Raw genomic sequence first — 56,608 nt, forward strand, 5'->3', positions numbered from 1 at the left:
GGGCCGTCTACTACATCGCCCAGTTTCCGGTGGATCAGCAGGAAGTCCGCACCTTCGAAATCAATGTGCAAACCGGCGACAAAATCAACACCATCAATTTCAACCAAGAGCTCTTCCCCGGCGAATGATCAATTTCACGCAACTCGTATTGGCCAGCCATAACGCCGGCAAACTCAAAGAACTCCAGGCCATGCTCGGCGAATCGGTGCGCCTGCGCTCGATTGGCGAGTTCAGCAGCGTCGAGCCTGAAGAAACCGGCCTGTCGTTCGTCGAAAACGCCATCCTCAAGGCCCGCAATGCCTCGCGCATTTCCGGCTTGCCGGCTCTGGCCGACGATTCCGGACTGGCGGTGGATTTCCTCGGCGGTGCGCCGGGTATCTACTCGGCGCGTTATGCCGACGGCCAGGGCGACGCAGCGAACAATGCCAAGCTGCTCGACGTGCTGAAAGACGTCCCCGAAGCCGAACGTGGTGCGCAGTTTGTATGCGTGCTGGCTCTGGTACGCCACGCCGATGATCCGCTGCCGATTCTCTGTGAAGGCCTGTGGCACGGACGCATCCTGACCGAAGCCAGTGGTGAACACGGTTTTGGCTACGATCCGCTGTTCTGGGTGCCGGAGCGCGATTGCTCCAGCGCAGAATTGAACCCGGCCGAGAAAAACCAGCTCAGCCACCGCGCCCGTGCAATGGAATTGCTGCGCCAACGTTTGAGCCTGAAATGACCCACGACCTGTCCGCGTCGCCGCTGATTTACGGCGGCGCGCAATCGCCTCGGGCGGCCCTGCCAGTGCTGCCACCCCTGGCGCTGTACATCCACATTCCGTGGTGCGTACGCAAATGCCCTTATTGCGACTTCAACTCCCACACCGCAAGCCCCGTGCTGCCGGAAGAAGAGTACGTGGACGCCCTGCTGGCTGACCTCGACCAAGACTTGCATGCGGTTTACGGTCGCGAACTGAGCTCGATTTTCTTCGGCGGCGGCACACCGAGCCTGTTCAGCGCGCAAGCGTTGGGCCGTTTGCTCAAAGGTGTGGAGCAGCGAATCCCGTTTGCCGGCGACATCGAAATCACTTTGGAAGCCAACCCCGGGACCTTCGAACAGGAAAAATTCGTCGCTTACCGTGCCTTGGGCATCAATCGCCTGTCGATCGGTATCCAGAGCTTCCAACAAGAGAAACTCAAGGCCCTGGGCCGGATCCACAACGGCGATGAAGCGATTCGCGCGGCTGGCATGGCCCGTCAGGCCGGGTTCGACAACTTCAACCTGGACCTGATGCACGGTTTGCCCGATCAGTCCCTGGACGATGCGCTGGACGACCTGCGTCAGGCCATCGCGCTGAAGCCGACTCATCTGTCCTGGTATCAGCTGACCCTGGAGCCGAACACGGTGTTCTGGAACCAGCCGCCAACCCTGCCGGAAGATGACACCTTATGGGACATTCAGGAGGCCGGTCAGGCGCTGTTGGCCGAGCACGGCTACGCCCAATACGAAGTCTCGGCGTACGCCCAATCCGGTCGTCCGGCGCGGCATAACCTCAATTACTGGAGTTTCGGCGACTTCATCGGTATCGGCGCCGGGGCGCACGGCAAGCTCAGCCATCCGGACGGACGCATTGTCCGCACCTGGAAGACGCGCCTGCCGAAGGACTACCTCAACCCGGCAAAAAGCTTTCAGGCGGGCGAGAAAACCCTGACCAACGAAGAGCTGCCGTTCGAGTTCCTGATGAATGCCCTGCGCCTGACCGAGGGTGTCGAGTCGCGCCTGTATCCAGAGCGCACCGGTCTGAGCCTGGAAAGCCTTGCCGAAGGCCGTCGCGAGGCCGAACAAAGTGGCTTGTTGCAGGTCGAACCGTCACGTCTGGCGGCGACGATGCGCGGACAACTATTTCTCAATGACTTGCTGCAGAATTTTCTGACTTAAGGAAATCGAATGGATTTGGTACTCGATCTGCTTGCCACCGTGTCCCGCTGGAGCCGTAGTAACCTGTCGGAAATCGCCCTGGCACTGGTGGGCTGCCTGCTGGTGCTGTTTGGAGCCGATATCAAAGGCTGGATCGATCAACGCCTGGGCAGCATTGCCGGCGCCTTGCGCGTCCCGCTGATGGCCCTGGTGTGCATGATCGGCAGCGGCGCCGCACTGATCTACGCCACACCGTGGATCGTTCGCGGCCTGAGCCAGTTCAACAACTACAGCCTGGCACCGGTGTTGTTGGTGGTGCTGGTATTGATCGGCGTCGTCGCGGATCGCCGCTGACTTTCGGGTACACCACTAAACAACTGTGGGAGCGAGCCTGCTCGCGATGAGGGCATAACATCAACATCTTCGTTGACTGTCAGACCGCTATCGCGAGCAGGCTCGCTCCCACAGGTTTATGCCAGTTTTTCGAACTTCAAATCCCACACGCCATGCCCAAGGCGTTCGCCGCGGCGTTCGAACTTGGTGATCGGGCGCTCGGCTGGGCGCGGCACGCACTTGCCGTCTTCGGCGAGGTTGCGGTAGCCCGGCGCGACGTTCATCACTTCCAGCATGTACTCGGCATACGGCTCCCAGTCGGTAGCCATGTGCAGCACACCGCCGACTTTCAACTTGCTGCGTACCAGCTCGGCGAACGACGCCTGAACGATACGACGCTTGTGGTGACGACTCTTGTGCCATGGATCCGGGAAAAACAGCATCAGGCGATCGAGGCTGTTATCGGCCACGCAACGGTTGAGCACTTCGATCGCATCGCAATCGTAGACCCGCAGGTTGGTCAGGCCTTGAGTCAGCACGCCATTGAGCAACGCGCCGACACCTGGACGGTGTACTTCAACGCCAATGAAATCCTGATCCGGCGAAGCCGCGGCCATTTCCAGCAGCGAATGGCCCATGCCAAAGCCAATTTCCAGCGAGCGCGGTGCCGAGCGACCAAACACCTGGTCGAAGTCCACCGGCGCGTCGGCCAGCGGCAGGACGAACAGCGGCGTGCCCTGGTCCAGACCGCGCTGCTGGCCTTCAGTCATGCGCCCGGCGCGCATCACGAAACTCTTGATGCGGCGGTGTTGGCGCTCTTCGCCTGCTTCCGTCTGGATAGGCGTGTCGTTCGATTCAGTCATCAATGGCTCTTACTTGATCAGACCATCCAGCGGCGAGGAAGCGCTGGCATAGAGTTTTTTCGGCATGCGCCCGGCGAGATACGCCAGACGACCTGCAACAATGGCGTGTTTCATCGCTTCAGCCATCAGGATCGGCTGCTGCGCGTGGGCGATGGCCGAGTTCATCAGCACCGCTTCACAACCCAGTTCCATGGCAATGGTCGCGTCGGATGCAGTACCGACACCAGCATCCACCAACACCGGGATCTTGGCTTCTTCGAGGATGATCTGCAGGTTGTACGGGTTGCAGATCCCCAGGCCCGTGCCGATCAGACCGGCCAGCGGCATGACGGCGATGCAGCCGATTTCCGCCAGTTGACGGGCAATGATCGGGTCATCGCTGGTGTAGACCATCACGTCGAAACCTTCCTTGACCAGCACTTCGGCGGCCTTGAGGGTTTCGATCACGTTAGGGAACAGGGTTTTCTGGTCCGCCAACACTTCCAGCTTCACCAGGTTGTGGCCGCCGAGCAGCTCACGGGCCAGGCGGCAGGTGCGCACAGCCTCGGTAGCGTCGAAGCACCCGGCGGTGTTCGGCAGGAAGGTGTAGCGATCCGGCGACAGGACTTCGAGCAGGTTCGGTTCGCCCGGGTTCTGGCCGAGGTTGGTGCGGCGCACGGCGAAAGTGACGATCTCGGCACCCGAGGCTTCGATGGCCAAGCGGGTTTCTTCCATGTCACGGTACTTGCCGGTACCTACCAGCAAGCGCGACTGGTAAGTACGACCGGCCAGGACGAAAGGCTTGTCGCTGCGAACGTTGCTCATCGGAAATCCTCTGTTGGGGTGAGGTTCTTGCAGAATGCTGTGGGTGCTCGGTAATCCGAAGGGTCTAGCCGCCGCCGATGGCGTGTACGACCTCTACACAATCGCCTTCCTTGAGAGCAGTTTCCGTGTGCTGGCTGCGCGGGACGATATCCAGATTGAGTTCGACCGCCACTCGGCGTCCGGTCAGTTCCAGACGGGTCAGCAGGGCCGCAACGGTTTCACCGTCGGGCAGTTCAAGGGATTCGCCGTTCAACTGAATGCGCATACCGGATGCCGCCATCATTTTTAGGGGCCAGCATTCTAGCCCGATCAGTCAGGTCGACCCAAGCCATTCGTCTTGAAACGGACCCTTAAGTCAGCTCAAGCGCCAAGCGGCAATTCCCAGACACAGCCAGCCCACAAGGAACGCCAGACCGCCGAACGGCGTAACGATGCCCAGCTTGCTGACGCCGGTCAGGGTCAGCAGGTACAGGCTGCCGGAAAACAACAGGATGCCGATGGCAAATGATACGCCGGCCCAAGTGATCAAACGCCCGGGAATCTGCGTGGCCAGCAGTGCCATGCCCAGCAATGCCAGGGTATGCACCAACTGGTAGGTGACGCCGGTGTGGAAAATCGCCAGGTATTCGGCACTCAGGCGGTCTTTCAGGCCATGAGCGGCAAATGCGCCCAGGCCCACGCCGGTGAATCCGAAAAAAGCGGCCAGCATCAGAAAGCCACGCAGCATGAGGAACTCCAGTCAGAATCATCGGGCAGGGTCTGTATAATGGCCCGCTCGACGGGTTCGGCCAAGCCATCTCTATGCTGCGTTTAATGTTCCGCCGTTTCACAAAAGCCCTGCTCTGGTTCGCCGGTGGCAGCGTATTGCTGGTGCTGTTGTTTCGCGTCGTTCCGCCTCCGGGGACAGCGCTGATGGTCGAGCGCAAGATTGAATCCTGGGTCGATGGCGAGCCTATCGATCTTCAACGCAACTGGCAGCCGTGGGAAAACATCTCCGATGACCTGAAGGTCGCGGTAATGGCTGGCGAAGACCAGAAATTCCCCGAGCACTGGGGTTTCGACTTCGGCGCGATTCAGGCTGCACTGGCCCACAACGAACTTGGCGGCTCGATCCGCGGCGCCAGCACCTTGAGCCAGCAAGTGTCGAAGAACCTGTTCCTGTGGTCCGGTCGCAGTTGGTTGCGCAAAGGGCTGGAAGCCTGGTTTACCGGGCTGATCGAAGTGTTCTGGCCCAAACAGCGGATTCTTGAGGTGTACCTCAACAGCGTGGAATGGGATGACGGTGTGTTTGGCGCCGAAGCGGCTGCCCGACATCACTTTGGCGTGAGCGCCCGGTCGCTGAGCCGTCAGCAAGCCAGTTTGCTGGCCGCCGTACTGCCAAACCCGCGAGTCTGGAGCGCCGGCCATCCGAGCCCTTATGTATTGCGACGCGCGAGCTGGATTCGACAGCAAATGAGCCAGTTGGGTGGCGACAGCTACCTGATCGGGATCAACTCTTCGCGCCATGCGCCTTGGTCCCAGTAACCGATCACAATTCCAGCAGCATTGAAGATCTACTGTGGGAGCGAGCCTGCTCGCGAAAGCGTCGGGTCAGTCGACATCAATGTTGAATGATCAACCGTCATCGCGAGCAGGCTCGCTCCCACAGGAGGCCGGTGTGAAGCAGGAATATAGGGCACAAACAAAAACACCCCGATCAATGATCGGGGCGTTTTTTATTGCGCTACCGCTTAAGCAGCAATCGACAGCTTGAGCTTGTTCATCGCGCTCTTCTCGAGCTGACGAATACGCTCGGCCGACACGTTGTACTTCTGCGCCAGGTCGTGCAGCGTGGCTTTTTCTTCTGCCAGCCAACGCTGGTAGAGGATGTCGCGGCTGCGGTCGTCCAGCACTTCCAGCGCTTCGTGCAGGTTGTGGGTGGAGTTGTCGGTCCAGTCGGCATCTTCCAGTTGACGGGCCGGGTCGTACCGGTGGTCTTCCAGATAGTTGGCCGGCGACTGGAAAGCGCTGTCGTCGTCCGCTTCGGCGGCCGGGTCGAAGGCCATGTCGTGGCCGGTCAGGCGGCTTTCCATCTCGCGAACTTCCCGCGGCTCTACGCCGAGGCTTTCAGCTACGCGATGGACTTCCTCGTTGTTCAGCCACGCCAGACGCTTCTTCTGGCTGCGCAGGTTGAAGAACAGTTTGCGCTGGGCCTTGGTCGTGGCGACCTTGACGATGCGCCAGTTGCGCAGGATGAATTCGTGGATTTCAGCCTTGATCCAGTGCACTGCAAAGGACACCAGACGCACGCCCATTTCCGGGTTGAAACGCTTGACCGCTTTCATCAGGCCAACGTTGCCTTCCTGAATCAGGTCCGCCTGGGCCAGGCCGTAGCCGGAATAGCTACGGGCAATATGTACAACAAAACGCAGGTGGGCGAGCACCATCTGCCGAGCCGCCCCCAAATCCTGCTCATAGTAGAGACTCTCGGCCAGTTCACGCTCCTGCTCTGGTGTCAGCAATGGAATGCTGTTCACCGTGTGCACATAAGCCTCCAGGTTCGCACCTGGGACCAGAGCATAAGCAGGTTGCAAAGAAGTGGTCATACGAAAAAACCTCCGACTCATATAACTCGTGCAGTTCAGCACTGCGAAAAGTTGACCGGGAACCGAAGGACAAGTTCCCCTACACGCTGAAAGGTCATACAAGCAATAAGACACTACTTCGGTGCGAGCTCTCTCAAATGGCGCGCTACCGCAATCCAAGCACCGATATACCCCAACAGCACTGCGCCTAGCAAGAGTGACAGTCCATCGGCAACCGGTACCCCGGTCAACGCGAAATTACTGCCATACAAGCCGGCCAGCCCAACCACTGCGTCGTTCAGCCAGTTCAGGCCAAACGCCAGAACACCCCAGGAAAGAATCCCCGCACCGAAGCCATATAGCGCGCCCATGTACAGAAAGGGCCTACGCACATAGCTGTCAGTGCCGCCAACAAGTTTAATCACTTCTATCTCTGTGCGGCGGTTTTCAATATGAAGACGAATGGTATTGCCTATCACCAAAAGTAATGCAGAAACCAGCAACACGGTCAGGCCGAAGACAAACCGCTCGCCCAGCTTGAGGATGGCCGCCAAACGCTCGACCCAGACTAGATCAAGTTGCGCCTGTTGTACCTTCGGCAACTCGGAAAGTTTTTGTCTTAATGCTTCAAGGGTTGCCTTGTCGACTTCGTTCGGAGTGACCAGCACCACCCCAGGCAACGGGTTCTGCGGCAGCTCCTTGAGCGCCTCGCCCAGACCGGACTGTTGCTGGAACTCTTCCAGCGCCTGTTCGCGGCTGATGTATTCGGCGTCGGCCACACCCGGCATGCCTTTGATTTGCTCGCGCAGTTGCTCGCCTTCGTTGGCGCTGGCATCGATCTGCAAGTACAGCGAGATCTGCGCCGCACGCTGCCAGGAACCACCCAGACGTTCGACGTTGTTCAGCAACAACGACAAGCCCATCGGCAGACTCAGGGCAACCGCCATTACCAGACAGGTGAAGAAGCTGCCGATGGGCTGCTTGCCCAGACGCCGCAGACTATCCAGCAAACTGGCGCGGTGACTTTCGATCCAGGCGCGCAGCAAGGTGCTGAAGTCCGGACCATCGTCTTCGTCGCGCTTTTTCTTCTGTGGTTGCGGATCGGCGGCCTTCGGGGCCACGCGCTCGGAAACCTTCGGACTGCGTGTTGCACTCATACCCCGGCCTCCCCGTCGCCGATCAATCGGCCACGTTGCAAGGTCAGCATGCGATGACGCATGCGAGCGATCAGCGCCAAATCGTGACTGGCGATCAGCACGCTGGTGCCCAGACGGTTGATGTCTTCGAAAACGCCCATGATTTCTGCTGCCAGACGTGGATCGAGGTTACCGGTCGGTTCATCCGCCAGCAGCAAGGCCGGGCGATGGACGATGGCGCGGGCAATGCCGACGCGCTGTTGCTGACCGGTGGACAGGTCGCCCGGGTAGAGGTCGGTCTTGTCCGAGAGTGCAACCCGCTCCAGGGCCGAATCCACGCGCTTGGCGACTTCAGCCTTGGACAAGCCCAGAATCTGCAACGGCAAGGCGACGTTGTTGAACACCGTACGGTCAAACAGCAACTGGTGGTTCTGGAACACCACGCCGATCTGCCGGCGCAGGTACGGGATCTGCGCGTTGCTGATGGTCGCCAGGTCCTGCCCGGCCAGCAGCAGTTTGCCGGTGGTCGGACGCTCCATCGCAAGCAACAACCGCAGCAAGGTACTTTTACCGGCGCCGGAGTGGCCGGTGACAAACAAAAACTCGCCCCGACGGACTCGAAAGCTCAGCTCATGCAAGCCGACGTGACCGTTCGGATAGCGCTTACCAACCTGTTCGAAACGAATCATGAACGCTCCCGCTCGGCAAATAGTGCCTGGACAAAGGGTTCTGCTTCAAAGGTACGCAAATCATCGATGCCTTCACCGACACCGATGTAGCGAATCGGCAGACCAAACTGCTTGGCCAGGGCGAAAATCACCCCACCCTTGGCCGTGCCATCGAGTTTGGTCAGGGCCAGGCCGGTCAGTTCGACCGTCTGGTTGAATTGCTTGGCCTGGCTAATGGCGTTCTGGCCAGTACCAGCGTCGAGTACCAACAGCACCTCATGCGGCGCATCGGCGTCGAGCTTGCTGATGACCCGGCGAACCTTTTTCAGTTCTTCCATCAGGTTGTCTTTGGTGTGCAGGCGACCGGCGGTATCGGCGATCAACACGTCAATGCCACGGGCCTTGGCGGCCTGTACCGCATCGAAGATAACCGATGCCGAATCGGCGCCGGTGTGCTGGGCGATCACCGGGATCTTGTTGCGTTCGCCCCAGACCTGCAATTGCTCGACAGCCGCCGCACGGAAGGTGTCACCGGCCGCGAGCATGACTTTCTTGCCTTCAAGTTGCAGCTTCTTCGCCAATTTACCGATGGTGGTGGTTTTGCCGGCGCCGTTGACGCCAACCACCAGAATCACGAAAGGCTTGTTCTGCGAGGTGATTTTCAGCGGCTGCTCGACAGGCTTGAGCATGTTGGCAAGCTCGGCCTGCAAGGATTTGTACAGTGCATCGGCATCGGCCAGCTGCTTGCGCGCGACCTTCTGGGTCAGGCTCTGAATGATCACCGATGTCGCTTCGACACCCACGTCAGCGGTCAGCAGGCGGGTTTCGATGTCTTCAAGCAGTTCGTCATCGATGATCTTCTTGCCGAGGAACAGGCTGGCCATGCCCTCGCCGATGCTGGCGCTGGTTTTCGACAGGCCTTGCTTCAGGCGGGCAAAGAAGCCGGCTTTGGTTTCTTCGGTGCGCGCCGGTTCGGCTGCAACCGGAGCCGCAACCGGAACGACCGGAGCAACCGGCGCTGGCGCTGTTACCGGAGCCGAAACGACGGGCGCTGGGGCAGGCACAGGTTCTGGAGCACGTTCTGGAGCCACGAATGCGGCAATCACCGGCTGAGGCAGATCAGGCTCATCAACCATCAGCTGTTCAGCCGCCGGTTCGATGACGGGGACTGGTTCGACCACCAGCAGCTCTACCGCTTGCTGGACCACTGTCGGCGCAGGAATCGGTGGCGTGATATGCGGCGCCAGCTCGTTTTCGACCAGGGCCACCGGCTCTTCAGCTACCGGCAACGTCAACCACGGTTTGTGTACGACTTCCGGCGCGCGCGGTACTTCAGCCACTGGCGCAGGCGCTGGCTCGACAACCGGTTGCACTACCGGCTCGGCTATCGGCGATACGACGGCGGTCGGCGCTTGCGCAACGGGCGCAGCTTCTATTACCGGCTCAAGCGCAACTTCTTGAAGTGGCTGTGGCTGTTCGACGGCGGGTTCCTGCGGCTTTTTGCGCAGCCATCCGAACAGGCTTTTCTTCTCGCCAGCCGCAGCTGGGGTCTTCTTGTCGTCGTTGGAACCAAACATGGAGGACGGCTATCTCACGGTAGCGACGCGCCAATGGCGCCTCGGCAAATAAATATTCAATGCAGAACAGACTGCGTTTCACCCAGCTTGTTCACGCGCAACATTTTGTCGAAGTGCTCAACAGCACCTCAAGGATCAATTTCACGAAGGACTGAACTGGCAAAATCGGCGAAAAAGCGGAGTTTAGCTGATAAACAGAGGCTTTCCGCCGTGAACCCATACAGCCTGATCAAGCACAAAAGCCTGATAGGCGTGGCCGCCAGTAAAACGGACCGTTATCCTAGGGCGTGTCATCACTCATTACCAGTACCGCGTGGCCGCCTGAAAACGGGCCAGGCAAGGCGCAGGCCGCAGGGAATGTGCTCTCCTTCCCAAGGACTGCAACGCAGCATGGCCCGTTTTCAGGCGCCACCCGGAGGGCCGGGCCTGAGAGTGCGCAGGGCTGCGTTGCTCGGAGTTTATTTGGAATGACCAAACTGCACTCCTCGCGCCTTGCCCTGCGCACTCTCAGGCTCCGGCGCGGTACTGGTAATGAGTGATGACACGCCCCAACCTCTCGCCCGCCGACGCTAAGACCTAGCGGGCAGCCCAACAGGTTTAAAAACGAATGAATGCTCTAGCCCGCCGCGCTGCAGGCCTGCTGCTCAGCACAGTTTGTCTGCCCCTTTCAGCTTTGGCTGCCGACCCCCAACCGACCCACGAATTCACCCTCGACAACGGCCTCAAGGTCGTCGTGCGCGAGGATCATCGGGCACCCGTGGTGGTTTCCCAGATCTGGTACAAGGTTGGCTCCAGCTACGAAACCCCGGGCCAGACCGGTTTGTCCCACGCCTTGGAACACATGATGTTCAAGGGCAGCGAGAAAGTCGGCCCTGGCGAAGCGTCGTTGATCCTGCGCGACCTCGGCGCCGAAGAGAACGCCTTCACCAGCGACGACTACACCGCGTATTACCAGGTACTGGCTCGTGATCGCCTGGGCGTGGCCTTTGAACTGGAAGCCGATCGCATGGCCAACCTGCGCCTGCCGGCCGACGAGTTCAGCCGCGAGATCGAAGTGATCAAGGAAGAGCGCCGCATGCGCACCGACGACAAGCCGATGGCCAAGGCTTACGAGCGCTTCAAGGCCATAGCCTACCCGGCCAGCGGCTACCACACGCCGACCATCGGCTGGATGGCTGACCTGGATCGCATGAAGGTCGAAGAACTGCGCCACTGGTATAAATCCTGGTACGTGCCGAACAACGCCACGCTGGTGGTGGTCGGTGACGTAACCCCGGACGAAGTCAAAGCCCTGGCCCAGCGCTACTTCGGGCCGATCCCGAAGCGCGACGTGCCGCCAGCGAAGACTCCGCTGGAACTGGCCGAGCCCGGCGAGCGCCAGATCACCCTGCATGTACAAACGCAATTGCCGAGCCTGATGCTGGCCTTCAACGTGCCGAGCATCGCCACTGCGCAAGACAAGCGCTCGGTCAATGCCCTGCGGTTGATCGCGGCATTGCTTGATGGCGGCTATAGCGCGCGCATCTCGGCGCAACTGGAGCGCGGCGAAGAACTGGTCTCCGGTGGTTCATCGAGCTACGACGCCTACACCCGCGGTGACAGCCTGTTTACCTTGTCGGCAACGCCGAACACCCAGAAACACAAAACCATGGCCCAGGCCGAAGCCGGTCTGTGGAAACTGCTCGAACAGCTGAAAACCACCGCACCTTCGGCTGATGAAGTTGAACGCGTACGTGCACAAGTGATCGCCGGCCTGGTCTACGAGCGTGATTCGATCACCAGTCAGGCCACTGCCATTGGTCAGCTGGAAACCGTCGGTCTGTCGTGGAAGTTGATGGACACCGAACTCGCCGAGCTGCAAAGCGTGACACCGGAAGACATCCAGAAAGCCGCCCGCACCTATTTCACTCGCGAACGTCTCAGCGTTGCGCATGTACTGCCACTGCCCGAGGAAACCGCTCATGAGTGAGAGTAAAAAACCACGCCTGGCCCTGATCGGCCTGGTACTCGTCGCACTGGTCGCCGCACTCGGCTTTTACTTCAGCCGTTCGACCGAGACCCATGCCAGCGAAGCCCTCGACCAGGCCAAGGCCAGCAAAAAGCTGCAATCACTGACCGAACTCGACGGTAAAGCGCCGAGCCACCGCACGCTGGACGTGCAAACCTGGAAAACCGCTGAAGGCTCCAAGGTGCTGTTCGTCGCAGCCCCGGAGTTACCGATGTTCGACATGCGCCTGATCTTCGCCGCCGGCAGCAGTCAGGACGGTGATAAACCTGGGCTGGCCGTGCTGACAAACGCCATGCTCAACGAAGGCATCGCCGGCAAAGATGTTGGCAAGATCGCTGAAGGCTTCGAAGGTCTTGGCGCAAACTTCGGCAACGGTGCCTACAAAGACATGGCCGTCGCCACGTTGCGCAGCCTGAGCGCTGTGGATAAACGCGAGCCGGCGCTGAAACTGTTCGCTGAAGTAGTCGGCAAACCGACGTTCCCGACCGACTCATTGGCACGGATCAAGAACCAGTTGCTCGCCGGCTTCGAGTACCAGAAGCAGAACCCCGGTAAACTGGCGAGCCTTGAGCTGATGAAGCGCCTGTATGGCAACCACCCTTACGCGCACTCAAGCGACGGCAATGCGCAAAGTGTCCCGCCGATTACCGCCGCGCAATTGCGGGCCTTCCACGAGAAAGCCTATGCCGCGGGCAACGTGGTAATTGCACTGGTGGGCGACTTGTCGCGTAGCGAAGCCGAAGCGATTGCCGAACAGGTTTCCGCCGCACTGCCAAAAGGCCCGGCGCTGGCGAAAATCGAACAACCGGCTGAACCAAAAGCCAGCATCGGGCACATCGAGTTTCCGTCCAAGCAAACCAACCTGATGCTCGCGCAACTGGGCATCGACCGTGACGATCCAGACTACGCGGCCGTCTCCTTGGGCAACCAGATCCTTGGTGGCGGTGGCTTCGGCACCCGACTGATGAGCGAAGTACGTGAGAAACGTGGCCTGACCTACGGCGTTTACTCCGGTTTCACCCCGATGCAGGCCCGTGGCCCGTTCATGATCAACCTGCAAACCCGCGCCGAAATGAGCGAAGGCGCACTCAAACTGGTGCAGGACGTGCTCGCCGACTACTTGAAAACTGGCCCGACCCAAAAAGAACTCGACGACGCCAAACGTGAACTGGCCGGCAGCTTCCCGCTGTCCAACGCCAGCAACGCCGATATCGTCGGCCAACTGGGCGCCATGGGCTTTTATAACTTGCCGCTGAGTTACCTTGAAGACTTCATGCAGCAGTCGCAAAGCCTGACCGTCGAGCAGGTCACCGCGGCAATGAACAAACATCTGAGCACGGACAAAATGGTCATCGTTTCTGCTGGTCCGACCGTGCCGCAAAAGCCGTTACCGGCCCCAACTGACAAACCATCCGAGCAGCCGCTCGGGGTTCCGGAGCATTAATGGCCAGTCCATCGCGTCCTAAAAAACCTGTTCATAACGTGCATAACGGCGTGAACCAATTGCGCATCATCGGCGGCGAATGGCGCAGCCGTCGGCTGAGCTTCCCGGATGCTCCGGGCCTGCGCCCGACGCCCGACCGCGTGCGTGAAACCCTGTTCAACTGGCTCGCACCGTACGTTGCCGGGGCCAAAGTGCTCGATCCGTTTGCCGGCAGCGGTGCGCTGTTTCTCGAAGCGCTGTCCCGTGGCGCCGCCATGGGCCAGGCGCTGGACGCTAGCAGCCTGGCGGTTTCCAGCCTGAAAGAACACTTGGGAACACTGCGTTGCACCGTCGGCCAGGTGCAAACCGCCGATGCCTTGCGCTACCTGGAAACCCAGCCAGCGATCGCCTACGACCTGGTGTTCCTCGACCCACCGTTCAACCAGAACCTGTTGCCCGCCGTTTGCACGCTGCTTGAAGAACGCCAATGGCTCGCCGACGACGCGTGGATCTACACTGAAAGTGAAACCGCGCCATCGACCCTCGGTCTGCCAGGGGGCTGGCGCCTGCACCGGGAGCAAAAATCCGGGCGGGTCTATTACGCGCTGTGGCACCGTACGGCAGAGATCGCCGGTTAATCCACCGGCCTGAACAAGGCATGTGCCTGGGGTCAACAACCTCAGGCACATGCCGCTGCATCGAGAACAACCGTGCCTACACCGCCTGATCGTTTCATCCCTGCCTTCGGCCTCGGCAACCCGCACCTGCAAACCTTGTGGGGACCTCTGTGGCGCAAAACCACTCATCTGGATCGACAACGCGAACGCCTGTGGCTCGACGACGGCGACTTCCTCGATCTCGACTGGCACGGGCCGCACAGCGCCGATGCGCCCTTGGTGCTGGTGTTGCACGGTTTGACCGGCTCTTCGAACTCACCCTATGTCGCCGGCCTGCAAAAAGCCCTGTTCACCCAAGGCTGGGCCAGCGTGGCGCTGAACTGGCGCGGCTGTTCGGGCGAACCGAATCTGTTGCCGCGTAGCTATCACTCCGGCGCCAGCGAAGACCTCGCGGCGGCGATCAACCACCTTCGAGCCACCCGCCCGTCGGCGCCGCTGTACGCGGTCGGCTATTCGCTGGGCGGCAACGTGCTGCTCAAGCACCTGGGGGAAACCGGCAGTGGCAGTCAGTTGCAGGGCGCGGTGGCGGTCTCGGTACCCTTTCGCCTGGACCAATGCGCCGACCGCATCGGCCAGGGATTTTCGAGGATCTATCAAGCGCACTTCATGCGCGAAATGCTCGCCTACATCAAGACCAAGCAACAGAAGTTCCTGCACGACGGCCACCACGAGGGCCTGGAGACTCTCGCCAGACTCGGGTCACTGGAGAACCTGCGCACTTTCTGGGATTTCGATGGCCGGGTGACTGCGCCACTGAACGGTTTCAAGGATGCGCATGACTATTATCGCCGTGCCTCCAGCCGTTATTTTCTCGGTGAGATCCGCACGCCGACCCTGATCATTCAAGCAGCCGACGATCCTTTCGTCTTTCTCCACAGCCTGCCGCACGCCAGCGAGCTATCGGACTGCACGCAGTTCGAATTGCAGACCAAGGGCGGGCATGTCGGTTTTGTCGACGGCACTTTCCGCAACCCCGGCTACTACCTGGAACGGCGCATCCCGCGCTGGCTGGCCAACGCAGGTCGCGAGTAAGGTCATGGAGGCCAATCCGGGCGAGTCGATCCACTTCTGGCAAACGGCACCTTTGGCCGGCGTAGAGCTGTTGTCCGCGCGCTACATCGAACAGCGCTTCGTCCCCCACGTACACGACGGTTTCGTCATCGGCATCATCATGGCCGGCGCTCAACGCTACCGCTATCGTGGTGCCGAGCACCTGGCCGGCAGCGGGACTCTGGTGGTGATCAATCCGGACGAGTTGCACACTGGCCACAAAGGGACGGACAACGGCTGGCTGTACCGGGCGTTCTATCCCGACAACCAGCAAATCCTTTCGTTGCTCGGCGAACTTGAGCTGCCTGACCACGACTTGCCGGCCTTTGGTGCGACGCTGTATCGCGACCCGGACCTGGTGAGCGGCCTCTGCCAACTGCACCGTTTGCTGGAGAGCCCTGCCAGTGCGCTGCAACAGCAGACCGCATGGCGGGAAATGATGTTGGCGTTGCTGCAACGTCACGCCGCAGTGGCAACGCCTGGCCAACCTGGCCAGGAACATCGGGCCATCGCCCGGGCCAAGGAACTGATGCGCGCGCAACTCGCTGCGCCGCCCTCCCTGGAAGAACTGGCCGCGGCGGTGAACCTTTCGCCCTTCCACTTCGCCCGAGTGTTTCGCTACGCCACCGGCATGCCGCCGCACGCCTGGTTGATGCAGCAGCGTATCGCCCAGGCCCGTGCGTTATTACAGGAAGGCTGCCTGCCGCTGGACGTTGCCGCCCGGCTCGGCTTTGCCGACCAGAGTCATCTGAGCCGGCAGTTCAAGAAGGTTTACGGCGTAGGGCCGGGGGCTTATCGCAGTGCCCGACTGCTTTGAATCTCAAAGCCCCCTAATACCCCTGTGGGAGCGAGCTTGCTCCCACAGGGGATTTGCGATTAGTCGCCGGTAGCGACGCCCCGCGCAGGATCGGTGATCCATTCGCTCCACGACCCGGCATACAGCGAGCCCAATGGATAACCGGCCAGGCACAACGCAAACAGGTTATGGCACGCGGTCACGCCCGAGCCGCAATACGCCACCAGCTCGGTCGGCGAACGATCACCCAGTTTCGCGGCAAAGCGCTGCTTGAGCTGATCGGCGGGAAGGAAGCGCCCATCGGCGCCCAGGTTGTCGGTGAAGGCCGCGCATTGCGCGCCGGGAATGTGCCCGGCGACCGGGTCAATCGGCTCGACCTCGCCACGAAAACGCGGCAAACCCCGGGCGTCGAGCAAGGTCAGGGTCGGTTGACCGAGGCGTTGTTGCAGTTTTTCGGCGCTCACTAACAAGGTGTGGTCAGGTGCACCGGTAAAGGAGCCACGGGTGCTTGCCGGTGCATCCAGGCTAAGCGGCAAACCCGCCGCGTGCCAGGCCTTGAGGCCACCGTCGAGAATGAACACGCCATCGCGCTTGCCCAGCCACGCCAGCAGCCACCAGGCCCGCGCGGCATACATGCCGGGGCCGTCGTCATACAAAACGATTTCGCTGTCGTTATTGATACCCCAATCCTGCAAACGCTGAATCAAGTGATGCGGCGTCGGCAATGGATGGCGACCGGTGACCCCCTTGACCACGGGCCCGCTGAGGTCACGTTCAAGGTCCGCAAACGAGGCCCCCTCGATATGCCCCTGGGCATAGCTACGCTGGCCATAATCCGGGTCTTCGAGGGCAAAACGACAATCCAGAATCACCAACCCGGCCTGAGCCTTTTTCTGGTCCAGGGCGTTCGGGCTGATCAGTTGCGCAATGGGCATAGCGGGCTCCTGTGGTTAGGGGGTGTTCTCAATTAGTTTCCACACCGCGCCGGGTCTGCTGTTGTGCAGGGCAAGGCGCGAGAAGCGTGATTTGGTCATTCCAAATAAGCTTCGAGCAACGCAGCCCTGCACAACAGCAGGCCCGGCCCTTCGGGTTGTGCCTTAAAGCGGGCCAGGCTGCGTTGCAGGCCTTGGAAAGGGAGCAACCATTCCCAGCGGCCTGCGCCTTGCCTGGCCCGCTTTAAGGCGACAACGCGGTGTGGAAACTAATTGAGAACACCCCCTATGTCTTTGATCGATCCTACTGCACTTCTTCCAGGGCCTGGGCCAGCGGCACGTAAAACTCCTCGAACAAGGCATTGACCGCCTCGCGCGCTTGCTCCGTGACAAATCCTGCTTCCAGCACCAGCACCTGATACACGCCACGTTTAATGGCTTGCTCGCTGAGATGGTTGGAATTTTCCCGTGTGGTGCACAGAAAGCGCACCCAGGATGTGAGGATAATCCAGGCGTTGAGCGTCAAGGACTCGATCTGGACCTTGTCCATGCACAGGATGCCGGCGTCGACGAAGCCTGCGTAAATCGCCGTGCCCTGGATCAGGCACCGTTGCGAAAAACGCCGGTAACGGGCAGCCAGTTCCACATCGTTGTCGAGCAAGTGCTCGAGGTCACGGTGCAAAAACCGGTAGCGCCACATGGCGGACAGTAGTTCCTGCAAGTAGAAGCGCTTGTCTTCAACGGTCGCGGCGCGGCCTTGGGGTGGGCGCAGGAAGCTCTCTACCAGGGCTTCGTACTCACTGAACAACACAGCGATGATCGCCTGCTTGTTGGGGAAGTGGTAGTACAGGTTGCCCGGAGAAATCTCCATGTGCGCGGCAATATGGTTGGTACTGATGCTGCGTTCACCCTGTTGATTGAACAGCTCCAGGCTGTTCTGCACGATGCGCTCGCTGGTTTTTATTCGTGGGGCCATGGCTTGAGCTTTAATTCTTCTGTGCGTTGCCGGGCATCTTACGACCTATCCGCTGGCGGATAAATCATCGGTTCCCGAGGATGTCATTTGACTTTCTAGAGCATAGACTCTAAAAACTTCCTCATTCTAAAAAAAACCGGAGCTACCATGCCCGCCGACATTGCCTACCTGCAAAACTCTCAACAGCCATTGAGTGAGCTACACGCTCTGTTTGCCGCCCAGCGCCAGGCCTACGCGGCCCACCCGATGCCGCCGGCCGCGCAACGCCAGCAATGGCTCAAGGCATTGCGTGAGCTGTTGAGTGACGAGCGTCAGGCCTTGATCGACGCGATCAGCCAGGATTTCAGCAACCGCAGCGCCGATGAAACCCTGCTCGCCGAGCTGATGCCGAGCCTGCACGGTATTCAATACGCCAGCAAACACCTCAAAGGCTGGATGAAAGCGTCACCACGCAAGGTAGGCATCGCCTTTCAGCCGGCGTCGGCCAAGGTGGTTTATCAGCCGCTGGGCGTGGTCGGGGTCATCGTGCCGTGGAACTACCCGCTGTACCTGGCCATCGGCCCGTTGGTCGGCGCGTTGTCGGCGGGCAACCGGGTGATGCTCAAACTCAGCGAATCCACACCGGCCACCGGACAACTGCTGAAAACGTTGCTGGCCAAAGTGTTCCCCGAAGACCTGGTGTGCGTGGTGTTGGGCGAAGCCGAGGTCGGCATGGCCTTCTCCAAACTGCCCTTCGATCATTTGTTGTTCACCGGCGCCACCAGCATCGGCAAACATGTCATGCGTGCGGCGGCAGAGAACCTGACGCCGGTGACACTGGAATTGGGCGGCAAGTCTCCGGCAATCGTTTCCCACGATGTACCGCTCAAGGATGCCGCTGAACGTATTGCCTTCGGTAAAACCCTGAATGCCGGACAAACCTGCGTCGCGCCGGACTACGTGCTGGTGCCGGAAGATCGGGTCGGCTCCTTCGTCGAAGCCTATCGTCAGGCGGTTCGCGGGTTTTACCCGACACTCGCGGACAACCCGGACTACACCGCCATCATCAATGAGCGCCAATTGGCCCGGCTACGCAGCTACCTCAGCGACGCCACCAGCAAGGGCGCGCTGCTGATCCCGGTCTTCGAACAGGATCAGGACCGACGCATGAGCCATAGCCTGCTGCTGAATGTCAGCGACGAGATGATCGTGATGCAGGACGAAATCTTCGGCCCGGTGCTACCGATCGTGCCTTACAAGAATCTGGACCAGGCGTTTGCCTACATCAACCAACGACCACGTCCGCTGGCGCTGTACTTCTTCGGCTACAACAAGGCTGAACAAAATCGCGTCCTCAACGAAACCCATTCCGGCGGCGTGTGCCTGAACGACACCTTGCTGCACGTCGCGCAAGACGACATGCCGTTTGGCGGTATCGGCGCTTCAGGCATGGGCCATTACCACGGCCATGAAGGCTTCCTGACGTTCAGTAAAGCCAAAGGCGTGCTGATCAAGCAGCGCTTCAACGCGGCGAAGCTGATTTATCCACCTTACGGCAAGTCAATCCAGAAGCTGATTCAGAAGCTGTTCATCCGCTGACGCCTCATGACCGGGTAATAATAATGAACCCAAGCCTGTCCGAATCCCCCGCGCTGACACGGCGCGGCCTGCTTAAATTCAGTCTCTGCGCCAGTGCCTTCCTGACCACGGCGGGTCTCGGCGCCAGCCTCAGCGGATGCTCGGCCAGCACCCCGGTCAGCGGTTTCGCCATGTTGCGCAGCAGTGATCTGCCGTTCTTGCGCGCGCTGATCCCGGTAATGCTCGACGGCGCCGTGGCCATCGAAAACCTCCCGGCCGCCGTCGAAGGCACCCTGCAATCGCTGGACCATGACCTTAATCACCTGTCGCCGGAAATGCTCAAGCTGACCCAACAATTGTTCGACGTGCTCGGCATGACCGTCACTCGCGGGCCACTGACCGGCATTTGGGGCCACTGGGAAAACGCCAGCAGCGACGACATTCGCCAATTCCTGCGACGCTGGCAAAACAGCTCGCTGAGCCTGTTGCGCATGGGCCACAGCTCGATCCTGCAACTGGTGATGATGGCCTGGTACAAGCGCGCCGAATCGTGGGCACATTGCGGGTATCCCGGGCCGCCAACGGTTTAGACCGTGGCCCCCTATCGCGAGCAGGCTCGCTCCCACAGGGGGTTCGCGATCCATGTGGGAGCGAGTTTGCTCGCGAAGGCGCCAGCCGCATCACCACCGAATCCAAAACAATAAGAGAGCCCAAAGATGCCCGTACCCGATCCGTTCCGCGAAGGCCTGGCCCGTGGCTGGAAAACCTACAACGGCTCGCAACTGGCCAATGATCTGACGCTGGAAGCCGACATTGCCATCATCGGCAGCGGCGCTGGCGGCGGCACCACCGCCGAAATACTCAGCGCTGCCGGTTACAAGGTGCTGTTGATCGAAGAAGGCCCACTCAAGACCAGCAGTGACTTCAAGATGCTCGAAGACCAGGCCTATTCCAGCCTTTATCAGGAAGGTATCGGCCGCATGAGCAAGGACGGCGCGATCACTATCCTGCAAGGACGCGCAGTCGGTGGCACAACGCTGGTCAACTGGACCTCAAGCTTTCGCACCCCCGAACCGACCCTCGAACACTGGGCCACAGAACACGACGTCAAGGGCCACAGCCCGGCCGAAATGGCGCCCTGGTTCGAGAAAATGGAGCTGCGCCTCGGCGTCGCCCCATGGATGATACCGCCGAATGCCAACAACAACGTGGTCAAAAAAGGTTGTGAACAGCTCGGCTACAGCTGGCACGTGATCCCGCGCAATGTGCGCGGTTGCTGGAACCTCGGCTATTGCGGCATGGGCTGCCCGACCAACGCCAAGCAATCGATGATGGTCACCACCATCCCCGCAACCCTGGAAAAAGGTGGCGAGCTGCTCTATCTGGCCCGCGCCGAACAACTGCTGATCAAGGATGACAAAGTCACCGGCCTGCGCTGCGTAGCAATGGATGAGCGCTGCGTGGCGCCGACCGGGCGCAGCATCACCGTCAAGGCGCGGCATTACGTACTCGCCGGTGGCGGCATCAACAGCCCGGCATTGTTGCTGCGCTCCAAAGCCCCGGATCCCCATGAACGCCTTGGCAAGCGGACTTTTCTGCACCTGGTGAACATGTCCGCCGGGCTGTTCGACGAGGTGATCAACCCGTTCTACGGCGCGCCGCAGTCGATTTACTCCGACCATTTTCAATGGCAGGACGGCACCACTGGCAAAATGTCCTACAAGCTCGAAGTACCACCGCTACACCCGGCGCTGGCGGCGACCTTGCTCGGTGGCTTTGGTGAGGAGAACGCTCGATACATGCAGCAATTGCCGCACACCCACGCGATGCTGGCCTTGCTGCGGGACGGTTTTCACCCGGACAGCCCTGGCGGCAGCGTCGAATTGCGCGGCGATGGCACACCGGTGCTCGATTACCAGGTTTCAGCCTATGCCTGGGAGGGTATACGTCGAGCGTTTCACAGCATGGCCGAGATCCAGTTCGCCGGCGGTGCCAACGCGGTCATGCCGATGCACGCCGATGCGCGTTACGTGAAAACCCTGGCCGAGGCACGCGAGCTGATCGACGGCCTGAGCCTTGAGCTGTACCGCACACGACTGGGCAGCGCTCATGTGATGGGCGGTTGTGCCATGGGTGAAGACCCGAAAAATGCCGTCACCGACAGTCTCGGCCGTCATCATCAACTGAGTAATCTGTCGATCCATGATGGCTCGCTGTTCCCCACCAGCATTGGCGCCAACCCGCAATTGTCGGTCTATGGACTGACCGCGCAACTGGCGACAGCGCTGGCCATGCGTTTAAAAAACCCATGAAAAAAGCCATAATTCGCACCGTCTATAGTGCTTTCTTACCCCAAAGGCGACTTGGCCGACCGGGAAGGCTGCGATACCATCCGACTCCCCAACGGACTCCCGCCAGGACGACGCGATGAACCGAGTGTTGTACCCAGGTACCTTCGACCCTATTACCAAGGGCCATGGCGATCTGGTCGAACGCGCCTCGCGCCTGTTCGATCACGTGATCATCGCCGTCGCCGCCAGCCCGAAGAAAAACCCGCTATTTCCCCTGGAACAGCGTGTGGAGCTGGCCCGCGAGGTCACTAAACATTTGCCGAACGTCGAAGTCGTCGGTTTTTCGACGCTGCTGGCGCACTTTGCCAAAGAGCAGAACGCCAACGTGTTCCTGCGTGGACTGCGCGCGGTGTCGGACTTCGAATACGAATTCCAGTTGGCTAACATGAACCGCCAATTGGCCCCGGATGTGGAAAGCCTGTTTCTCACCCCCTCCGAGCGTTATTCGTTCATTTCTTCGACATTGGTCCGTGAAATTGCAGCCCTTGGCGGTGATATCACCAAGTTTGTCCACCCTGTCGTGGCCGATGCGCTGACCCTGCGCTTCAAAAAGTAGGGGGGATGGGCTGCAATCTCTTGCAGTCCATCGCGCCTGCGTGCACTGCGGGCGCCGATGCGGCACAATTGTACGCATTAGTTTTCAGATGCCTGGGCAAACTACCCTGGCAGGAGTCCCAATGTCCCTGATCATCACCGACGATTGCATCAACTGCGACGTCTGCGAACCTGAGTGCCCGAACGCCGCCATCTCCCAAGGCGAAGAGATCTATGTGATCGACCCGAACCTCTGCACCCAGTGCGTCGGCCACTACGATGAGCCACAGTGCCAGCAGGTTTGCCCGGTGGATTGCATTCCACTGGACGAAGCGCATCCAGAGACTCAAGAGCAGTTGATGGAGAAGTACCGCAAGCTTACTGGCAAGGCCTGATTATGCGGTGTCCATAAGGACGCTATCGCGGGCAAGAACTAGGCGTCCCCCCGCTCCTACAGGTACGTGTGATCTGTAGGAGCAAGGCTTGCCCGCGATGCTTTTAAAGCTACTGCTGCTGCTCAAACCCCTCCCCGATACACCCCAGGCAACGGACGAACGCCGCTTTCGCCGGATCGACCACCAGTGCCTGCCCTGCATCGCCTACCCCGCCGCCCAGCACGGTAAACGGCAAGGACACGATAAACACCCCCGCACCAATCACCGTCGCCGCGACCAGCAACGGGCGTGCGATCAGCAGATCGCCGATCATCGCGTAGGCCGGTGGGTTGTGGATGCTGTAATTGGGATCGCCACTGCCGCCGTCGGACGCCTGGGCAGATAAGCCGATGCTCAACAGCAGCGCAGCAGCAAGGGTTCGAATCGATGTCATGGCACGGTCCTTCGGCTAGGCAGTCAGACCACTAACTATAGACCGTAGGAATTCTCAGCTCTGACAGCGCGGGCAAAAGACGCTGGCGCGCTGCCCGAGGCGAACTTCCCGCAATTCGGTACCACAGACCTTGCACTGCTCACCGCCACGGCCGTACACGAACAGCTCTTGCTGGAAATACCCCGGCTGGCCGTCACCGCCAATGAAGTCGCGCAGCGTGGTGCCGCCGCGTTCGATAGCAGCGGCCAGAATGCGTTTGATCTCGATCGCCAGCTTCAGATAGCGCGCCCGGGAAATCCCCTTGGCGTCGCGGCGCGGGTCAATCCCGGCAGCAAACAGTGCTTCGGTCGCATAAATGTTGCCAACCCCGACCACCACCGCGTTGTCCATGATGAACGGCTTGACCGCCATCGAACGCCCGCGTGACAGCTGGAACAGCCGCTCGCCATCGAACAGATCAGTCAGCGGCTCCGGCCCCAGACGAACCAGCAACTCGTGATTCAGCGGATCGAGGCTCCAGAGCATCGCGCCAAAACGTCGCGGGTCGGTATATCGCAGCGCCAAGCCGGATTCGAGTTCGATGTCCACATGCTCGTGCTTGAGCGCCGGCAAGCCGACTTCCACCAGACGCAAATTCCCCGACATGCCCAAATGGCTGATCAACGTGCCGACTTCGGCGTTGATCAGCAAATACTTGGCGCGTCGCTCCACCAACACGATGCGCTGCCCGGACAGCCGCACATCGAGGTCCTCGGGGATCGGCCAGCGCAGACGTCGATCACGCACGATCACGCGACTGACGCGCTGCCCTTCAAGGAACGGGGCAATACCGCGACGGGTGGTTTCGACTTCTGGCAGTTCAGGCATGGCGCACTCGGTTCAGGAAAGGTCTAGGGTCTGTTGACGTTTGGTGGCGGCCGCGACGGATGCCCGCTTGGTGCAGGGCAAGGCGCGAGGAACGCGGTTTGGTTGTTCCAAATAAGTTCCGAGCAACGCAGCCCTGCACCAAGCGGGCCCCGTCCCTTCGGGTTGCGTGCCAACGTGCGCGAGGCTGCGTTGCGGGATTTGCTAAGGGAACACCATTAGCGGCATCCCGCGCCTTGCCTCGCACACGTTGGCACAGCAACGCGGCTCGCCACCAAACGTCAACAGACCCTAACACTCAATGATGAGCGCCAAGCTCACGAATCGTCTGTTTGAGGTTTTCGAAGTCGTAGTCCGAGAGACCGACATAATCGAGCACCAGGTGCCCGATACTATCCCACTCGTGGTCTTCGGTCTGATTGCCCAGCACCCGATACGACGCGCAAATGTGTTCAGCCATCTTCAGGATCGCCAACAAGTTTTTCAACTGGCTATTACGGGATGATTCATCGCTGAAAATCGCCAGTACATTGTGGTGATTGGCGATAGCGTTGGTCACATGCTCCGGCAGGCGCCAGGACTTCGCGGTGTAGTAACCGACCACGGCGTGGTTGGTGTTGAGTAAGCGGTTCTCGGTATCAACCACCCGGCACTCGGCGTTGGCACTGGCGTAGGCTTCTTCCAGCACCGACATATAGTTGGGGAAGCGCTTGAGCATCAACGGCACGCCACAATCGTGGAACAGGCCTAACGCATAGGCCTCGTCCACAGCCTGCGAACCAATGCGCTTGGCCAGGCTCAGGCTGGTCATCGCCACGTCCTGGGCGGTGTCCCAGAATCGATTCAAGGTGACGATGGTGTCGTCATTCATCTCGCCCTTGATCGACTGCGCGTTGATCAGGTTGATGACCGAGCGACTGCCCAGCAGGTTCACCGCGCGCTGGATCGAGGCGATTTTGTTGCTCAGCCCGTAATACGGCGAATTGACGATCTTCAACAAAGCGCCAGAGAGGCCCGGGTCTTGGGAGATCAACTTCGCGATCACTTCCAGGTCCGGGTCCGGCATGTACTGCTCCATCTGCAAATCCACCATGATTTGCGGTTGAGGCGGCACGCTGATGCCTTGCAGGGCCTGTTGAATCTGTTCGGAAGATAGCTCTTGGGACATACGTACTCACTCTGGGCCAAGGGGCGATTCTAGCGGAAAAAATCCGCCACATGGGCGATCTGTCCGACGCAACGCCCAGAAACAACCGCGCTGCCCCTCCCATCTAGCGCTATAATCCCGCTCTTTTTTTTCACCTGGAGCGACGTCATGTCCCTGCCAAGCTTGCGCCTCAAAGCCAACGCCGACCGTCGCCTGCGCGCCGGCCACCTGTGGGTCTACAGTAACGAAATCGACGTAGCCGCCTCCCCGCTGCACGGCTTCAAGGCTGGCGATCAAGCGATTCTCGAAGCTGCCGGCGGCAAGCCGCTGGGCATCGTCGCCATGAGCCCGAACAACCTGATCTGCGCTCGCCTGCTGTCGCGCGACATCAAGTTGCCGCTCGACAAGTCGCTGCTGGTGCACCGCCTCAACGTTGCGCTGTCCCTGCGCGAGCGCCTGTTCGACAAGCCGTTCTACCGCCTGGTCTACGGCGACTCCGACCTTCTGCCAGGCCTGGTGGTCGACCGTTTCGGCGACATCCTGGTAGTGCAGATCGCTTCGGCAACCATGGAAGCGCATAAAGAAGACGTGATCGCTGCGCTGACCCAAGTGCTCAAGCCAAGCGGCATCCTGTTCAAGAATGACTCCGCGGCCCGTGACGCCGAAGGCCTCAACCGCTACGTCGAAACCGTGTTCGGCCTGGTGCCGGAGTGGGTTGCCCTGGAAGAGAACGGCGTGAAGTTCGAAGCACCGGTCATCCAGGGACAGAAAACCGGCTGGTTCTACGACCACCGCATGAACCGCGCGCGCCTGGCACCTTATGCCAAAGGTAAACGCGTGCTGGACCTGTACAGCTACATCGGCGGCTGGGGCGTGCAAGCTGCCGCTTTCGGTGCCAGTGAAGTGTTCTGCGTCGACGCTTCGGCCTTCGCCCTCGACGGTGTCGAGCGTAACGCCGCACTGAACGGTTTCGCCGACAAAATGACCTGCATCGAAGGCGACGTGTTCGAAGCCCTGAAAGAGCTGAAAGCCAGCGAAGAACGATTCGACGTCATCGTGGCCGACCCTCCGGCGTTCATCAAACGCAAGAAAGACATGAAGAACGGCGAAGGCGCCTACCGTCGCCTGAACGAGCAAGCCATGCGCCTGCTCAACAAGGACGGCATCCTGGTCAGCGCTTCATGCTCTATGCACCTGCCGGAAGACGATCTGCAGAACATCCTGCTGACCAGCGCCCGTCATCTGGACCGCAACATCCAGCTACTGGAACGTGGCGGTCAGGGCCCTGACCACCCGGTACACCCAGCCATCGCTGAAACCCGCTACATCAAGAGCATCACCTGCCGCCTGCTGCCTAACAGCTGAGTTCGCTGGCTTGGCGGGGAGCCCACCGGCTCCCCGTCATAGCTCCCCCCGACGAACTTTTGCCATATTCAAAACATAACTTTCTTACTCTTATTCCCCTATCAACTTGCAGGACGTTTCCGCGCACCTACCCATCCAGCGAATAGAACTTACAACCAGCTCTAATCTGTGGGATCACTCCCACAAAACTACTGGAACACTCCTACCAAATTCCCCCTTGCTGAAAGTTCAATACAACCTATTCTCTAAATGTCACCAAGCAGGTGGCACCCACTACAAGCTGCATAACTACAGGGAGTTACAAAAATGAAAGCAATTAATCTGGAAGCTAAAAAAATCGCTAACCTGGCTTTTCTGGTTGCCCCAAAAGCCCGTTAAGTGATTGAGACGCTGGGGAGTGCCGGCGCCCCAGCGCCCTCTCTGACCACCTTCAGAGTATTCCAGCTACCATGCATATAAACCCACATTTATTCATGCTCGCCCGCTCTCCCCATTTAATAATCTGGGATTACAAGAACCACACTCAATTCGAGTTAAACCTGGAGTACTCGACTCGCCTCACACAACTTATTGAAGACCCCGAACAATTTTGCAGCAACAACATAATCGATAGCGACCTTCTTAATACCCACATACTAATAACTGCAGAAGTAGACACTATAAAATGGGGATGGGATGAACTTTCAAAAATCTTCCACACCGGAACAAAAAACATTCCCTGTGAACATACACCCTACGACATTCATGAATGGTCGAAACAGTATCTGGACCATTGCAACGAAGTACTGGCCACACCATCGCCCACGGAGATGCGTGCGCAATACCCGACAGACGATCTGATTATCCTGCCTCCCCCTTCAAGCTCGCCGGCCAGCTCTCTGGTCAAGTCATTGTTCAGCAGGAAAACCTGTCGCGCCTTCAATGAAGATGCTGTCTCGCGGAGCGACGTCAGCACGCTGCTGTACCTGTCACTCGGTCATCTGAAAGAACGCGAATGCGATAGCGACGACGCCATTCCTGAAGGCCTCGGAGCCAGACGCAGCAGCCCTTCCGGTGGCGGGCTGAATGCCTGTGAAGGGTTCATCTACGTGCGTAATGTCAGTCAATTGAAGCCAGGCTTCTACTGCTACCACAGCGATCGGCATGCACTGAGCCTGGTGAATCCCTTGCCTGAAGAGCCGCTCGGCCAACTGCTGTGCGGCCAGCACTTCATCAACAACTTGCCATTCGGATTGTTCATCACGTCGCGCTTCGACGCGCTGTGGTGGAAATATGAACACTCGCGAGCCTACCGAATGGCCTATGTCGAAGCCGGCCACATCTCGCAAACCTTTCAGTTGATCGCCACCGCCTTGGGGCTGAACACCTGGTTGACCGGGGCCCTCACGGACGACCGGGTCGAAACACTGCTGGGGCTGCACGACAGCGCCGAACAACCTTTGTTTTTTGTCGGCTGCGGACACGGCGACGGACAAGCGCTGTGCGCGGAACTGAAAGCCCTGATCAACCGCCAGGAAACCGATGATGCCCATTGCGATCAATGAACCAGACTCCCTGCCAGTCTCGCCGATCCACAGGTTTACCCTGGGTGACTGGAACAACAACGCATCGGTGCGCAGCAGCCAGAACGCTTACCTGCTGCCTCCTGAACTTGAGCGCGAACTGGAAACCAGGGACTGGTTCCCTCCGGCCTTCCTGCCTTATCTGAAACACCCGTTGCTTGAAGAAGCCGGGAAATCGATCCGCCATCGGCTGACCGCCAACCATCTGGTGTACTTCCTTGATTACACCACTGTGCTTGAACACCGGATCGTAAACCGTGCGGTCGAGACCATTATTCATGGCGAACTCGACGTCCCGATCCCCCGGCAGATGAAAACCGCCGCCCTTCAGCTCTACACCGACGAGGGTTATCACGCGCTGTTCTCCAATCTGGTCGCCGAGCAAATCGCAGTGTTCTACGGGATAAGAAATCGCCCTGCGGATCCACTACGGATTCACCGTTTAAAGACCTTGATCAATAACGCCTGCAATAAGCACAAAGCCCTTGCATGGTTTCTGGTCGGGTTTGTCTCGGAGACGATCATTGCCAAAGAACTGCTCGACATTACTCGCGACAGCCTGGTTTCTACTGTCCACGAAATGCTCACTCACCACTTGCTGGACGAGGCCCGACACAGCCGATATTTCTGCGAGGTGTTCAATTACCTGTGGCCGACGATGGACAGCCACCAACGCGAATTCGCCGGGAAATTTCTACTGGATGTCATCAGCAGCTTCTTTGAGATCGATGAACCGTGGCTGAGTGAGAACCTGCATAGCGTCGGTCTGCCCACGGCATCGATAGCCAATATTCTCAGTGGTGTTTCAGACAAGCAAGCGGGTATCCAGCGCGCCCGTTCGGGAGCAGCAGCTACGTTACGGGCGATGAAAAAATCCGGCGTCTTTGCACTGCCCTTTAACCAGCAACTCTTCGTCAAGGCGGGGCTGATCGATGTCTGAAGTGACGGCAGCAATCGGTGATAAAAAACGCAGAGGCGCCATCGGCCTGCTGATGGCAATGACTCTGCTCGGGGTCTTCCCGATCGACGTTCTGTTGCCATCGTTTCCTGCGCTATCGGAACATTTTCGGACTGAGCCAGCAGACATCGCGCTGTCCATCAGCCTGTTTGCCATCGGAATTGCCCTCTCGCAAATTCTGATCGGACCGCTGTCGGACATTATCGGTCGCAAGGAGCTACTGCTGGCCGGCATGGCGGTTTCGACTCTCGGCGCGCTGGGATGTGCGCTGTCCACGGAATATTTCTACTTCCTGCTGTTTCGGCTCGTCCAAGCGCTGGGCTGTGGCTGCTTCATGTTGTCTCAGGCGCTGGTCCAGGACCTGTTCGAGGGTGAGCAGCGCGACCGTCTGCGGATTTTGATGGTCACCGCCGGGGGGATTTTCATCTCGATCTCACCACTGGCCGGCACCTTTCTACAAGGGATGATGGACTGGCAAGGTAGTTTCCTGGTTTTTGCCATACTGGCGGGCGCGGTATTTATCAAGGCCTGCTTCTTTCTCGAAAGCTCTCGCGCCATGACCAGCGGGCCTCACCCGAATATCATCCAGTCGTATCGACGAGTCTGCAGCAACTTCAGCTTCATGGCCTATTGGCTGATATCAGCCTTTGCGTTCGCCTGCCATTTTTCATTCATCGTCATTTCACCGCTGATTTTCATGGAGCAGCTACAACTGTCGGCCTATGAGTTCTCCCTGACCCTGCTGGTCTATGGGGCGGCGTACATCGGCGGCGGCATTGTGGCGACGATTCTGAGCCGTCGAATCAACTCCGCCACCCAAATCAACACCGGACTGAGCCTGATCCTGTTGTCGGGACTGGTGATGCTCTATCTGTCGAATCGTTTCGGTCTGTCGGTCCTGACGGTGCTTGTCCCTATGATCATCTGCACCACTGGTACCACCATTGCTCGCCCCGCCGCCACCTCGTGCGCGATGAACCTGTTCCCCGACAGCGCCGGGACTTCGGTATCCGCCGGCAGCACCCTGATTTTCATTGTTGGCGGGCTGATCAGCGTATTGATCAATCTGACCAGCAACGGTCTGCAAACTACTCTGGGCCTGTGTTTCATCCTGTTGAGCGGCACGGGGCTGGCGCTGAATGCCCTCAGCCAGCGTCGCCAGCAAGGCCTGATTGCCGACTGAAGGCCTGCCGGTCGTCACTCATCGTGCTTCACAAGCCCTGGTTCAACGTTTCCCGGCATTCCTTCCTGACGCCAGCGGTGTAGAATCGAACGATTCATCGCCAGTCATCCCCCGGCGGGTTTATGAGCTCAGGCTGAGGCGCGCGGCGATCCCGCAAAGTCATCGGCAACTTTCGGACACACGGCCATTTCTGAGTGTTCCCGAGGTCAATAGAAGCTCACTCCCCTTTTGATACCTGCTTAGCCGCCCGGAGTGCTCCATGCCTGATTACCGCTCGAAAACATCCACCCATGGCCGCAACATGGCCGGCGCCCGCGCACTGTGGCGCGCCACGGGGATGAAAGATGACGACTTCAAAAAGCCGATCATCGCCATTGCCAACTCGTTCACCCAATTCGTACCGGGCCACGTCCACCTCAAGGACCTCGGCCAACTGGTCGCCCGCGAGATCGAACGTGCTGGCGGCGTCGCCAAGGAATTCAACACCATCGCGGTCGATGACGGCATCGCCATGGGCCATGACGGCATGCTGTATTCGCTGCCGAGCCGCGAGATCATCGCCGACTCCGTCGAGTACATGGTCAACGCCCACTGCGCCGACGCCATCGTCTGCATCTCCAACTGCGACAAGATCACCCCTGGCATGCTGATGGCTGCCCTGCGCCTGAACATCCCGGTGATCTTCGTCTCCGGCGGCCCGATGGAAGCCGGCAAGACCAAACTCGCCAGCCACGGCCTCGACTTGGTCGACGCCATGGTCATTGCCGCCGACTCCAGCGCCTCTGACGAGAAAGTCGCCGAGTACGAGCGCAGCGCCTGCCCGACCTGCGGTTCGTGCTCTGGCATGTTCACCGCCAACTCGATGAACTGCCTGACCGAAGCCCTCGGTCTGGCACTGCCGGGTAACGGTTCGACACTGGCTACCCACAGCGACCGTGAAGAGCTGTTCCTGCAAGCCGGCCGCACCATCGTCGAACTGTGCAAGCGCTACTACGGCGAGAACGATGAGTCGGTGTTGCCGCGCAACATCGCCAACTTCAAGGCGTTCGAAAACGCCATGACGCTGGACATCGCCATGGGCGGCTCGACCAACACCATCCTGCACCTGCTGGCCGCAGCACAAGAAGCCGAGATCGATTTCGACCTGCGCGACATCGACCGTCTTTCGCGCCACGTTCCGCAACTGTGCAAAGTCGCGCCGAACATCCAGAAGTACCATATGGAAGACGTGCACCGCGCCGGAGGGATCTTCAGCATCCTCGGTTCCCTGGCCCGTGGCGGCTTGCTGCACACCGACCTGCCGACCGTGCACAGCAAGACCATGGCCGACGCTATCGCCAAGTGGGACATCACCCAGACCAACGACGAAGCGGTGCACCACTTCTTCAAGGCCGGTCCGGCAGGCATCCCGACCCAAACCGCGTTCAGCCAGTCGACCCGTTGGGAAACCCTCGACGACGACCGTGAAAACGGCTGCATCCGCAGTGTCGAACACGCCTACTCGCAAGAAGGCGGCCTGGCCGTGCTGTACGGCAACATCGCCCTGGACGGTTGCGTAGTGAAAACCGCCGGCGTCGACGAGTCGATCCACGTCTTCGAAGGCAACGCAAAAATCTTCGAAAGCCAGGACAGCGCCGTGCGCGGCATCCTTGCCGATGAAGTGAAAGAAGGCGATATCGTCATCATTCGCTACGAAGGTCCGAAAGGCGGCCCGGGCATGCAGGAAATGCTCTACCCGACGTCCTACCTGAAATCCAAGGGCCTGGGCAAAGCCTGCGCCTTGCTCACCGACGGCCGCTTCTCCGGCGGCACCTCGGGCCTGTCCATCGGCCATGCTTCGCCAGAAGCCGCTGCTGGCGGTGCAATCGGTCTGGTACGCGATGGCGACAAGGTGCTGATCGACATTCCGAACCGCTCGATCAACCTGTTGGTCAGTGACGAAGAGTTGGCTGCGCGCCGCGTGGAGCAAGACAAGAAAGGCTGGAAACCGGTTGAGGTGCGCCCACGTAAAGTGACCACCGCACTGAAAGCCTATGCCTTGCTGGCGACCAGCGCCGACAAGGGCGCTGTGCGTAACAAAGCGATGCTCGACGGGCTGTAATGCTTAACCGTTGAACACAAAAATGCCCCGCCAAGCGCGGGGCTGATCGTTCCCACGCTCCCGCGTGGGAATGCCTCAAGGGACGCTCTGCGTCCAGTGACGCGGAGCGTCACGGGCTGCATTCCCACGCAGAGCGTGGGAACGATCAACAATCAGCCAAATGCTTACTGAATATCTTCCGGCTTGACGATCACCCAGTTCTTGTCCGCAGTCACAGCCAGGCCTTCTTTGGCCTGGGCGGCAGCGTGCTTGGCCATCATGCCGTTGAGTTGGGTCATGTATTTGTCCTTGCGGTTGACCCACAAGTGCACGCCGCCCTTGGCCACGTCGACACTGTGAAACAGCATGTAGCCGTCACTGGACGGCGTGTCGCCACCCACCAGCACCGGTTTTTTCCACTCGTCGATGTAGGTCAGGATCGCCGCTTGCTTGCCGGCCATCCAGGTCGCTGGCGTCCACAAATACGGGGTCAACTCCAGACCCAGATTGGCCTTCTCGTCATACTTGCCGGCGGTGATCTGCTTGCGCGCGGTGGTCAGCTCGCCAGTCTTGCGATCCTTGAGCAGCGTGCTCACGCCGATCACATTTTGCGGTTTGACGTTGTAACCGTACTTCGGATCAGCCGCGACCATGCGCACCAGCTCTTCGGAAGCCGCGGTCATCACATAAACCTCGATGCCATTCTCCATCAGCTTGTTGTACAGCTCGGCCTGACCGGTGTAGACCTTCGGCGGCTGGACGTCGATGTTCTTGACCACATCGCCTTCGTAATAGGTGCTCGGCACCGGTTTACCGGAGGCCATCATCTCATCGACGTAGCCTTTGAGTTCCTTGAGAGTGAACCCCGAGAACACCTGAGCGACCCATGGATAGCACACCATGTCGTCGACTTCGCAGAGGCGATAGTAGTAACTGAACAGACTTTCCTTGTGGTCGGCGGTGTCCTTGAACGGCATCAGTTTCAGGGAAGGATCGAGGGTCTCGCGGGTGATCAGGCCCTTGTTCTCCATGAACGGCAACAACGACTCTTCAAGGTCGTAGCGGTAACTGGTGTTGTCCATATCGAACACCGCAAAGTTACCTTTGTTGGCGTTGGCCGCGATCATCGCGTCCAGCTGCTTGGCCTGGGTCTTGGGCCAATGCTTGAGTTCGGTGGCAAACGCCTGACCGGCAAGCCCCAGGCACATTGCGACGGCTAACAGTTTCGGTGCGAACTTCATGTACATCTCTCCCTGAATGAAAGCCATCGACGCTAACAAATCAGTGTGACAGTCCTCGTCTACGCACGACCGCTTGCGTTCAGAATCCGTCACCGGCATTCGCCACAGCGCCATGGGCTTATTCCAAAAACGACAGTAGCCATGCGTTTTTGATATTAATTCATTAGATATCAAGCTGTTAGGCTTGCCGGTTCGCAATCGCCCCGGAACGCGATTGGCACAAGTCTTTTTGGAGCCTCAATGAATCTGCCGCTGATCCTCAATCTGCTGGTGTTCCTCGCCTTGCTGTTCGGCCTGGCACAAACCCGTCACACCACCTGGAGTCTGGCGAAAAAAGTCCTGGTCGCGCTGGTTCTGGGCGTGGTGTTCGGTGTTGCCCTGCACACTGTTTACGGTGCCGGTAGCCCGGTGCTGAAGGCCTCGATCGGCTGGTTCGACCTGGTCGGTAACGGTTATGTGCAGTTGCTGCAAATGATCGTGATCCCGCTGGTGTTCGCCTCGATCCTCAGCGCCGTCGCCCGTTTGCACAATGCATCGTCGCTGGGCAAGATCAGCTTCCTGACCATCGGCACGCTGCTGTTCACCACCGCCATTGCAGCGCTGATCGGCATCGGCCTGACCAACCTGTTCGGCCTGACGGCTGAAGGGCTGGTCGCCGGTACCCAGGAAATGGCTCGCCTGCAAACCATCCAGACCGACTACGCGGGCAAGGTCGCTGACCTGAATGTCCCGCAGTTGCTGTTGTCGTTCATCCCGCAGAACCCGTTTGCCGATCTGGCCCGGGCCAAGCCGACCTCGATCATCAGCGTGGTGATTTTCGCTGCATTCCTTGGGGTCGCGGCGCTGCAACTGCTCAAGGATGACGTCGAAAAAGGTCAGAAAGTGCTCAACGCCATCGACACCCTGCAAGCCTGGGTGATGCGTCTGGTGCGTCTGGTGATGAAACTGACCCCGTACGGCGTATTGGCGCTGATGACCAAAGTGGTCGCCGGTTCCAACCTGCAAGACATCATCAAGCTCGGCAGTTTCGTGGTGGTGTCGTACATCGGCCTGGGCCTGATGTTCGTAGTTCACGGCCTGCTGGTGTCGCTGGCCGGGATCAACCCGCTGCGCTTCTTCCGCAAAGTCTGGCCGGTGCTGACCTTCGCCTTCACCAGCCGCTCCAGCGCCGCGAGCATTCCGCTGAGCATCGAAGCGCAAACCCGCCGCCTGGGCATTCCACAATCGATCGCCAGCTTCGCCGCCTCGTTCGGCGCGACCATCGGCCAGAATGGCTGTGCCGGTCTTTACCCTGCGATGTTGGCGGTCATGGTGGCGCCGACCGTGGGCATCAACCCGCTGGACCCGCTGTGGATCGCGACCTTGGTAGCGATTGTGACCTTGAGTTCGGCAGGGGTTGCCGGTGTCGGCGGCGGCGCAACCTTCGCTGCGCTGATCGTGCTGCCGGCCATGGGCTTGCCGGTGTCACTGGTGGCGCTGCTGATCTCGGTTGAACCACTGATCGACATGGGCCGCACCGCCTTGAACGTCAGTGGTTCAATGACCGCCGGTGCAATCACCAGCCAGATCATGCAGCAGACCGACAAGGAACTGCTGGATGCGGATGAGCATGAGGAGTTGGCGCAGGTTTAAACGCACTGATCGTTCCCACGCTCTGCGTGGGAATGCCTCTAGGGACGCTCCGCGTCCAGTGACGCAGAGCGTCACGGGCTGCATTCCCACGCGGGAGCGTGGGAACGATCTCAGGTACGCTCCCAAACCTCGAAGCTGTAGGCCGGTTTATCGCCTTCCGCCGGGTTCGGAACATTCGACACCAGTTTCCACTGTTCCAGATCAAACTCCGGAAACCATGCGTCGCCCTCGGGGCTCAGCGCCACGCGGGTCAGGTACAGCCGATCGGCCTGTGCCAGGCCTTGCGCATACAACTGCGCGCCGCCAATCAGCATCAACTCATCGACGCCCTGCTCCAACGCCCATTCCTGCGCCCGAATCACCGCGGCTTCCAGCGACGGATAGACTTCCGCGCCTTCAAGTTGCAGGTCGTTCTGACGGCTGACCACGATGTTCAGCCGGCCAGGCAGCGGGCGACCGAGCGAATCCCAGGTCTTGCGACCCATGATGATCGGCTTGCCTAGCGTTGTGGCTTTGAAGTATTTGAAATCCCCCGGCAAGTGCCAGGGCATGCTGTTGTCGACGCCGATCACACGGTTTTCACCGAGGGCTGCGATCAGGCTGAGAGGGAGAGTTTTTTTCATGTCGGCGAGGATACCAGAGCCTCGCTTACCCCGATAAGCGCCACAGCGGTTATGCTCAGCGTTCATTTGAGCGACGGGATGCCGCGTGACTGAGCTGACCACACTGCAAACACTTTGGCTGACCGAAACCATCCGCCTGCGCGAGGAACATGCAGGCCCACTGGAAGACCAGGAAGCCAACCGTCTGGCCCGCAGCGCGGGCGGCGACCTGCCGACCCGCATCGAGGCCCGCGCCCTGTGGCTGGCCGAACGCGATGGCTTGACCGGCGCGCTGCGCCATTGGCTGCAAGGGGCGCGACTGGCGCTGATCGTTCTGGCCGTATTGGCGATCGTCAGCGGTGCCGGGCTGGCATTTGCCGCGTTGAACGACGGCCAGGCACCGGTCAACGTGTTCTGGGCTCTCGGCAGTCTGCTGGGGTTGAACCTGATTCTATTGCTGAGCTGGGCCTCAGGCCTGATATTCGCTGGCGATTACGGCGCCACGCTCGGGCGCTTGTGGTTGTGGCTCAGCGAAAAACTCGCCCGCGACGCCAAAGCCGCGCAACTGGCGCCGGCCCTGCTGCTGTTGCTGCAACGACAGAAACTCAATCGCTGGGCGCTCGGCATGCTGGTCAACGGTTTGTGGCTGCTGGCAATGCTCAGCGCTCTGGCGATTCTGCTGACGCTGATGGCCACCCGGCGCTACGGTTTCGTCTGGGAAACCACGATTCTCAGCGGCGATACGTTCGTGGTCATGACCCAGGCTCTTGGCGCCCTGCCGGCACTGCTCGGCTTCAACGTGCCGACCGTGGAGATGATCCGCGCCAGCGGCGACACCGCGTTGAACATCGAAAGCGCCCGGCAAGCCTGGGCCGCATGGCTGGTGGGCGTGTTGCTGGTGTACGGCGTATTGCCGCGCTTGCTGCTCGCGCTGTTCTGCCTGTGGCGCTGGACAACCGGCCGCGCGGCCTTGCATCTGGACCTGAACCTGCCCGGCTACGCGCCGTTGCGTGAACAACTGATGCCGAGCAGCGAACGCCTCGGCGTCAACGATCTCGCGCCCGAGCGCCTGCATCAGGTCGAAGGCGGCGCCAGCGCGCTGGACAGCGACGGTGCGTTGCTGGTGGCCATAGAACTCGACGACCAGCGCCCATGGCCGCCGCAATTGCCAAAGAACGTTAAAAACGCAGGCATCCTCGACAGCCGCGAGTCCCGACAAAAGTTGCTGGAACAACTGACCCGTTTCCCGCCGGAACGCCTGGCCATTGCCTGTGACCCTCGGCGCTCGCCGGATCGTGGCAGCCTGGCGCTGATCGCCGAACTCGCCCGCAGCGCCAGCGCGACACGGATCTGGCTGCTGCAAGCGCCGCCCGGCCAGGCACTCGACGCCGAACGCCTCGGCGACTGGCACACCGCGCTGCAACAGTTGGCGTTGCCGTTCGCTGACTGCGCGCCGATGAACTGGTTGGAGTCGGGTCATGACTGATTCAAAAAAGACGCCGCTGAAGCTCGCCGTGGTCGGCCACACCAACGTCGGCAAAACCTCATTGCTGCGCACCCTGACCCGCGACGTCGGTTTCGGCGAAGTCTCCCATCGCCCGAGCACCACCCGGCATGTCGAGGGCGCTCGGTTGTCGGTGGACGGCGAGGCCTTGCTCGAGCTCTACGACACGCCGGGGCTGGAAGATGCCATCGCCCTGCTCGATTACCTGGAGCGGCTGGAGCGCCCCGGCGAACGCCTCGACGGCCCGGCGCGGCTGGCGCGTTTCCTCGATGGCAGCGAGGCGCGTCAACGTTTCGAACAGGAAGCCAAAGTACTGCGCCAACTGCTGGCGTCCGACGCTGGCCTCTATGTGATCGACGCCCGCGAGCCGGTGCTGGCCAAGTACCGTGATGAACTCGAAGTGCTGGCCAGTTGCGGCAAACCGCTGCTGCCGGTACTGAATTTCGTCAGCAGCGCCAACCACCGCGAGCCGGATTGGCGCGACGCCCTGGCCCGTTTGGGGCTGCATGCGCTGGTGCGTTTCGACAGCGTGGCGCCGCCCGAAGACGGCGAGCGCCGGCTCTATGAAAGTCTCGCGTTGTTGATGGAAAGCGCACGCGGTCAGCTTGAGCGATTGATCATCGACCAACAGGCGCAACACGCAGCGCGCCAGCAAAGCGCGGCACGTTTGATTGCCGAACTGCTGATCGATTGCGCCGCTTGCCGACGCAGCGTGGTCAGTGACGCCGCACAGGAACAGCAGGCCATCAGCGAACTGCGCAAAGCCGTTCGCCAGCGCGAACAACGTTGCGTCGAGGCGCTGCTCAAGCTGTACGCGTTCCGCCCACAGGACGCCGCCGCCAGCGATTTGCCGCTGCTGGATGGCCGCTGGGGCGATGATTTGTTCAACCCCGAAACCCTCAAGCAATTGGGCGTACGCGTCGGCGGCGGGATCGCCGCAGGCGCGGCGGCCGGTGCTGGCGTAGATTTGCTGGTAGGTGGCCTGACGCTCGGCGCCGCGGCTCTGGCCGGGGCGATTGCCGGCGGCGCCCTGCAAACGGCGCGCGGCTACGGCAGCCGCTTGCTGGGCAAAATCAAAGGCCAGCGTGAGCTCACGGTCGACGACAGCGTGCTGCGTTTGTTGGCGTTGCGTCAGCGGCAACTGGTACAGGCCATGAACCTGCGTGGGCATGCGGCAATGGACAGCATTCAGGTCGCCACGCCGCAGGACAAGAGCTGGCGCGAAGGCAAACTGCCGGAGGCGCTGACCAAGGCGCGGGCCCATCCGCAGTGGTCTTCGCTCAATCCTCATGCACGGTTGAGCCAGGCGGAACGCCAGGAGCAGATTGAGGTGTTGGTGGGCAAAGTGCTGGAATGATCGTTCTCACGAGCCGCAAAGGAGTGCAGCCGTGACGCTTCGCGTCACTGGACGCAGAGCGTCCCTTGAGGCACTCCCACGCGGGAGCGTGGGAACGATCATTCCAGCCAAACTTCAAAAACTCCTTGGCCAACAACCTGACGAGCCCCCGATCCTTTCTGTCTGCTCGCCCGTCATTGTTCACGTCCGAACTCAAGATCAACTCCAGAATCCCGTCGTTATCAAGGTCACGTGCAACGGCTTTGTAGACTGTTATCACCCCTTCGCGAAAGTACATCCACACCGCTTCAGGCGTGCCGTCACCCGTGCGGTTATCAGCGAGGATGTGCAGGTAGCGCTCAGCCTCATCCGTCTTGTGCCAGCCGAGCTTCAAATAAGCTTGGGCGAACTTGCGAAGAGGCAGAAGATCAGCCCCCGTGTCACGGATTGTCTCTTCCCGATACAACGCTGCATCCGCATAAAATTGAAAATGAACGGTGTCCACCGCTCCCCTTTCAGTACCGTCCCAAGCGATCACGTTCACGTAACGCATCCATGCGCTTCCTTCTCAAAAGGCCAACCTAAATCCTTGCATCAAGGCGGTCCATGCCTCGTTTCGCCTTTGGCCGTGAGATAGCTCAGCGCATCTCGAGCGCCACAGCGCCGGTGCTGCGCAATAGCCTGTAGGCTTTCGCCTTCAATACTTCGAGATCAATCACCGGCACCCACATCTCTTTCGCCTGCTCATCCCACTGGCGCATCCGCAAGCTGATCGCACACAACGGATCGCGCTCAAACGCCTGCGCCTCTTCAGCCGTCATTACCCTACCCTGATATTCCAGCGTGCATCGACTGGCCTCGCTCAAGCGTTCGTAGTAGCCCGGCTCGTTGAACGTCAGGTAACGCTTGGCCTGAACGTGATATTCCACCAGCCGCGCCATGCGTTCGCCAAAGCCCAATCGGCGCAGGTAATCGGCGCCGAGACGTTCATGGCTGACCACGCCAAAGCCGTCCATATTTTCGGCGTTCGCGGCACAGAGATGCCCGATGTCATGGAAAAACGCGGCCAGCACCACCTCATCGTCGAAGCCTTCGGCCATGGCCAATTCGGCGGCCTGGGACATGTGCTCGATCTGCGACACCGGCTCACCGATGTAGTCGCTGTCACCGAAGCGCTCGTACCAGCCGAATACTTCAGCAATCACCTGTTCGTTGCGGCTCATCAGTGTTCTCCCAACAAGGTCCTGATGTTGCGCTCAGCCATCGCCGGCCCGACGCTCATGCCGACGCCCGTGTGCATCAACGCGGCATGCACACCTGGTGCGGCCTGCAGGAACGAAAACGGCAACGCTCCACGAGCGCCATAGACGCCCTGCCACCGCTCGACCACCTGCACCTTGCAACCCAGCGTCTGTTCCGCCAACTCGATCAGCCAGTTATCGACCTGTTCAGCATTGAATGGTGAGGGGTCGCTGCCGTAATGGTGAGAATCACCGATGATCAGCTCGCCGTGCGGCGTCGGGCTGATCAGCAGGTGAATACCGTGTTCGTGCAAGTGCGGCGCCTCACGCAGAATCTGCGCCTGCACTGCCGCAGCTTCCGGCAAATCGGCGAAGGCACCGTAATGCACGCAGCTCAAACCGGTGAGCAGCGCATGTTGCAGATTGAGGTTGATGTGCGGTCGCGCGCGGAGCATTTGCAGACGGCAGATCTGCGGCTTGAGCGCAGCGATCGGCTCGGCCAGCAGGGTCTGATAATCGTGGCCGGAACAGACGATGATTTGCTCGCCGATGAAACTGCCGGCGGTGCTGTGCACACGGCCGGGTTCGATGTCGCGCACCAGGGTGGAAAAGTGAAACTCCACGCCGAGGTCGCGGCGCAGGTAGTCAATCAACGCTGGAATCGCTTCGCGCGAATACAGTTGCTGGTCATCCAGACCGTGCAATGCCGCGCGGTGATGACGGAACTGGCCACCGTACACATCGCCCAATGCGGCGCCGCGCAACAGTTCGACGCGGTAACCGTGCTCGACAGCTCGGCCAGCACAGAAGGCTTCCAGCAGTTGCTCTTCAGCTTCGGTGCGCGCAAACAGATACGAGCCGTTGCGCTTGAGCTGCAAGCCTGCCCGTTGCGCCCATTGGCCCCAGATTTCGCGACTGGCCCTGGCCAGTTCGAGCATCTGCCCCGGCGGCTGGCCAGTGACCAGTGCCTGGCCAAAGTTGCGCACCGAGGCCCCCAAAGGCGTGGCGCTGCGCTCGAAGACCTTGACCTTGAGCCCGCGCCTGGCCGCCGCATAGGCGTGGGAAAGGCCCAGAATACCGGCGCCGACGATCAGCATGTCGCTGTGGTGTGTCATGCGGTTCCCCAATGATCGTTCCCACGCTCCGCGTGGGAATGCAGCCATGGACGCTCCGCGTCCACTGTGACGCAGAGCGTCACGGGATTCATTCCCACGCGGGAGCGTGGGAACGATCTGTATCGGTCGAAGAAGTGGTTACTTGGCAGCCACTTTCTCGGACTTGCCGTCATAACGCTTGCGCCACTCGCTGAGGATCTCGTCGCGGTTTTTCGAGGCCCAGGCGAAGTCGTTCTTGATAAGGCGTTGTTCGTAGTCGGCCGGCAGTTCGGTCTGCGGCTTGGCGATACCCGGCTGGGCGAGAACCGCGAAGTTTTCCTTGTACAGCTCCATCGCCGCCGGACTGGCGGAGAAGTCGGCGAGTTTCTTCGCCGCGTCTTCATGCGGTGTGCCTTTGATCACGGCGGTGGCTTCGATCTCCCAGCCCAGGCCTTCTTTCGGCAGGACGATGTCCAGCGGCGCGCCCTGGCGCTTCAACTGCACGGCCGGGTATTCAAACGAGATACCAATCGGGAATTCTCCGGCAGCCGCCAGCTTGCACGGCTTGGAACCGGAGTGAACGTACTGGCCGATGTTCTGGTGCAGTGCGTCCATGTACTGCCAGCCCTGCTGCTCGCCGAAGGTTTGCAGCCAGGCGCTGACATCGAAGAAACCGGTGCCGGACGACGCCGGGTTCGGCATGACGATCTTGCCTTTGTATTCAGGCTTGGTCAGGTCCTGCCAGCTCACCGGTTTGCTCAGGCCCTGTTTCTCGGCTTCGACAGTGTTGAAGCAAATGGTTGCCGCCCACACGTCCATGCCAACCCAGGCTGGTGGGTTGGCAGCGTCGCGGTAGTTGCTGCCGATCTTGCCGAGATCTTTCGGCGCGTAGCTTTGCAGCATGCCTTGCTGATCGAGGATCGCCAGGCTGGACGCGGCCAGGCCCCAGACCGCGTCAGCCTGCGGGCGGGCTTTTTCGGCCAGCAGTTTGGCGGTGATGATCCCGGTGGAATCGCGCACCCATTTGATCTCGACGTCTGGGTTGGCCTTTTCGAACGCTTCTTTGTAAGTCTTCAGTTGCTCGGCTTCGAGGGCGGTGTACACGGTCAGTTCGGTTTTCGCGGCAAACGCATTCAGGCTGAAAGCAGAGAGGACAGCAGCGGCAAGAGCCAGTGGCTTGAACATGGTGCGGTTCCTTTTAAGTGCGGATCAGAGTGGTTTGTTGTGAGCGGGATCAGTTGCCGGGCGCGGTTTGCCGCCAGGCCTGGGAACGGCGCAGCAAGCCGCGCGAAGCCCAGGCCAGGAGCAGGGAAACGCCCGCCGAGGTGAGCAGAATCAGAGTCGACATGGCCGCCGCGCCGCCGACGTTGCCGGCGTCGTCCATGTTCAGCACCGCCACCGCCGCGAGGATGGTGTCGGGGCTGTAGAGGAAAATCGCCGCCGACACCGTGGTCATCGCCGAGACGAACAGATAACGCACGATGTCCAACAGCGCCGGCAGGCAGATCGGTACGGTGACCCGCAGGTAGTGGCGGTACAGCGGTGCCTTGAGCGACAACGCGGCGGCTTCAAACTCTGCGTCGAGCTGACGCAGCGCGGTAGTAGCGGTCATTTGCGCGGTGGTCAAATAGTGAGCAATGGTGCAGACCACCAGCAGGGTCATGGTCCCGTAGAACACATGCAGTGGGTTGCCGGTCAGGTTGAAGAAGAACACGTAGCCCAGGCCCAGCACCAAACCCGGCACCGCCATCGGCACGAAACTGAGCATCCGCAGCACCAGGTTCAAGCCGCGCTGGCCACGGGTTTTCTCCATCAGATAGGCGCCGGTGAAAATCAAACCGCTGCCGATCAACGCCGTACACAAGGCCATCTTCACGCTGTTGCCATAAGCCAGCCAGCCGCCACCGGCGGTGTCGCCGAACTGGTAGTGATTGAGCGACAACGACAGGTTGTACGGCCAGAATTTTACCAGCGACGAGTACACCGCCATGCCGAACACCAGCAGCAACACGGCGCAGATCAGCAACACGATGGTCAGGTAGCAACCATCGCGCAGCCGCGACGGTGCCGGTTGAAAGACTTGTGCCCGACCGCTCATGGAGTCGCCCTGACGACGACGCAACCAGGCATCGACGCCGAAGCTGAACAGTGCCGGCAGCAGCAACACCATGCCAATCAACGCACCGCGACCGAATTGCTGCTGGCCAATCACGGCTTTATAGGCCTCCAGCGCCAGCACTTGGTAGTCGCCACCGACCACCACCGGCACACCGAAATCGGTGATGGTCAGGGTGAACACCAGGCAGAACGCGGCGAACACCGCTTGCCGGGTCGCCGGCCAGGTGATGCTGCGAAAGGCCTTGGCTGGGCTGGCGCCCATGCTCGACGCAGCGTCGAACAAACGCGCATCGGCCAAGGACAATGCCGAGAGCAGGATCATCAAGGCGTGGGGAAAGGTGTAAATCACTTCGCCGAGGACAATGCCCCAGAAGCCGTAAATGTTGTCCGACAGCAGCCCGCGCAACATGCCCTGGTTGCCGAACAGGTAGACCAGAGCGATACCCGGCAGCATCGACGGCGCCATCAACGGCAACAGCGACATACCGCGCCAGATTGCCTTGCCGGGAATCAGTGTGCGTTGCAGCGCGTAGGCAAACAGGTAGGCCAACGGCACGACAATGGCCGCGACGCTGAGGGAGACTTTCAGGCTGTTGCCCAGCAACCAGTGGAAGTTGGCACTGGTCAGCAGTTCGCGGGCAGCAACCAGACCACCGCCCTGCCCGGCGTCGTTGCTGAAGCCGCGCCAGAAGATCGCCAACAACGGCATCAACACTGCGACGCTGAGCAGAAGCAGCAGCAAGACCTTGCCGCCGACCACGAACAGCCGATCGCCGATTTCGGCACGGGAACTCTGTCGAACCTGCTTGTGCGGTATCGGCAGCGCGATCTGCGTGCCCATCAGGCAAATACCTGCAAACTGCGCGGCGGCAAGGCGACCATGATGTCCTGCGCGCCGAGGCGTGGCATGGCTTCAGGCGCCAGTTCGGCGAGCAGCGCATGGCCCGGCAGTTGGTTCAACTCAAAACTCATCCGGCAACGATTGCCGAGAAAAGTGATCTCGCGGACCTTGGCCGGGAACAGGTTTTCTTCATGCACTGGCGGATTGACGTTGATCGCTTCCGGGCGGCAGAACAGTCGGCCTGACGCAGCTTTGCCGGAGTTGTCGGCCAGCCGCACATTCATCCCGCCGACTTGCGCGTGGCTGTCGCTGTTGCGCTGGAACGGCAGCCAGTTGCCCTGCCCGACGAACTCGGCAACAAACGGCGTGGCCGGGCGATTGTAGATTTCCTGCGGTGTGGCGTACTGCTCGACCTTGCCGTTGTTCATCACAGCGATGCGGTCGGCCATCAGCATGGCCTCCTCCTGATTGTGGGTGACCATCAAGGTGGTGATGCCGAGGTTGCGCTGCAATTGGCGCAACTCGGTGCATAGATGCTCGCGAACCCGGGCGTCGAGGGCCGACATCGGTTCGTCCAGCAGCAACAGCGACGGTGCCGGCGCCAGGGCTCGGGCCAGCGCCACGCGTTGTTGCTGACCGCCGGACAATTGGCCGGGGTACTTCTTTTCACTGCCGATCAGCCCCACCAGTTCGAGCATTTGCGTGACGCGCTTGCGCACTTCCTCGCGGCCGCTGTCGGCCAGGCCGTAGGCAATGTTGGCTTCGACGGTGAGGTTGGGGAACAGCGCGTAGGACTGGAACAGAATGCCGTAGTCCCGAGCCTGTGGTGCCAGCAGGGAAACGTCCCGACTACCCAGGTACAACTCGCCGCGATCCTGACGCTCCAGACCAGCGATGCAGCGCAGCAAGGTGGTTTTGCCACAGCCGGAAGGCCCGAGCAGGCACACCAGCTCACCTGCGGCGACATCCAGCGAAACGTTATCCAGCGCAGTGAAGGCACCGAAGCGTTTCTCGATACCGCGCACCTTCATCGGCGCACCGGGGAAGACCTGGGCAGTTGCGTTCGGGTGGTTCATGGACGGACCTCATCAAGCAGATGAAGGCCATCCTAGGTTTGTAATGCGTCCGTCATGTGGCAGCGAGGCAAAAACGGCCGATAGTGGTATTCGGGGATTTGGGTTCAAGTCATAAGTTGTCTGAACCGACGTCATCGCGAGCAGGCTCGCTCCCACAGGGGAGACGCGGTCACTGTGGGAGCGATCCTGCTCGCGATGACGTCCGCACATTCGACGCAAGTCTTAAGCGGGGGCCATTTCCTGCGCCAGGCCAAGAAACGCCGCCGGCAGGCGTGCGCCTTTGCGTTCTTTGAGGCAGTACAGGTATTCGGGGATCTGCGGGGCGTTTTCGAGGGTCAGCACCCGCAGTTGCGGATCATGGGGTACTTCCTGGCGAGCGATGATGCTGATGCCGATGTTGCGCAGCACCGCTTCACGGATCGACTCACGGCTGCCAATCTTCAGCAACGGGCCGAAACTCACTCCGGCGCTCGCCAGCAACTCTTCAGTCAAGCGACGGGTGGTCGAGCCGGTTTCACGCATCAACAGCGTGTGTCCGACCAAAGCGTTCAGCGGCACATGATCATGCACCGCCAGCGGATGGTTGCGGTGCACCGCCAGCACCAGCGGATCGCTGCCCAGCACGCGGCGGATCAACCGTGAGTCCTCAAGCAATTGCGATGACGCGGCGATATCGACCCGGTATTCCTCAAGGGATTCGAGCACCTGCTGGGAGTTGCCGATTTCTACCGACACCTCCACCTGCGGCAGGCGCTCACGAAAGGTTTTCACCAGGTCGAGGATGTAATACGGCGCAGTGGCGGCAATGCGCAACGCGCCTTGAACCTGGCCGCTGTTACGCAGGAAAAACTCGATGTCGGCTTCCTGCTGCATCAGCGTTTTGACCATCGGCAGCAACCGCGCGCCATCCTCGCTGACCGTCAACCGACGACCACCGCGATAGAACAGTTCAACCGCGTACTGGCTTTCCAGATGACGAATCTGGGTGGTCACCGTGGGTTGGCTCAGGCCGAGCTTTTTCGCCGCGAGGGTAATGCTGCCCAACCGCGCGACCATGTAAAAAGCCTTCAGCTCGGCACTCAGCACATCACCCTCGCATCGATTATTTGCGCAACAGGCGCAGACCGTTGAACACCACCAGCAGGGCCACGCCCATGTCGGCAAAGACCGCCATCCACATGGTGGCGAGACCCACGAAGGTTACCCCAAGAAAGATCGCCTTGATGACCAATGCCAGGGCGATATTTTGCGTGAGGATATTAGAGGTCTGTCGCGACAGCCGGATAAACGCCGGAATCTTGCGCAGATCATCGTCCATCAGGGCGACATCGGCGGTTTCAATCGCGGTATCGGTGCCAGCGGCAGCCATGGCAAAACCGATCTGCGCACGGGCCAGCGCCGGCGCGTCATTGATGCCGTCGCCGACCATTCCGACTCGGTGCCCTTGGGCGTACAAACCTTCGATAGCCTTGAGCTTGTCGGTCGGCAGCAGGTCGCCTTGCGCCTGATCGATACCCACCTGGGCGGCAATCGCCCGAGCGGTGTGCGGGTTGTCGCCGGTCAGCATCAAGGTCTTGATGCCCAGTTCATGCAACTGCCGGATCGCTTCGCGGCTGGAGGCCTTGACCGTATCGGCCACCGCGAACAGCGCCAACGGACCCGAGGTATCGAGCAACAGCACCACGGTCTTGCCCTGCTCTTCAAGGGCAAACAGTTTTTCTTCCAGCGCGGGTGAGCACAGGCCCAGCTCTTCCACCAGGCGGTGATTGCCCAAGTGGTAAACCTGACCATCAATCTCACCGCGCACACCGCGACCGGTCAGTGCTTCGAAGTTATCCACAGCGAGCAACGTCAGCTGTTTATCCACAGCCGCATTGGCGATAGCCAGCGATACCGGGTGATCGGAACGTCCGGCGAGGCTGGCGGCCAGAATCTGCGCGGTGTTTTCGACTGTCGGGTCCAGGGACAGATAATCGGTCTGCACCGGTTTGCCATGAGTGATCGTGCCGGTCTTGTCCAGCGCCAGGTAATCCAGTTCGTGACCACCCTCCAGGTACACGCCGCCCTTGATCAGGATACCTTTGCGCGCCGCCGCTGCCAGACCGCTGACGATGGTCACCGGGGTGGAAATCACCAGTGCGCAGGGGCACGCAACCACCAGCAGCACCAGAGCGCGGTAGATCCAGTCGAACCAGGCCGCGCCCATGAACAATGGTGCAATGAGCGCCACGGCCAAGGCAAAGATAAACACCACCGGTGTGTAGATTTTCGAGAAGCGGTCGACGAACCGCTGGGTCGGCGCCCGCGCGCCTTGGGCGGCTTCCACGGCATGAATGATCCGCGCCAAAGTCGAGTTGTTGGCTGCGGCGGTCACTTTGAACTCCAGAGAGCCGGTCTGGTTGATGGTCCCGGCGAAGACTTTGTCGCCGACGGTTTTCTCCACTGGCAGGCTTTCACCGGTAATCGGCGCCTGATCGATGGTCGAGCTGCCGGACAGCACTTCGCCGTCCAGGCCAATCCGCTCGCCGGGACGAACCCGCACCCGCGCACCGAGATCGATACTTTTAGCTTCACGTTCAATCCAGCTGCCATCATCCTGCTGCACGGTGACCTTTTCCGGGGTCATCTGCATCAGCCCGCTGATTGCATTGCGCGCGCGGTCCAGGGATTTGGCTTCGATCAACTCGGCCACGGTGAACAGGAACATCACCATCGCCGCTTCCGGCCACTGGCCGATCAACACCGCACCGGTCACCGCGATGCTCATCAGCGCATTGATGTTCAGGTTGAGGTTCTTCAGGGCGATCCAGCCCTTTTTGTAGGTGCCCAAACCGCCGCTGAGAATCGAGATCAGCGCAACGATCGCCACCACCCAGGTCGGCGCGGCGCTGGTGAAGTGAATCACCTCGGCCGCCAATGCACCGATACCCGATACTGCCAACGGCCACCAGGGCTTTTTCACTGGAACCGGACGGCTGTCATTCGCCTTGGCGCCCTCCTCGATCGACTCGGCCAGCATGCCGATGGACTTGATCGCCTCGATGATCGGCGCGGTGCTCGGCAGGTCGTGAGTCACGCCGAGTACACGGTTGATCAGGTTGAATTCCAGTTGCTGCACACCCGCAAGCTTGCCGAGTTTGTTCTGGATCAGCGTCTGCTCGGTCGGACAGTCCATGGCGTCGATGCGAAAACGGCTAAGGCGCGCGCCGTCGGTCGGCGTTTCACTGAGTTTGATCAATGAAGGCGCTGCGGCGCTGGAACAGCAAGAGCCGCCACCACTTGCGTGATCGTGTTTCTGAACCGGCTGAAGTTTTTGCCCGTGGCTGTGATCGTGATCGTGATCGTGATCGTGATCGTGATCGTGATCGTGATCAGCGTGGGGTTTGTGGGTGTGCTGGGAATCGCTCATAAGCTCGCGTCCGAAAAGGTGCCTGTTGCCAAGTGAACACCCTGTAGCCACTATAGGGTCAAGCAACCTTTTGGAGACTGACGCAATGAAGATCGGCGAACTGGCGAAACTGACCGACTGCCAGGTCGAAACCATCCGTTATTACGAACGCGAAGGTCTGTTGCCGGAACCGGCCCGCAGTGAAGGTAATTACCGTTTGTACACTCAGGCCCACACCGAGCGCCTGACCTTCATCCGTAACTGCCGCACCCTCGACATGACCCTCGAAGAAATCCGCAGTCTGCTCAGCCTGCGCGACAGCCCGCAGGATCAATGTGAAAGCGTCAACGCGCTGATCGACGAGCACATCCACCACGTCAAGGCACGGATCGACGGCTTGCTGGCCTTGCAGACACAGCTGCTGGAACTGCGCCAAAGCTGCAGCGAACGGCCGGATATCGAACAGTGCGGGATTTTGCAGCAGCTGGAAGTCAGCGGCGGCGTGGCGGCGAGCGAAGCCGAGCATTCCCATGTCGGCCGAAGCCACGGGCATTAGGCTGCCCGGCGTATCAGCAGCAACAGCATGGCTAACGCGGCCAGCACCGCGCCGGTGATGAACGTGCTTTGTGCGCCGACGGTTTGCCACAGCCAGCCGGCGAGAACACTGGCTATCAGCAGGCAAACGCCGCTGAGCAGATTGAAAATACCGAACGCCGTTCCCTTCAGTTCGTCGGGGGCCGTATCAGCCACCAGTGTCGCGAGGATGCCTTGGCTGAATCCCATGTGCAGCCCCCACAGGGCTACGCCCAACATCATCGTCAGGATCGAATGGCTTTGCGCGAGCACCAGGTCCGCCAGCACCAGCAGCCCCATCCCGAGGCACAGCAATGTCGTGCGACTGATGCGATCGGACAGCCAACCGGCCGGGTACGCGGACAGCGCATAAAACACCGACATGACCACCATCACCAGCGGCACCCACGTGGCTGACAAACCGGTCTGCTGCGCCCGCAACACCAGAAACGCTTCGCTGAAACGCGCCAGCGTAAACACCCCACCCACAATGACCACCCACCAGTACCCGGACGAGAAGTCGTGAAGGACTCGCCAATGAATGGGCGATCGAAAGGTGTGCTTGCCAACAGCGTGCTCAGGCTCTTTTACACCGGCGACAATCAGCCCCACCGCGATGACCGCCGGGATCACGGCAAACCAGAGTACAAGCTGGATATCGGCGAGCCAGAGCATCAGCACAATGGCCAGCGCAGGGCCGACAAAGGCGCCAACAGTGTCCATCGACTGGCGCAAACCGAAACACGCACCGCGAATTTCCAGCGGAGCGACATCCGCCACCAAGGCATCGCGCGGCGCGCCGCGAATGCCTTTGCCGATGCGATCGAGAAAGCGCGCGGTGAACACCACCTCCACCGAGTGAGCCAGCGGGAACAGCGGTTTGGACAACGCGGCCATACCGTATCCCAATAACAGCAAGCCTTTGCGTCGACCGATAAAGTCGCTGATCGCACCCGAGAAGACTTTGACGACCATCGCCGTCGCCTCGGCGATGCCTTCGATCACCCCGACGGTCAGCGCGCTCGCGCCCAGAGTCGTGACCAGAAACACCGGTAACAGGCTGTGCACCAGTTCGGACGAAACATCCATGAACAGGCTGACAAAGCCCAGGGCCCAAATGGTTCGCGGAATACGCAGAGACTCCGATCGGACCTGATTCACGTGTTCATCCTGTCGTGCTCCAAGGCCTTATCGAAGGCGATGACCGGACCCTATAAGTGAGTATTGCGCCGAGCGAGTGCCGGAAATACTCGCTGGTACAGACGCTCAAAAACGTCGAGCAGAAGCTCGCCCAGTTGTCTCCAGCCCAGCACTTGCTTCACCAGCCAGGCGCTGATCAGCGAAACCAGGAACGACCCGGCAATATCGAATGGGAAGTGCACGCCCAGGTAGACACGCGCCCAGCCAACCAACGCCCCCAGCAGCAAAACCAGCAGGCCCAACTTGCGCAGCGAGGCCAGTATCAACCCAAAGGCTAGCGCAAACATCACCGTAGCGTGGTCGCTGGGAAAAGATGACTCAGCGGCATGCTCCATGAAGTTTTGCCCCAGTCCCAACATGAAGGGACGTGGGTGGAACCAAAGGCTGCTGATCAGCAGATTGCAGGCCAGCGCGAAGACGATACTCAGCGTCGCAGTGAGCGCTACCGCCCGCTGCCGACGTGTGCCTCGCAACCACAGCCCAGCCAGCAAAAGCGGCACACAGTAGATTAGCCACTGCGCCAGAAACATCGCCAAAGACCGCATGGGCGCCGAGGCATCCGCGCTGGCGTTGATCGCCAGGAACAGGCTGCGATTAAGTTCTTCCACACATAGACGCCATTCAGATCATCAGAAAACCCCGCACCGCGATAACACGCGCAGCGGTCCCTATCATACTGGTTGCAGTCGCCCGGACAGTCGGAGCACCCCGCCATCCGGGCTTCAGGCGTTTGACACCTGTTTTGCCACAAGTTCTGCCGCCACACGGCGCATCAGCAACTTGCTAAAACCCACCGTCAATTCGAGCGTTCGACAGTGTCGGACTGGGCTTTCTGACTGCTTGCTACAGCCTGCGCATGTTCAGACTGCTGATAGTGAACCATCGCCACATCACGTGCCGCGTCCATTCGGGCCTGAACCTTGTCGCCGCCGCCTTCAGCCATCGCAGCTACAGAAGCGCACATCAGGGAAACGACCAAAAAAGCTTTCAGGGATTTCATCGGGAACTCTCCAGTAGTTGGGTTCTGCCAGACCCTGTATTGGCCTGACTGGAGCTCATCCTATAGGGCGCTATTTATCGGCCCTTTCCCCGGGAGATGAATTTTCTGACATGTAGGCTTTTAGATTCGCGGCGCTGGCGCTTGATCGTTCCCACATCGAGGCGATGATCGTTCCCACGCTCTGCGTGGGAATGCAGCCCGGGACGCTCTGCGTCCCAAGAGCCGAACGCGGAGCGTCCGTTGAGGCATTCCCACGCGGAGCGTGGGAACGATCGGTGCAGGAGGTCTTTAGACCGCCATTGGCGCGGTCATTGGCGCGTGGTGTTCGTAACCTTCCAGCGAGAAGTCGCTCGGCTCGATCTGTTCCAGCCACTCCGGCTGGTACACGCCGGTCTTGGCGAACTCCGGCACGCGGTCGGAAATCACCAGTTTTGGCATCGGGAACGGCTCGCGCTTGAGCTGTTCGTTGAGCATGTCCAGGTGGTTCTCGTAGACGTGGGCGTCACCGATGAAATAGGTGAACCAGCGCGGCGTGTAACCGGTCAGGCGACCGATCAGGCTCAGCAGCGCGGCACCTTCGGTGAGGTTGAACGGTGTGCCCAGGCCCAGGTCGTTGGAGCGGATGTAGAGCGTCAGGGAGATCTCTTTGGTCTCGACATTCGGGTGGAACTGATACAGCAGATGGCAGGGCGGCAGGGCCATTTCATCGAGCTGGGCGCAGTTCCAGCCGTGGAACAGGATACGGCGGCTGCCCGGGTCGTTGATGATGGTGTCGACGCACTGGCGAATCTGGTCGATCGCCTTGTACAACACCACATAGGCCTGGCCGTCGTCTTCACCTTCAGCGATCTGCCGATAACCCTGGCTCAGGGTCTGCTCGATGGCAGCCTGATTGCTGACCGGAATCTGCTTATACGCCGGCCACTTGCGCCATTGCACGCCGTAGATCTCACCCAGGTCGTCTTCGCCCTGACGGAACGGGTTGGCCAGCCACTGGGCGTTTTCATTGGCATTCTGGTCCCAGACCTTGCAGCCCAATGCCCGGAACTCAGCCGCGTTGTTCACGCCCCGCAGGAAACCGACCATCTCGCCGATAGCCGATTTGAACGCCATCTTGCGGGTAGTGATCGCCGGGAAACCTTCTTTCAGGTCATAACGCAGCATCGCGCCGGGAAAGCTGATGGTGTTCACACCGGTACGGTTGGCTTGTTTGGTGCCGTTCTTGATGACGTGGGCGACCAGATCGAGATATTGCTTCATGAGTTACCTGTGTCCTTGAACCCGGGACCAAAGCCCCGGGATTCGAATGTAGAGCGCGACGGCTCTTAAGCAGTCGGGGCAACCGGAGCCGCCGGAGCACGGTGATAAGCCAGCCAGATCAGGAACAGACCGGCAAGGATCATCGGTACGCACAGAACCTGGCCCATGGTCAGCCAGTTCCAGGCCAGATAGCCCAGTTGCGCGTCCGGCACGCGGACGAATTCGACGATGAATCGGAAAATACCGTAGAACAGCGTGAACATCCCGGACACGGCCATGGTCGGCCGCGGCTTGCGCGAGAACAACCAGAGGATCAGGAACAGCGCCACACCTTCCAGCGCGAACTGATACAGCTGCGACGGATGACGTGGTAGCTGTGCCGGGTCGCTGAACGGCGGGAAGATCATTGCCCACGGCAGGTCGGTCGGCTTGCCCCACAACTCGGCGTTGATGAAGTTACCGATACGCCCGGCACCCAGGCCGATCGGCACCATCGGTGCGACGAAGTCCATCAGCTGGAAGAACGACTTGCCATTCTTTCTACCGAACCACAGGGCCGCCAGCATCACGCCGATGAACCCGCCGTGGAACGACATGCCGCCCTTCCACACTTCAAAAATCAGTGTCGGGTTGGCCAGGTAAGCACTCAGATCGTAAAACAGCACATAACCCAATCGGCCACCGACAATCACCCCCATCGACATCCAGAAGATCATGTCGGAGAGCTTCTCCTTGGTCCAGGTCGGGTCGAAGCGATTCAAGCGACGCGATGCCAGCATCCAGGCGCCGCCGATGCCGATCAGGTACATCAGGCCGTACCAGTGGATTTTCAGCGGGCCGATGGCCAGGGCCACCGGGTCAATCTGCGGGTAAGGCAGCATTGCGACTCCTCGTTAGAGTTGAAACGTAAAATTCCTGGCGCGACCGTGCCACGCCTGGATTAAGCCAGGATTGTGTCGCTGTTCCCGGCAAAAAGAGCTCAAAGCAAAAAGCTCAAACCCACGCAAAACAGCAACGCGGCAAACAGTCTTTTCAGCAACCGCGGTGACAGCTTGTGGGCCAGTCGCGCACCGATGCGGGCAAAGACCATGCTGGTCAGGGCAATGCCCAACAGCGCCGGTAAATAAATGAACCCGAGACTATGAGCCGGCAGGCGTGGATCGTGCCAGCCCAAAATCATGAAACTTAATGCACTGACGAGCGCAATCGGCAGACCGCAGGCCGAAGAGGTGGCCACGGCTTGCTGCATCGGCACACTGCGCCAGGTCAGAAACGGCACTGTCAGCGAGCCTCCGCCGACCCCGAAAATCGCCGAAGCCCAGCCGATCACACTGCCGGCCAGGGTCAGGCCGAATTTGCCAGGCACCGTTTGGCTGGCCTTGGGCTTGACCTCCAGCGCCAGCTGCAAGGCAATGACCAACGCGAACACGCCGATGATCTTCTGCAAATGCGGTCCTGAGATGGCTTCGGCCGTCAGCGCGCCAAAACCCGCGCCGATCAGAATCCCGACAGTCATCCAGACAAAAATCGGCCAGCGCACCGCGCCTTTCAGATGATGTTCGCGCACCGCATTGACCGATGTGAAGATGATCGTCGCCAACGACGTGCCGACGGCCAGGTGAGTCAGCACCGACACATCAAAACCCTGCAAGGTGAAACTGAACACCAGTACCGGGACGATGATGATCCCGCCGCCCACCCCAAACAGCCCGGCCAGCACGCCGGCACAGGCACCCAGCAGCAGATAGAGCGGAAATTCCATGACTGCCCCCCGAAATAAGTGCGGCATGGTAACGGATGCATGGCCTCAAGCTCCACTGGATGGCGATGGATACCCGCCAGCTCTATGCGTAAAGTGAGCAAAAAAAGCCAAGAGGGATAACCCCATGTGCTTGATCGTCTTCGCCTGGCGGCCGGGTCACGCAACGCCGCTGATCGTTGCGGCTAACCGCGACGAGTTTTATGCACGCCCCAGCCTGCCGCTGGCGCAATGGCCCGAGACGCCAGAGGTGTACGCCGGGCGCGACCTGGAAGCGGGTGGCACCTGGCTGGGCATTGGCGCCGACGGGCGCTTTGCCGCACTGACCAACATCCGCGACCCGCATCAGCCGCCGGCGCGTAAATCACGAGGCGAGCTGGTGGCACGGTTTCTCACCGGCGACTTGCCGATTGATCAGTACTTGGCCGATGTTGTCGGCAGATCACCCGAATATGCCGGATTTAATCTGCTGATCGGCAATCGTCATGAGCTGTGGCATTACAACGCGCGCGCGCCTGGGCCAGGCAAACTGCAATCAGGCATCTATGGATTGTCGAATGCCGGGCTTGATACGCCGTGGCCGAAAGTGCTCAAGGCCAAGGCGGCGTTGAGTGAAGTACTGGCCGACCCGCAGCCGCAGGCCTTGCTGGCCCTTTTAGGCGACCCGCAAACGGCGCCGTTCGCCGACTTGCCGGATACCGGGGTCGGGCTGGCGACCGAGAGTTTGTTGTCGAGCGTGTTTATTGCCAGCCCCACGTATGGCACGCGAGCGAGTACCGCGTTGATTGTGCAGGCGGACGGGACGCGGCATATGGTTGAACGAAGTTTCGGGCCGTATGGCGGGCATCTTGGGGAAGTGGAGATCAGGGACTAAGCAGTGTCGGCACTGACGCCATCGCGAGCAGGCTCGCTCCCACGCTGGATCTGCTGTGAACACACTATTTGTGAACACCGAAGACCAAATGTGGGAGCGAGCCTGCTCGCGATGAGGCCATCAGCGTTTTAGAGGGGCTTGATCGCCGCCGGATTGATCATCCGCGCCAACCCAAGGTTCTTCAGCGCCAGTTGCAGCGAGCTGTGGATCACTTGCGGGTTGTCGATGGTCATCAGCTCGGCGAGCAGATCCCTGGCCCAGCTCAGGTTGATCTGGCGCAACATCCATTTCACTTTCGGCAAGTTGGTGGCGTTCATCGACAGGCTGTCGAAGCCCATCGCCATCAACAGCACCGCCGCTGCCGGGTCACCGGCCATCTCGCCGCAGATACTCACCGGCTTGCCTTCGGCGTGTGCATCGCGCACCACGTTTTGCAGGGCTTGCAGCACCGCCGGGTGCAGGTAGTCGTAAAGATCGGCTACCCGCGGGTTGTTACGATCCACGGCCAGCAGGTACTGGGTCAGGTCGTTGGAGCCGACCGACAGGAAGTCCACCTGTCGTGCCAGTTCCTTGGTCTGGTACACCGCTGCCGGAATCTCGATCATCACGCCAACTGGCGGCATCGGCACGTCAGTGCCTTCGTCGCGCACTTCACCCCAGGCGCGGTGAATCAGGTGCAGGGCTTCTTCCAGTTCATGCGTGCCAGAGATCATCGGCAGCAAAATGCGCAGGTTGTTCAGGCCTTCGCTGGCCTTGAGCATGGCGCGGGTCTGTACCAGGAAGATTTCCGGGTGGTCGAGGGTCACGCGAATCCCGCGCCAGCCGAGGAACGGGTTGTCTTCCTTGATCGGGAAGTACGACAGTGACTTGTCGCCGCCGATGTCCAGGCTGCGCATGGTCACCGGTTGTGGGTGGAAGGCCGCGAGTTGCTCGCGATAAATTGCCAGCTGCTCCTTTTCGCTCGGAAAGCGCTGATTGATCATGAACGGCACTTCGGTGCGGTACAGACCCACGCCTTCGGCACCGCGCTTCTGCGCCCGTGCCACATCCGCCAGCAGGCCAGTGTTGACCCACAGCGGCATGCGGTGACCGTCGACCGTCACGCACGGCAAGTCGCGCAGTGCATCCAACCCCAGCGCGAGCTGCTTCTCTTCTTCGACCACGTCGGCGAACTGCTTGCGCAGCACGTCACTCGGGTTGGTGTAGACCTCGCCGTGGTAGCCGTCGACGATCATCTGGATGCCGTCGACCTTGGAATACGGCAGATCGACCAGACCCATCACCGTCGGGATCCCCATGGCTCGCGCCAGGATCGCCACGTGGGAGTTGCCGGAACCGAGTACCGACACCAGCCCCACCAGCTTGCCTTCCGGCACCTCGCCGAGCATCGCTGGCGTCAGTTCTTCGCTGATCAGAATGGTGTTGTCGGGATAGACCAGCGTCTGCTGACGCTCTTCCTGCAAGTAAGCCAGCAGGCGTCGGCCAAGGTCTTTGACGTCCGAGGCACGCTCACGCAGGTAGGCGTCGTCCATCAATTCGAAACGGTTGACGTGATCGGTGACCACCTGACGCAGTGCGCCCTGGGCCCATTGGCCGGTCTTGATCACGGTGGTCACTTCGCTGCCCAGCGAAGCGTCGTCGAGCATCATCAGGTAGACGTCGAACAGCGCCCGCTCTTCCGGCCGCAATTGCGTGGCAAGCTTGGCGGACAGCGCACGCATGTCGGCGCGTACG

General features: G+C 60.2%; 56 protein-coding genes and 1 pseudogene (2 of these 57 cut by a window edge). 27 read left to right on the forward strand and 30 right to left on the reverse strand.

Annotation, left to right across the window (positions count from 1 at the left end; genetic code table 11):
- The 4 genes in view from BK658_RS05090 to BK658_RS05105 are tightly spaced (at most 9 nt apart) and all read left to right on the forward strand, a layout consistent with a single transcriptional unit that may run on beyond the window.
- On the forward strand, positions 1 to 128 hold the 3' portion of the coding sequence (locus BK658_RS05090; protein ID WP_123581335.1) for a DUF4426 domain-containing protein. 307 nt of this gene lie to the left of the window's left edge; only the last 128 of its 435 coding nucleotides appear in the window; its start codon lies off the left edge, out of view; its stop codon occupies positions 126 to 128.
- A complete protein-coding gene (gene rdgB, locus BK658_RS05095) occupies positions 125 to 721 on the forward strand; it encodes an RdgB/HAM1 family non-canonical purine NTP pyrophosphatase (protein ID WP_123581336.1) in 597 nt (198 codons plus the stop codon). The genes BK658_RS05090 and rdgB overlap by 4 nt, the downstream gene beginning before the upstream one ends.
- Positions 718 to 1,920 carry a radical SAM family heme chaperone HemW gene (gene hemW / locus BK658_RS05100; RefSeq protein WP_123581337.1) on the forward strand — a complete coding sequence of 401 codons (1,203 nt, stop codon included), beginning with the start codon at positions 718 to 720 and terminating at the stop codon, positions 1,918 to 1,920. The genes rdgB and hemW overlap by 4 nt, the downstream gene beginning before the upstream one ends.
- A 9-nt stretch (positions 1,921 to 1,929) precedes the next feature.
- Positions 1,930 to 2,253, forward strand: a complete 324-nt coding sequence (locus tag BK658_RS05105) for a DUF3392 domain-containing protein (RefSeq protein ID WP_054594469.1) — start codon at positions 1,930 to 1,932, stop codon at positions 2,251 to 2,253.
- A 116-nt stretch (positions 2,254 to 2,369) separates the two neighbouring features.
- Here BK658_RS05105 and trmB read toward each other — a convergent pair whose 3' ends face one another.
- The 4 genes from trmB to BK658_RS05125 form a co-directional block, all read right to left on the reverse strand.
- Positions 2,370 to 3,095 (reverse strand): tRNA (guanosine(46)-N7)-methyltransferase TrmB, encoded by a 726-nt coding sequence (gene trmB, locus BK658_RS05110; RefSeq protein ID WP_123581338.1) that lies wholly within the window; start codon positions 3,093 to 3,095, stop codon positions 2,370 to 2,372.
- 9 nt (positions 3,096 to 3,104) lie between these two features.
- Positions 3,105 to 3,899 carry a thiazole synthase gene (locus BK658_RS05115; protein ID WP_123581339.1) on the reverse strand — a complete coding sequence of 265 codons (795 nt, stop codon included), beginning with the start codon at positions 3,897 to 3,899 and terminating at the stop codon, positions 3,105 to 3,107.
- A gap of 64 nt (positions 3,900 to 3,963) precedes the next feature.
- Positions 3,964 to 4,164, reverse strand: coding sequence for a sulfur carrier protein ThiS (gene thiS / locus BK658_RS05120; RefSeq protein WP_185019777.1), 201 nt, complete (start codon positions 4,162 to 4,164; stop codon positions 3,964 to 3,966).
- Between the two features lie 90 nt (positions 4,165 to 4,254).
- Positions 4,255 to 4,626 carry a DUF423 domain-containing protein gene (locus BK658_RS05125; RefSeq protein WP_123581340.1) on the reverse strand — a complete coding sequence of 124 codons (372 nt, stop codon included), beginning with the start codon at positions 4,624 to 4,626 and terminating at the stop codon, positions 4,255 to 4,257.
- A 74-nt stretch (positions 4,627 to 4,700) separates the two neighbouring features.
- On the opposite strand from BK658_RS05125, the gene mtgA reads away from it, so the two are divergent.
- Together mtgA and BK658_RS30265 are read left to right on the forward strand one after the other, a co-directional pair.
- The gene (gene mtgA, locus BK658_RS05130) at positions 4,701 to 5,423 is read left to right on the forward strand and encodes a monofunctional biosynthetic peptidoglycan transglycosylase (RefSeq protein ID WP_123581341.1); all 723 of its coding nucleotides are present in this window, start codon (positions 4,701 to 4,703) and stop codon (positions 5,421 to 5,423) included.
- Positions 5,424 to 5,457: 34 nt separating this feature from the next.
- Positions 5,458 to 5,556, forward strand: a pseudogene (locus BK658_RS30265) (metal ABC transporter ATP-binding protein); the annotation flags it as partial.
- A gap of 73 nt (positions 5,557 to 5,629) precedes the next feature.
- Here the strand turns inward: BK658_RS30265 and rpoH are convergent.
- From rpoH to ftsY, 4 genes are all read right to left on the reverse strand, one after another.
- Entirely contained in the window at positions 5,630 to 6,484 is an 855-nt protein-coding gene (gene rpoH / locus BK658_RS05140; protein WP_019694095.1) for an RNA polymerase sigma factor RpoH, read from the reverse strand.
- Positions 6,485 to 6,597: 113 nt separating this feature from the next.
- The gene (gene ftsX, locus BK658_RS05145; RefSeq protein ID WP_123581343.1) at positions 6,598 to 7,620 is read right to left on the reverse strand and encodes a permease-like cell division protein FtsX; all 1,023 of its coding nucleotides are present in this window, start codon (positions 7,618 to 7,620) and stop codon (positions 6,598 to 6,600) included.
- On the reverse strand, positions 7,617 to 8,288 hold the full coding sequence (ftsE, locus tag BK658_RS05150; RefSeq protein WP_123581344.1) for a cell division ATP-binding protein FtsE: 672 nt from the start codon (positions 8,286 to 8,288) through the stop codon (positions 7,617 to 7,619). The genes ftsX and ftsE overlap by 4 nt, the downstream gene beginning before the upstream one ends.
- Complete coding sequence (gene ftsY / locus BK658_RS05155; RefSeq protein WP_123581345.1) at positions 8,285 to 9,844, reverse strand: signal recognition particle-docking protein FtsY; 1,560 nt, start codon at positions 9,842 to 9,844, stop codon at positions 8,285 to 8,287. Before ftsY ends, ftsE begins: the two co-directional genes overlap by 4 nt.
- Positions 9,845 to 10,451: 607 nt before the next feature.
- Here ftsY and BK658_RS05160 point away from each other — a divergent pair.
- The 5 genes from BK658_RS05160 (at position 10,452) to BK658_RS05180 (ending at position 15,819) form a co-directional block, all read left to right on the forward strand.
- Positions 10,452 to 11,813 (forward strand): M16 family metallopeptidase, encoded by a 1,362-nt coding sequence (locus tag BK658_RS05160; RefSeq protein ID WP_123581346.1) that lies wholly within the window; start codon positions 10,452 to 10,454, stop codon positions 11,811 to 11,813.
- Positions 11,806 to 13,296: a M16 family metallopeptidase gene (locus BK658_RS05165; RefSeq protein WP_123581347.1), complete on the forward strand. Its 1,491-nt coding sequence runs from the start codon at positions 11,806 to 11,808 to the stop codon at positions 13,294 to 13,296. The genes BK658_RS05160 and BK658_RS05165 overlap by 8 nt, the downstream gene beginning before the upstream one ends.
- Positions 13,296 to 13,913 carry a 16S rRNA (guanine(966)-N(2))-methyltransferase RsmD gene (gene rsmD, locus BK658_RS05170; protein ID WP_071552950.1) on the forward strand — a complete coding sequence of 206 codons (618 nt, stop codon included), beginning with the start codon at positions 13,296 to 13,298 and terminating at the stop codon, positions 13,911 to 13,913. The genes BK658_RS05165 and rsmD overlap by 1 nt, the downstream gene beginning before the upstream one ends.
- Positions 13,914 to 13,985: 72 nt before the next feature.
- A complete protein-coding gene (locus tag BK658_RS05175) occupies positions 13,986 to 14,984 on the forward strand; it encodes a hydrolase (RefSeq protein WP_123581348.1) in 999 nt (332 codons plus the stop codon).
- 4 nt (positions 14,985 to 14,988) lie between these two features.
- Positions 14,989 to 15,819, forward strand: coding sequence for an AraC family transcriptional regulator (locus tag BK658_RS05180; protein ID WP_123581349.1), 831 nt, complete (start codon positions 14,989 to 14,991; stop codon positions 15,817 to 15,819).
- A gap of 59 nt (positions 15,820 to 15,878) precedes the next feature.
- Here the strand turns inward: BK658_RS05180 and BK658_RS05185 are convergent, their stop codons facing one another.
- Complete coding sequence (locus BK658_RS05185; protein ID WP_123581350.1) at positions 15,879 to 16,733, reverse strand: sulfurtransferase; 855 nt, start codon at positions 16,731 to 16,733, stop codon at positions 15,879 to 15,881.
- Between the two features lie 301 nt (positions 16,734 to 17,034).
- Positions 17,035 to 17,706, reverse strand: coding sequence for a TetR/AcrR family transcriptional regulator (locus BK658_RS05190; protein WP_054594481.1), 672 nt, complete (start codon positions 17,704 to 17,706; stop codon positions 17,035 to 17,037).
- A gap of 147 nt (positions 17,707 to 17,853) precedes the next feature.
- Between BK658_RS05190 and BK658_RS05195 the strand changes: the two genes are divergently transcribed.
- From BK658_RS05195 to BK658_RS05215, 5 genes are all read left to right on the forward strand, one after another.
- A complete protein-coding gene (locus BK658_RS05195; protein ID WP_123581351.1) occupies positions 17,854 to 19,284 on the forward strand; it encodes a coniferyl aldehyde dehydrogenase in 1,431 nt (476 codons plus the stop codon).
- A 23-nt stretch (positions 19,285 to 19,307) separates the two neighbouring features.
- Positions 19,308 to 19,853 carry a twin-arginine translocation pathway signal protein gene (locus BK658_RS05200; protein ID WP_123581352.1) on the forward strand — a complete coding sequence of 182 codons (546 nt, stop codon included), beginning with the start codon at positions 19,308 to 19,310 and terminating at the stop codon, positions 19,851 to 19,853.
- Positions 19,854 to 19,979: 126 nt separating this feature from the next.
- Positions 19,980 to 21,575, forward strand: coding sequence for a GMC family oxidoreductase (locus BK658_RS05205; protein WP_123581353.1), 1,596 nt, complete (start codon positions 19,980 to 19,982; stop codon positions 21,573 to 21,575).
- Positions 21,576 to 21,690: 115 nt separating this feature from the next.
- Positions 21,691 to 22,170: a pantetheine-phosphate adenylyltransferase gene (gene coaD, locus BK658_RS05210; RefSeq protein WP_008019993.1), complete on the forward strand. Its 480-nt coding sequence runs from the start codon at positions 21,691 to 21,693 to the stop codon at positions 22,168 to 22,170.
- A gap of 121 nt (positions 22,171 to 22,291) precedes the next feature.
- Positions 22,292 to 22,543, forward strand: a complete 252-nt coding sequence (locus BK658_RS05215) for a YfhL family 4Fe-4S dicluster ferredoxin (protein WP_019694109.1) — start codon at positions 22,292 to 22,294, stop codon at positions 22,541 to 22,543.
- A gap of 109 nt (positions 22,544 to 22,652) precedes the next feature.
- Here BK658_RS05215 and BK658_RS05220 read toward each other — a convergent pair whose 3' ends face one another.
- The 3 genes from BK658_RS05220 to BK658_RS05230 all read right to left on the reverse strand — a co-directional run bounded on the left by BK658_RS05220 (position 22,653) and on the right by BK658_RS05230 (position 24,954).
- Complete coding sequence (locus BK658_RS05220) at positions 22,653 to 22,976, reverse strand: multidrug transporter (protein WP_123581354.1); 324 nt, start codon at positions 22,974 to 22,976, stop codon at positions 22,653 to 22,655.
- Between the two features lie 54 nt (positions 22,977 to 23,030).
- Positions 23,031 to 23,843 (reverse strand): bifunctional DNA-formamidopyrimidine glycosylase/DNA-(apurinic or apyrimidinic site) lyase, encoded by an 813-nt coding sequence (gene mutM, locus BK658_RS05225; RefSeq protein ID WP_123581355.1) that lies wholly within the window; start codon positions 23,841 to 23,843, stop codon positions 23,031 to 23,033.
- A gap of 295 nt (positions 23,844 to 24,138) precedes the next feature.
- Positions 24,139 to 24,954 (reverse strand): HDOD domain-containing protein, encoded by an 816-nt coding sequence (locus BK658_RS05230; protein ID WP_185019781.1) that lies wholly within the window; start codon positions 24,952 to 24,954, stop codon positions 24,139 to 24,141.
- A gap of 201 nt (positions 24,955 to 25,155) precedes the next feature.
- Between BK658_RS05230 and BK658_RS05235 the strand changes: the two genes are divergently transcribed.
- The 5 genes from BK658_RS05235 to ilvD all read left to right on the forward strand — a co-directional run bounded on the left by BK658_RS05235 (position 25,156) and on the right by ilvD (position 32,156).
- Positions 25,156 to 26,352 carry a class I SAM-dependent rRNA methyltransferase gene (locus tag BK658_RS05235; protein WP_123581357.1) on the forward strand — a complete coding sequence of 399 codons (1,197 nt, stop codon included), beginning with the start codon at positions 25,156 to 25,158 and terminating at the stop codon, positions 26,350 to 26,352.
- Positions 26,353 to 26,801: 449 nt separating this feature from the next.
- Complete coding sequence (locus BK658_RS05240) at positions 26,802 to 27,896, forward strand: SagB family peptide dehydrogenase (protein ID WP_123581358.1); 1,095 nt, start codon at positions 26,802 to 26,804, stop codon at positions 27,894 to 27,896.
- Entirely contained in the window at positions 27,877 to 28,854 is a 978-nt protein-coding gene (locus BK658_RS05245; protein WP_123581359.1) for a diiron oxygenase, read from the forward strand. Before BK658_RS05240 ends, BK658_RS05245 begins: the two co-directional genes overlap by 20 nt.
- Positions 28,847 to 30,055, forward strand: coding sequence for an MFS transporter (locus tag BK658_RS05250; RefSeq protein ID WP_123581360.1), 1,209 nt, complete (start codon positions 28,847 to 28,849; stop codon positions 30,053 to 30,055). The genes BK658_RS05245 and BK658_RS05250 overlap by 8 nt, the downstream gene beginning before the upstream one ends.
- A 259-nt stretch (positions 30,056 to 30,314) precedes the next feature.
- Positions 30,315 to 32,156: a dihydroxy-acid dehydratase gene (ilvD, locus tag BK658_RS05255; RefSeq protein WP_123581361.1), complete on the forward strand. Its 1,842-nt coding sequence runs from the start codon at positions 30,315 to 30,317 to the stop codon at positions 32,154 to 32,156.
- A gap of 164 nt (positions 32,157 to 32,320) precedes the next feature.
- Here ilvD and BK658_RS05260 read toward each other — a convergent pair whose 3' ends face one another.
- A complete protein-coding gene (locus BK658_RS05260; protein WP_123581362.1) occupies positions 32,321 to 33,376 on the reverse strand; it encodes an HAD family hydrolase in 1,056 nt (351 codons plus the stop codon).
- A 240-nt stretch (positions 33,377 to 33,616) separates the two neighbouring features.
- Between BK658_RS05260 and BK658_RS05265 the strand changes: the two genes are divergently transcribed.
- Positions 33,617 to 35,008 carry an L-cystine transporter gene (locus BK658_RS05265; protein ID WP_123581363.1) on the forward strand — a complete coding sequence of 464 codons (1,392 nt, stop codon included), beginning with the start codon at positions 33,617 to 33,619 and terminating at the stop codon, positions 35,006 to 35,008.
- Between the two features lie 110 nt (positions 35,009 to 35,118).
- On the opposite strand, the gene BK658_RS05270 is transcribed toward BK658_RS05265, so the two are convergent.
- Positions 35,119 to 35,631 carry a dihydrofolate reductase gene (locus tag BK658_RS05270; protein WP_123581364.1) on the reverse strand — a complete coding sequence of 171 codons (513 nt, stop codon included), beginning with the start codon at positions 35,629 to 35,631 and terminating at the stop codon, positions 35,119 to 35,121.
- 85 nt (positions 35,632 to 35,716) lie between these two features.
- On the opposite strand from BK658_RS05270, the gene BK658_RS05275 reads away from it, so the two are divergent.
- Positions 35,717 to 37,096: a DUF2868 domain-containing protein gene (locus BK658_RS05275; protein WP_123581365.1), complete on the forward strand. Its 1,380-nt coding sequence runs from the start codon at positions 35,717 to 35,719 to the stop codon at positions 37,094 to 37,096.
- Positions 37,089 to 38,471, forward strand: a complete 1,383-nt coding sequence (locus BK658_RS05280) for a GTPase/DUF3482 domain-containing protein (protein WP_123581366.1) — start codon at positions 37,089 to 37,091, stop codon at positions 38,469 to 38,471. The genes BK658_RS05275 and BK658_RS05280 overlap by 8 nt, the downstream gene beginning before the upstream one ends.
- Here the strand turns inward: BK658_RS05280 and BK658_RS05285 are convergent.
- From BK658_RS05285 to BK658_RS05325, 8 genes are all read right to left on the reverse strand, one after another.
- Positions 38,395 to 39,003 carry a hypothetical protein gene (locus BK658_RS05285; RefSeq protein WP_185019778.1) on the reverse strand — a complete coding sequence of 203 codons (609 nt, stop codon included), beginning with the start codon at positions 39,001 to 39,003 and terminating at the stop codon, positions 38,395 to 38,397. The genes BK658_RS05280 and BK658_RS05285 overlap by 77 nt on opposite strands.
- Before the next feature lie 85 nt (positions 39,004 to 39,088).
- Entirely contained in the window at positions 39,089 to 39,673 is a 585-nt protein-coding gene (locus tag BK658_RS05290) for a phosphonate degradation HD-domain oxygenase (protein ID WP_123581367.1), read from the reverse strand.
- On the reverse strand, positions 39,673 to 40,806 hold the full coding sequence (locus BK658_RS05295; protein ID WP_123581368.1) for a TIGR03364 family FAD-dependent oxidoreductase: 1,134 nt from the start codon (positions 40,804 to 40,806) through the stop codon (positions 39,673 to 39,675). Before BK658_RS05295 ends, BK658_RS05290 begins: the two co-directional genes overlap by 1 nt.
- A 138-nt stretch (positions 40,807 to 40,944) precedes the next feature.
- A complete protein-coding gene (locus BK658_RS05305) occupies positions 40,945 to 41,970 on the reverse strand; it encodes a putative 2-aminoethylphosphonate ABC transporter substrate-binding protein (protein WP_123581370.1) in 1,026 nt (341 codons plus the stop codon).
- 49 nt (positions 41,971 to 42,019) lie between these two features.
- Entirely contained in the window at positions 42,020 to 43,744 is a 1,725-nt protein-coding gene (locus BK658_RS05310) for a putative 2-aminoethylphosphonate ABC transporter permease subunit (protein ID WP_123581371.1), read from the reverse strand.
- A complete protein-coding gene (locus BK658_RS05315; RefSeq protein WP_123581372.1) occupies positions 43,744 to 44,820 on the reverse strand; it encodes a putative 2-aminoethylphosphonate ABC transporter ATP-binding protein in 1,077 nt (358 codons plus the stop codon). The genes BK658_RS05310 and BK658_RS05315 overlap by 1 nt, the downstream gene beginning before the upstream one ends.
- 222 nt (positions 44,821 to 45,042) lie before the next feature.
- Positions 45,043 to 45,906, reverse strand: coding sequence for a LysR family transcriptional regulator (locus BK658_RS05320; RefSeq protein WP_123581373.1), 864 nt, complete (start codon positions 45,904 to 45,906; stop codon positions 45,043 to 45,045).
- A 16-nt stretch (positions 45,907 to 45,922) separates the two neighbouring features.
- Positions 45,923 to 48,058: a heavy metal translocating P-type ATPase gene (locus BK658_RS05325; protein WP_259740048.1), complete on the reverse strand. Its 2,136-nt coding sequence runs from the start codon at positions 48,056 to 48,058 to the stop codon at positions 45,923 to 45,925.
- A gap of 45 nt (positions 48,059 to 48,103) precedes the next feature.
- Here BK658_RS05325 and BK658_RS30270 point away from each other — a divergent pair, with 45 nt between their 5' ends.
- Positions 48,104 to 48,265, forward strand: coding sequence for a hypothetical protein (locus tag BK658_RS30270; protein WP_259740049.1), 162 nt, complete (start codon positions 48,104 to 48,106; stop codon positions 48,263 to 48,265).
- Positions 48,266 to 48,314: 49 nt separating this feature from the next.
- A complete protein-coding gene (gene cadR, locus BK658_RS05330) occupies positions 48,315 to 48,764 on the forward strand; it encodes a Cd(II)/Pb(II)-responsive transcriptional regulator (RefSeq protein WP_019694121.1) in 450 nt (149 codons plus the stop codon).
- Here cadR and BK658_RS05335 read toward each other — a convergent pair.
- From BK658_RS05335 to BK658_RS05360, 6 genes are all read right to left on the reverse strand, one after another.
- Positions 48,761 to 49,942, reverse strand: coding sequence for an MFS transporter (locus BK658_RS05335; protein ID WP_123581375.1), 1,182 nt, complete (start codon positions 49,940 to 49,942; stop codon positions 48,761 to 48,763). The genes cadR and BK658_RS05335 overlap by 4 nt on opposite strands.
- 50 nt (positions 49,943 to 49,992) lie before the next feature.
- Positions 49,993 to 50,589, reverse strand: coding sequence for an undecaprenyl-diphosphatase (locus tag BK658_RS05340; protein ID WP_123581376.1), 597 nt, complete (start codon positions 50,587 to 50,589; stop codon positions 49,993 to 49,995).
- A gap of 188 nt (positions 50,590 to 50,777) precedes the next feature.
- Entirely contained in the window at positions 50,778 to 50,981 is a 204-nt protein-coding gene (locus tag BK658_RS05345) for a co-regulatory protein PtrA N-terminal domain-containing protein (protein ID WP_019694124.1), read from the reverse strand.
- Between the two features lie 288 nt (positions 50,982 to 51,269).
- Positions 51,270 to 52,241 carry a thymidylate synthase gene (locus BK658_RS05350; protein ID WP_123581377.1) on the reverse strand — a complete coding sequence of 324 codons (972 nt, stop codon included), beginning with the start codon at positions 52,239 to 52,241 and terminating at the stop codon, positions 51,270 to 51,272.
- Between the two features lie 65 nt (positions 52,242 to 52,306).
- Positions 52,307 to 53,122, reverse strand: a complete 816-nt coding sequence (gene lgt / locus BK658_RS05355) for a prolipoprotein diacylglyceryl transferase (RefSeq protein ID WP_123581378.1) — start codon at positions 53,120 to 53,122, stop codon at positions 52,307 to 52,309.
- A gap of 98 nt (positions 53,123 to 53,220) precedes the next feature.
- Positions 53,221 to 54,003, reverse strand: coding sequence for a sulfite exporter TauE/SafE family protein (locus BK658_RS05360; protein ID WP_123581379.1), 783 nt, complete (start codon positions 54,001 to 54,003; stop codon positions 53,221 to 53,223).
- Positions 54,004 to 54,127: 124 nt separating this feature from the next.
- Between BK658_RS05360 and BK658_RS05365 the strand changes: the two genes are divergently transcribed.
- Positions 54,128 to 54,874 carry an NRDE family protein gene (locus tag BK658_RS05365; protein ID WP_123581380.1) on the forward strand — a complete coding sequence of 249 codons (747 nt, stop codon included), beginning with the start codon at positions 54,128 to 54,130 and terminating at the stop codon, positions 54,872 to 54,874.
- Positions 54,875 to 55,002: 128 nt separating this feature from the next.
- Here the strand turns inward: BK658_RS05365 and ptsP are convergent, their stop codons facing one another.
- Positions 55,003 to 56,608: the 3' portion of a phosphoenolpyruvate--protein phosphotransferase gene (ptsP, locus tag BK658_RS05370; protein ID WP_123581381.1), read on the reverse strand. The gene runs 674 nt beyond the window's last position; the window shows 1,606 of its 2,280 coding nt (coding positions 675–2,280); its start codon lies off the right edge, out of view; its stop codon occupies positions 55,003 to 55,005.

Origin of the sequence: Pseudomonas brassicacearum, assembly GCF_003732175.1 — a bacterium.
GTDB classification, from domain to species: domain Bacteria; phylum Pseudomonadota; class Gammaproteobacteria; order Pseudomonadales; family Pseudomonadaceae; genus Aquipseudomonas; species Aquipseudomonas brassicacearum_G.

Coding starts and splice junctions, on each gene's coding strand:
- rdgB (WP_123581336.1), top strand. CDS start 125: ATGATCAATTTCACGCAACTCGTATTGGCCAGCCATAACGCCGGCAAA.
- hemW (WP_123581337.1), top strand. CDS start 718: ATGACCCACGACCTGTCCGCGTCGCCGCTGATTTACGGCGGCGCGCAA.
- BK658_RS05105 (WP_054594469.1), top strand. CDS start 1,930: ATGGATTTGGTACTCGATCTGCTTGCCACCGTGTCCCGCTGGAGCCGT.
- trmB (WP_123581338.1), bottom strand. CDS start 3,095: ATGACTGAATCGAACGACACGCCTATCCAGACGGAAGCAGGCGAAGAG.
- BK658_RS05115 (WP_123581339.1), bottom strand. CDS start 3,899: ATGAGCAACGTTCGCAGCGACAAGCCTTTCGTCCTGGCCGGTCGTACT.
- thiS (WP_185019777.1), bottom strand. CDS start 4,164: ATGCGCATTCAGTTGAACGGCGAATCCCTTGAACTGCCCGACGGTGAA.
- BK658_RS05125 (WP_123581340.1), bottom strand. CDS start 4,626: ATGCTGCGTGGCTTTCTGATGCTGGCCGCTTTTTTCGGATTCACCGGC.
- mtgA (WP_123581341.1), top strand. CDS start 4,701: ATGCTGCGTTTAATGTTCCGCCGTTTCACAAAAGCCCTGCTCTGGTTC.
- rpoH (WP_019694095.1), bottom strand. CDS start 6,484: ATGACCACTTCTTTGCAACCTGCTTATGCTCTGGTCCCAGGTGCGAAC.
- ftsX (WP_123581343.1), bottom strand. CDS start 7,620: ATGAGTGCAACACGCAGTCCGAAGGTTTCCGAGCGCGTGGCCCCGAAG.
- ftsE (WP_123581344.1), bottom strand. CDS start 8,288: ATGATTCGTTTCGAACAGGTTGGTAAGCGCTATCCGAACGGTCACGTC.
- ftsY (WP_123581345.1), bottom strand. CDS start 9,844: ATGTTTGGTTCCAACGACGACAAGAAGACCCCAGCTGCGGCTGGCGAG.
- BK658_RS05160 (WP_123581346.1), top strand. CDS start 10,452: ATGAATGCTCTAGCCCGCCGCGCTGCAGGCCTGCTGCTCAGCACAGTT.
- BK658_RS05165 (WP_123581347.1), top strand. CDS start 11,806: ATGAGTGAGAGTAAAAAACCACGCCTGGCCCTGATCGGCCTGGTACTC.
- rsmD (WP_071552950.1), top strand. CDS start 13,296: ATGGCCAGTCCATCGCGTCCTAAAAAACCTGTTCATAACGTGCATAAC.
- BK658_RS05180 (WP_123581349.1), top strand. CDS start 14,989: ATGGAGGCCAATCCGGGCGAGTCGATCCACTTCTGGCAAACGGCACCT.
- BK658_RS05185 (WP_123581350.1), bottom strand. CDS start 16,733: ATGCCCATTGCGCAACTGATCAGCCCGAACGCCCTGGACCAGAAAAAG.
- BK658_RS05190 (WP_054594481.1), bottom strand. CDS start 17,706: ATGGCCCCACGAATAAAAACCAGCGAGCGCATCGTGCAGAACAGCCTG.
- BK658_RS05195 (WP_123581351.1), top strand. CDS start 17,854: ATGCCCGCCGACATTGCCTACCTGCAAAACTCTCAACAGCCATTGAGT.
- BK658_RS05200 (WP_123581352.1), top strand. CDS start 19,308: ATGAACCCAAGCCTGTCCGAATCCCCCGCGCTGACACGGCGCGGCCTG.
- BK658_RS05205 (WP_123581353.1), top strand. CDS start 19,980: ATGCCCGTACCCGATCCGTTCCGCGAAGGCCTGGCCCGTGGCTGGAAA.
- coaD (WP_008019993.1), top strand. CDS start 21,691: ATGAACCGAGTGTTGTACCCAGGTACCTTCGACCCTATTACCAAGGGC.
- BK658_RS05215 (WP_019694109.1), top strand. CDS start 22,292: ATGTCCCTGATCATCACCGACGATTGCATCAACTGCGACGTCTGCGAA.
- BK658_RS05220 (WP_123581354.1), bottom strand. CDS start 22,976: ATGACATCGATTCGAACCCTTGCTGCTGCGCTGCTGTTGAGCATCGGC.
- mutM (WP_123581355.1), bottom strand. CDS start 23,843: ATGCCTGAACTGCCAGAAGTCGAAACCACCCGTCGCGGTATTGCCCCG.
- BK658_RS05235 (WP_123581357.1), top strand. CDS start 25,156: ATGTCCCTGCCAAGCTTGCGCCTCAAAGCCAACGCCGACCGTCGCCTG.
- BK658_RS05240 (WP_123581358.1), top strand. CDS start 26,802: ATGCATATAAACCCACATTTATTCATGCTCGCCCGCTCTCCCCATTTA.
- BK658_RS05245 (WP_123581359.1), top strand. CDS start 27,877: ATGCCCATTGCGATCAATGAACCAGACTCCCTGCCAGTCTCGCCGATC.
- BK658_RS05250 (WP_123581360.1), top strand. CDS start 28,847: ATGTCTGAAGTGACGGCAGCAATCGGTGATAAAAAACGCAGAGGCGCC.
- ilvD (WP_123581361.1), top strand. CDS start 30,315: ATGCCTGATTACCGCTCGAAAACATCCACCCATGGCCGCAACATGGCC.
- BK658_RS05260 (WP_123581362.1), bottom strand. CDS start 33,376: ATGAAGTTCGCACCGAAACTGTTAGCCGTCGCAATGTGCCTGGGGCTT.
- BK658_RS05265 (WP_123581363.1), top strand. CDS start 33,617: ATGAATCTGCCGCTGATCCTCAATCTGCTGGTGTTCCTCGCCTTGCTG.
- BK658_RS05270 (WP_123581364.1), bottom strand. CDS start 35,631: ATGAAAAAAACTCTCCCTCTCAGCCTGATCGCAGCCCTCGGTGAAAAC.
- BK658_RS05280 (WP_123581366.1), top strand. CDS start 37,089: ATGACTGATTCAAAAAAGACGCCGCTGAAGCTCGCCGTGGTCGGCCAC.
- BK658_RS05285 (WP_185019778.1), bottom strand. CDS start 39,003: ATGCGTTACGTGAACGTGATCGCTTGGGACGGTACTGAAAGGGGAGCG.
- BK658_RS05290 (WP_123581367.1), bottom strand. CDS start 39,673: ATGAGCCGCAACGAACAGGTGATTGCTGAAGTATTCGGCTGGTACGAG.
- BK658_RS05295 (WP_123581368.1), bottom strand. CDS start 40,806: ATGACACACCACAGCGACATGCTGATCGTCGGCGCCGGTATTCTGGGC.
- BK658_RS05305 (WP_123581370.1), bottom strand. CDS start 41,970: ATGTTCAAGCCACTGGCTCTTGCCGCTGCTGTCCTCTCTGCTTTCAGC.
- BK658_RS05310 (WP_123581371.1), bottom strand. CDS start 43,744: ATGGGCACGCAGATCGCGCTGCCGATACCGCACAAGCAGGTTCGACAG.
- BK658_RS05315 (WP_123581372.1), bottom strand. CDS start 44,820: ATGAACCACCCGAACGCAACTGCCCAGGTCTTCCCCGGTGCGCCGATG.
- cadR (WP_019694121.1), top strand. CDS start 48,315: ATGAAGATCGGCGAACTGGCGAAACTGACCGACTGCCAGGTCGAAACC.
- BK658_RS05345 (WP_019694124.1), bottom strand. CDS start 50,981: ATGAAATCCCTGAAAGCTTTTTTGGTCGTTTCCCTGATGTGCGCTTCT.
- BK658_RS05350 (WP_123581377.1), bottom strand. CDS start 52,241: ATGAAGCAATATCTCGATCTGGTCGCCCACGTCATCAAGAACGGCACC.
- lgt (WP_123581378.1), bottom strand. CDS start 53,122: ATGCTGCCTTACCCGCAGATTGACCCGGTGGCCCTGGCCATCGGCCCG.
- BK658_RS05360 (WP_123581379.1), bottom strand. CDS start 54,003: ATGGAATTTCCGCTCTATCTGCTGCTGGGTGCCTGTGCCGGCGTGCTG.
- BK658_RS05365 (WP_123581380.1), top strand. CDS start 54,128: ATGTGCTTGATCGTCTTCGCCTGGCGGCCGGGTCACGCAACGCCGCTG.